52 protein-coding genes and 4 tRNA genes (2 of these 56 cut by a window edge) are annotated in these 57293 nt (G+C 69.2%); 41 read left to right on the top strand and 15 right to left on the bottom strand.

Features of this window, described 5'->3' with window-relative positions:
* Nucleotides 1-194: the 3' portion of a sigma-70 family RNA polymerase sigma factor gene (locus FCK90_RS02295; protein ID WP_181954162.1), read on the top strand. The gene continues 2461 nt to the left of window position 1, outside the view; 194 of the gene's 2655 nt are visible here — the last part of the coding sequence; its start codon lies off the left edge, out of view; its stop codon occupies nucleotides 192-194.
* A 176-nt stretch (nucleotides 195-370) separates the two neighbouring features.
* Nucleotides 371-1261, top strand: coding sequence for a zinc metalloprotease HtpX (gene htpX, locus FCK90_RS02290; RefSeq protein ID WP_158032685.1), 891 nt, complete (start codon nucleotides 371-373; stop codon nucleotides 1259-1261).
* 42 nt (nucleotides 1262-1303) lie between these two features.
* On the opposite strand, the gene FCK90_RS02285 is transcribed toward htpX, so the two are convergent.
* Nucleotides 1304-1795, bottom strand: a complete 492-nt coding sequence (locus tag FCK90_RS02285) for a YajQ family cyclic di-GMP-binding protein (protein ID WP_158032684.1) — start codon at nucleotides 1793-1795, stop codon at nucleotides 1304-1306.
* Between the two features lie 131 nt (nucleotides 1796-1926).
* Between FCK90_RS02285 and FCK90_RS02280 the strand changes: the two genes are divergently transcribed.
* From FCK90_RS02280 to trxA, 3 genes are all read left to right on the top strand, one after another.
* Complete coding sequence (locus FCK90_RS02280; protein ID WP_158032683.1) at nucleotides 1927-2325, top strand: hypothetical protein; 399 nt, start codon at nucleotides 1927-1929, stop codon at nucleotides 2323-2325.
* Nucleotides 2326-2515: 190 nt separating this feature from the next.
* Nucleotides 2516-2597, top strand: a tRNA-Tyr gene (locus tag FCK90_RS02275).
* A gap of 275 nt (nucleotides 2598-2872) precedes the next feature.
* Nucleotides 2873-3250 (top strand): thioredoxin, encoded by a 378-nt coding sequence (gene trxA / locus FCK90_RS02270; RefSeq protein WP_158032682.1) that lies wholly within the window; start codon nucleotides 2873-2875, stop codon nucleotides 3248-3250.
* A gap of 190 nt (nucleotides 3251-3440) precedes the next feature.
* On the opposite strand, the gene FCK90_RS02265 is transcribed toward trxA, so the two are convergent.
* On the bottom strand, nucleotides 3441-3857 hold the full coding sequence (locus FCK90_RS02265; RefSeq protein ID WP_246179915.1) for a nuclear transport factor 2 family protein: 417 nt from the start codon (nucleotides 3855-3857) through the stop codon (nucleotides 3441-3443).
* A 148-nt stretch (nucleotides 3858-4005) separates the two neighbouring features.
* Here FCK90_RS02265 and FCK90_RS02260 point away from each other — a divergent pair, with 148 nt between their 5' ends.
* Nucleotides 4006-4557 (top strand): TetR/AcrR family transcriptional regulator, encoded by a 552-nt coding sequence (locus tag FCK90_RS02260; RefSeq protein WP_181954161.1) that lies wholly within the window; start codon nucleotides 4006-4008, stop codon nucleotides 4555-4557.
* A gap of 21 nt (nucleotides 4558-4578) precedes the next feature.
* On the opposite strand, the gene FCK90_RS02255 is transcribed toward FCK90_RS02260, so the two are convergent.
* The 3 genes from FCK90_RS02255 to FCK90_RS02245 form a co-directional block, all read right to left on the bottom strand.
* Nucleotides 4579-5799 carry a cation:proton antiporter gene (locus tag FCK90_RS02255; RefSeq protein WP_158032679.1) on the bottom strand — a complete coding sequence of 407 codons (1221 nt, stop codon included), beginning with the start codon at nucleotides 5797-5799 and terminating at the stop codon, nucleotides 4579-4581.
* A gap of 75 nt (nucleotides 5800-5874) precedes the next feature.
* Nucleotides 5875-6645 carry a VIT1/CCC1 transporter family protein gene (locus FCK90_RS02250; RefSeq protein WP_158032678.1) on the bottom strand — a complete coding sequence of 257 codons (771 nt, stop codon included), beginning with the start codon at nucleotides 6643-6645 and terminating at the stop codon, nucleotides 5875-5877.
* Nucleotides 6646-6752: 107 nt separating this feature from the next.
* Nucleotides 6753-7712, bottom strand: a complete 960-nt coding sequence (locus tag FCK90_RS02245; RefSeq protein WP_158032677.1) for a DNA-3-methyladenine glycosylase family protein — start codon at nucleotides 7710-7712, stop codon at nucleotides 6753-6755.
* 371 nt (nucleotides 7713-8083) lie between these two features.
* Here FCK90_RS02245 and FCK90_RS02240 point away from each other — a divergent pair, with 371 nt between their 5' ends.
* The 16 genes from FCK90_RS02240 (at nucleotide 8084) to FCK90_RS15640 (ending at nucleotide 25730) form a co-directional block, all read left to right on the top strand.
* Nucleotides 8084-9973 (top strand): DEAD/DEAH box helicase, encoded by a 1890-nt coding sequence (locus FCK90_RS02240; protein ID WP_158032676.1) that lies wholly within the window; start codon nucleotides 8084-8086, stop codon nucleotides 9971-9973.
* 161 nt (nucleotides 9974-10134) lie between these two features.
* A complete protein-coding gene (locus tag FCK90_RS02235; RefSeq protein ID WP_181954160.1) occupies nucleotides 10135-11790 on the top strand; it encodes a sensor histidine kinase in 1656 nt (551 codons plus the stop codon).
* Complete coding sequence (locus FCK90_RS02230; RefSeq protein ID WP_158032674.1) at nucleotides 11768-12433, top strand: response regulator transcription factor; 666 nt, start codon at nucleotides 11768-11770, stop codon at nucleotides 12431-12433. The genes FCK90_RS02235 and FCK90_RS02230 overlap by 23 nt, the downstream gene beginning before the upstream one ends.
* Nucleotides 12434-12593: 160 nt before the next feature.
* On the top strand, nucleotides 12594-13793 hold the full coding sequence (locus FCK90_RS02225; RefSeq protein ID WP_158032673.1) for a glycosyltransferase family protein: 1200 nt from the start codon (nucleotides 12594-12596) through the stop codon (nucleotides 13791-13793).
* Nucleotides 13790-15085, top strand: coding sequence for a glycosyltransferase (locus FCK90_RS02220; RefSeq protein ID WP_246179914.1), 1296 nt, complete (start codon nucleotides 13790-13792; stop codon nucleotides 15083-15085). Before FCK90_RS02225 ends, FCK90_RS02220 begins: the two co-directional genes overlap by 4 nt.
* Nucleotides 15085-16353 (top strand): glycosyltransferase family 4 protein, encoded by a 1269-nt coding sequence (locus FCK90_RS02215; RefSeq protein WP_158032672.1) that lies wholly within the window; start codon nucleotides 15085-15087, stop codon nucleotides 16351-16353. Before FCK90_RS02220 ends, FCK90_RS02215 begins: the two co-directional genes overlap by 1 nt.
* Before the next feature lie 3 nt (nucleotides 16354-16356).
* On the top strand, nucleotides 16357-18219 hold the full coding sequence (locus FCK90_RS02210) for an ABC transporter ATP-binding protein (RefSeq protein WP_220433253.1): 1863 nt from the start codon (nucleotides 16357-16359) through the stop codon (nucleotides 18217-18219).
* The gene (locus tag FCK90_RS02205) at nucleotides 18216-20906 is read left to right on the top strand and encodes an aminoglycoside phosphotransferase family protein (RefSeq protein WP_158032671.1); all 2691 of its coding nucleotides are present in this window, start codon (nucleotides 18216-18218) and stop codon (nucleotides 20904-20906) included. The genes FCK90_RS02210 and FCK90_RS02205 overlap by 4 nt, the downstream gene beginning before the upstream one ends.
* A gap of 55 nt (nucleotides 20907-20961) precedes the next feature.
* Entirely contained in the window at nucleotides 20962-21384 is a 423-nt protein-coding gene (locus FCK90_RS02200; protein ID WP_158032670.1) for a hypothetical protein, read from the top strand.
* Between the two features lie 136 nt (nucleotides 21385-21520).
* Nucleotides 21521-21592, top strand: a tRNA-Thr gene (locus tag FCK90_RS02195).
* 63 nt (nucleotides 21593-21655) lie between these two features.
* Nucleotides 21656-21729 (top strand) — tRNA-Met (locus FCK90_RS02190).
* A gap of 97 nt (nucleotides 21730-21826) precedes the next feature.
* The gene (locus FCK90_RS02185) at nucleotides 21827-22276 is read left to right on the top strand and encodes an FAS1-like dehydratase domain-containing protein (protein WP_158032669.1); all 450 of its coding nucleotides are present in this window, start codon (nucleotides 21827-21829) and stop codon (nucleotides 22274-22276) included.
* Complete coding sequence (locus FCK90_RS02180; RefSeq protein ID WP_158032668.1) at nucleotides 22273-22752, top strand: MaoC/PaaZ C-terminal domain-containing protein; 480 nt, start codon at nucleotides 22273-22275, stop codon at nucleotides 22750-22752. Before FCK90_RS02185 ends, FCK90_RS02180 begins: the two co-directional genes overlap by 4 nt.
* Nucleotides 22749-24113, top strand: coding sequence for an MFS transporter (locus tag FCK90_RS02175; protein ID WP_158032667.1), 1365 nt, complete (start codon nucleotides 22749-22751; stop codon nucleotides 24111-24113). Before FCK90_RS02180 ends, FCK90_RS02175 begins: the two co-directional genes overlap by 4 nt.
* A gap of 10 nt (nucleotides 24114-24123) precedes the next feature.
* Complete coding sequence (locus FCK90_RS02170; RefSeq protein ID WP_158032666.1) at nucleotides 24124-25251, top strand: UDP-N-acetylmuramate dehydrogenase; 1128 nt, start codon at nucleotides 24124-24126, stop codon at nucleotides 25249-25251.
* Nucleotides 25248-25730: a PGPGW domain-containing protein gene (locus FCK90_RS15640; RefSeq protein ID WP_246179913.1), complete on the top strand. Its 483-nt coding sequence runs from the start codon at nucleotides 25248-25250 to the stop codon at nucleotides 25728-25730. The genes FCK90_RS02170 and FCK90_RS15640 overlap by 4 nt, the downstream gene beginning before the upstream one ends.
* Before the next feature lie 33 nt (nucleotides 25731-25763).
* Here FCK90_RS15640 and asd read toward each other — a convergent pair whose 3' ends face one another.
* The 7 genes from asd to FCK90_RS02130 form a co-directional block, all read right to left on the bottom strand.
* Entirely contained in the window at nucleotides 25764-26909 is a 1146-nt protein-coding gene (gene asd / locus FCK90_RS02160) for an aspartate-semialdehyde dehydrogenase (RefSeq protein WP_158032665.1), read from the bottom strand.
* Between the two features lie 93 nt (nucleotides 26910-27002).
* Nucleotides 27003-27332 carry a GNAT family N-acetyltransferase gene (locus tag FCK90_RS02155; RefSeq protein ID WP_181954159.1) on the bottom strand — a complete coding sequence of 110 codons (330 nt, stop codon included), beginning with the start codon at nucleotides 27330-27332 and terminating at the stop codon, nucleotides 27003-27005.
* Nucleotides 27333-27395: 63 nt separating this feature from the next.
* Entirely contained in the window at nucleotides 27396-27983 is a 588-nt protein-coding gene (locus tag FCK90_RS02150; RefSeq protein ID WP_158032664.1) for a dihydrofolate reductase, read from the bottom strand.
* A complete protein-coding gene (locus FCK90_RS02145; protein WP_158032663.1) occupies nucleotides 27980-28795 on the bottom strand; it encodes a thymidylate synthase in 816 nt (271 codons plus the stop codon). Before FCK90_RS02145 ends, FCK90_RS02150 begins: the two co-directional genes overlap by 4 nt.
* 76 nt (nucleotides 28796-28871) lie before the next feature.
* Complete coding sequence (locus FCK90_RS02140; RefSeq protein WP_158032662.1) at nucleotides 28872-29843, bottom strand: NUDIX hydrolase; 972 nt, start codon at nucleotides 29841-29843, stop codon at nucleotides 28872-28874.
* Nucleotides 29844-30009: 166 nt separating this feature from the next.
* Entirely contained in the window at nucleotides 30010-30984 is a 975-nt protein-coding gene (gene mshD, locus FCK90_RS02135; protein ID WP_246179912.1) for a mycothiol synthase, read from the bottom strand.
* Nucleotides 30985-31022: 38 nt separating this feature from the next.
* Nucleotides 31023-31727, bottom strand: coding sequence for a response regulator transcription factor (locus FCK90_RS02130; protein WP_158032661.1), 705 nt, complete (start codon nucleotides 31725-31727; stop codon nucleotides 31023-31025).
* Nucleotides 31728-32074: 347 nt separating this feature from the next.
* Here FCK90_RS02130 and FCK90_RS02125 point away from each other — a divergent pair, with 347 nt between their 5' ends.
* The 3 genes from FCK90_RS02125 (at nucleotide 32075) to ygfZ (ending at nucleotide 34629) form a co-directional block, all read left to right on the top strand.
* The gene (locus FCK90_RS02125; protein WP_158032660.1) at nucleotides 32075-32683 is read left to right on the top strand and encodes a hypothetical protein; all 609 of its coding nucleotides are present in this window, start codon (nucleotides 32075-32077) and stop codon (nucleotides 32681-32683) included.
* Nucleotides 32684-32797: 114 nt separating this feature from the next.
* The gene (locus FCK90_RS02120; protein ID WP_158032659.1) at nucleotides 32798-33397 is read left to right on the top strand and encodes a heme-binding beta-barrel domain-containing protein; all 600 of its coding nucleotides are present in this window, start codon (nucleotides 32798-32800) and stop codon (nucleotides 33395-33397) included.
* Nucleotides 33394-34629, top strand: a complete 1236-nt coding sequence (gene ygfZ, locus FCK90_RS02115; protein ID WP_425481680.1) for a CAF17-like 4Fe-4S cluster assembly/insertion protein YgfZ — start codon at nucleotides 33394-33396, stop codon at nucleotides 34627-34629. Before FCK90_RS02120 ends, ygfZ begins: the two co-directional genes overlap by 4 nt.
* Nucleotides 34630-34737: 108 nt before the next feature.
* Here ygfZ and FCK90_RS02110 read toward each other — a convergent pair whose 3' ends face one another.
* A complete protein-coding gene (locus FCK90_RS02110) occupies nucleotides 34738-35769 on the bottom strand; it encodes a 6-phosphofructokinase (protein WP_158032657.1) in 1032 nt (343 codons plus the stop codon).
* 219 nt (nucleotides 35770-35988) lie between these two features.
* Here FCK90_RS02110 and ppk2 point away from each other — a divergent pair, with 219 nt between their 5' ends.
* Nucleotides 35989-36891, top strand: a complete 903-nt coding sequence (ppk2, locus tag FCK90_RS02105; RefSeq protein ID WP_158032656.1) for a polyphosphate kinase 2 — start codon at nucleotides 35989-35991, stop codon at nucleotides 36889-36891.
* A gap of 161 nt (nucleotides 36892-37052) precedes the next feature.
* On the opposite strand, the gene FCK90_RS02100 is transcribed toward ppk2, so the two are convergent.
* Nucleotides 37053-37430: a hypothetical protein gene (locus tag FCK90_RS02100; RefSeq protein WP_246179910.1), complete on the bottom strand. Its 378-nt coding sequence runs from the start codon at nucleotides 37428-37430 to the stop codon at nucleotides 37053-37055.
* Nucleotides 37431-37512: 82 nt separating this feature from the next.
* On the bottom strand, nucleotides 37513-38727 hold the full coding sequence (locus FCK90_RS02095) for a pyridoxal phosphate-dependent aminotransferase (RefSeq protein ID WP_158032655.1): 1215 nt from the start codon (nucleotides 38725-38727) through the stop codon (nucleotides 37513-37515).
* A 379-nt stretch (nucleotides 38728-39106) separates the two neighbouring features.
* Here FCK90_RS02095 and FCK90_RS02090 point away from each other — a divergent pair.
* The 15 genes from FCK90_RS02090 to FCK90_RS02020 form a co-directional block, all read left to right on the top strand.
* Nucleotides 39107-39179 (top strand) — tRNA-Trp (locus FCK90_RS02090).
* Between the two features lie 115 nt (nucleotides 39180-39294).
* Nucleotides 39295-39558, top strand: coding sequence for a preprotein translocase subunit SecE (secE, locus tag FCK90_RS02085; protein WP_158032654.1), 264 nt, complete (start codon nucleotides 39295-39297; stop codon nucleotides 39556-39558).
* A 159-nt stretch (nucleotides 39559-39717) separates the two neighbouring features.
* Nucleotides 39718-40506, top strand: coding sequence for a transcription termination/antitermination protein NusG (gene nusG / locus FCK90_RS02080; protein ID WP_158032653.1), 789 nt, complete (start codon nucleotides 39718-39720; stop codon nucleotides 40504-40506).
* A 138-nt stretch (nucleotides 40507-40644) separates the two neighbouring features.
* On the top strand, nucleotides 40645-41073 hold the full coding sequence (rplK, locus tag FCK90_RS02075; protein ID WP_158032652.1) for a 50S ribosomal protein L11: 429 nt from the start codon (nucleotides 40645-40647) through the stop codon (nucleotides 41071-41073).
* A 101-nt stretch (nucleotides 41074-41174) separates the two neighbouring features.
* Entirely contained in the window at nucleotides 41175-41879 is a 705-nt protein-coding gene (gene rplA, locus FCK90_RS02070; protein ID WP_158032651.1) for a 50S ribosomal protein L1, read from the top strand.
* A 261-nt stretch (nucleotides 41880-42140) separates the two neighbouring features.
* A complete protein-coding gene (locus tag FCK90_RS02065) occupies nucleotides 42141-43292 on the top strand; it encodes a GNAT family N-acetyltransferase (RefSeq protein WP_246179908.1) in 1152 nt (383 codons plus the stop codon).
* 311 nt (nucleotides 43293-43603) lie between these two features.
* A complete protein-coding gene (gene rplJ, locus FCK90_RS02060; RefSeq protein WP_158032649.1) occupies nucleotides 43604-44134 on the top strand; it encodes a 50S ribosomal protein L10 in 531 nt (176 codons plus the stop codon).
* Between the two features lie 105 nt (nucleotides 44135-44239).
* A complete protein-coding gene (gene rplL / locus FCK90_RS02055) occupies nucleotides 44240-44623 on the top strand; it encodes a 50S ribosomal protein L7/L12 (protein WP_158032648.1) in 384 nt (127 codons plus the stop codon).
* A 364-nt stretch (nucleotides 44624-44987) separates the two neighbouring features.
* Complete coding sequence (gene rpoB / locus FCK90_RS02050; RefSeq protein ID WP_158032647.1) at nucleotides 44988-48494, top strand: DNA-directed RNA polymerase subunit beta; 3507 nt, start codon at nucleotides 44988-44990, stop codon at nucleotides 48492-48494.
* A gap of 106 nt (nucleotides 48495-48600) precedes the next feature.
* The gene (locus FCK90_RS02045) at nucleotides 48601-52485 is read left to right on the top strand and encodes a DNA-directed RNA polymerase subunit beta' (RefSeq protein WP_158032646.1); all 3885 of its coding nucleotides are present in this window, start codon (nucleotides 48601-48603) and stop codon (nucleotides 52483-52485) included.
* A 188-nt stretch (nucleotides 52486-52673) separates the two neighbouring features.
* On the top strand, nucleotides 52674-53438 hold the full coding sequence (locus FCK90_RS02040; protein ID WP_158032645.1) for an IclR family transcriptional regulator: 765 nt from the start codon (nucleotides 52674-52676) through the stop codon (nucleotides 53436-53438).
* 108 nt (nucleotides 53439-53546) lie between these two features.
* Nucleotides 53547-54770 (top strand): 4-hydroxybenzoate 3-monooxygenase, encoded by a 1224-nt coding sequence (locus tag FCK90_RS02035; RefSeq protein ID WP_158032644.1) that lies wholly within the window; start codon nucleotides 53547-53549, stop codon nucleotides 54768-54770.
* Between the two features lie 147 nt (nucleotides 54771-54917).
* A complete protein-coding gene (gene pcaH, locus FCK90_RS02030) occupies nucleotides 54918-55709 on the top strand; it encodes a protocatechuate 3,4-dioxygenase subunit beta (RefSeq protein WP_220433252.1) in 792 nt (263 codons plus the stop codon).
* Nucleotides 55702-56283: a protocatechuate 3,4-dioxygenase subunit alpha gene (gene pcaG, locus FCK90_RS02025; RefSeq protein WP_158032642.1), complete on the top strand. Its 582-nt coding sequence runs from the start codon at nucleotides 55702-55704 to the stop codon at nucleotides 56281-56283. The genes pcaH and pcaG overlap by 8 nt, the downstream gene beginning before the upstream one ends.
* On the top strand, nucleotides 56280-57293 hold the 5' portion of the coding sequence (locus FCK90_RS02020; RefSeq protein ID WP_158032641.1) for a lyase family protein. It continues 432 nt past the right edge of the window; only the first 1014 of its 1446 coding nucleotides appear in the window; its start codon is at nucleotides 56280-56282; its stop codon lies off the right edge, out of view. The genes pcaG and FCK90_RS02020 overlap by 4 nt, the downstream gene beginning before the upstream one ends.

The raw sequence follows: 57293 nt of genomic DNA, 5'->3' as shown, positions 1-57293 counted from the left end.
CCGAGCTGGCGCCCGAGCCCTCGGTACAGCCCGAGCCGACGTCCCCGCCCCTGATCCAGCCGCAGCCAGCGGAAGAGACCACCGACAGTGCTGGTTCCAGCGAGGAACCAGGGTCCTGGGAGCGCGCGGGACAGCCGACGTGGTCGGGAGGCTGGTGGATCTGGACGATCAAGGGATGGGCCTGGCACCCCTGATCGTGACGCCCGGGTGGAGCGAATGCCCGTATCCTCGTGAGTGACTGACTGTTTCATCGGTATTCGCCGAATCGCCCCATCTGACGGAACACCGTGGTGGCGGCGGCCGTTGATTCCGATGAGGCGGCCGCGATCCGGTACGCCACGTTTCACAGAGGTAAGGGTGAGCATTCAGAATGCACCGTCATTTCAACGGTTTGAAGACCGTGGCCCTACTGGGCGGCATGTGGTTCCTGTTGCTGGCCATCGGCTGGGGCGTGGCCACGGCCGCCAACAGTTCGGTCTTCATCCTGCTGTTCGCGCTGATCGGCCTGGCGACCACGGCCTACAGCTACTGGAACAGCGACAAGATCGCGCTGCGCTCCATGCGCGCCGTCCCCGTGACGGAGCAGCAGGCCCCGGATCTCTACCGCGTGGTGCGTGAGCTCTCGCATCAGGCAGGGCAGCCCATGCCAAGGCTCTACGTCTCGCCCACCATGAGCCCCAACGCCTTCGCCACCGGCCGCAACCCTCAGAACGCGGCCGTGTGCTGCACCGAAGGCATCCTGCAGCTGCTCGACGAGCGCGAACTGCGCGGTGTGCTGGGACACGAGCTCATGCACGTCTACAACCGCGACATCCTGACCTCATCGGTGGCCGCGGCTATCGCGGGCGTGATCACCTCCGTGGCGCAGATGCTGCAGTTCGCCGCGATCTTCGGGGGTCGCAGCGACGACAACCGAGGCAACCCCCTTGCCGGACTGGCCATCGCCTTCCTGGCGCCCATCGCCGCCACGGTCATCCAATTGGCGATCTCACGGACCCGCGAGTACGACGCCGACGAGGACGGCGCCAAGCTCACCGGTGACCCCATGGCCTTGGCCAATGCCCTGAACAAGATCGAGAACGGGGTGCACGCCCGGCCCCTCAGCGCCAACGATCAGAGGGTGGTCAACACCTCGTCCATGATGATCGCCAACCCCTTCGCGGGGCGGGGGATGGCCAACCTCTTCCGGACCCACCCGCCGACGGCCGACCGGATCGCCCGCCTGCAGAACATGGCCCGCAACGGTTACACCGAACGCTGAGCACGGGGCGCCGCCCCGATCAACCGGTCCCGGTCGGCCGGTTCAGCGGAAGTTGACGAACTGGAGATCGACGTCGACGTCGGCCGACTTGAGCAGGGTGATGGTCTCCTGCAGGTCGTCCCGGGACTTCGAGGAGACCCGCAGTTCGTCGCCCTGGATCGTGGCCTTGACGGACTTGGGAGCCTCGTCACGGACGAGCTTGCTGATCCTCTTCGCCTGATCCTGGGCGATGCCCTCCTTGATCGAGGCCTCGATGCGGAACTCCTTGCCGGAGGCATAGGGCTCGCCGGCCTCCAGGGACTTCAGGGAGATTCCGCGCTTGACCAGCTTCGACTGGAAGACGTCCAGGACGGCGACGGCGCGTTCCTCCGAGTTGGCCTTGATCAGGATCTTCTCGCCGGAGAAGTCGATCTCGGCTCCCACGCCCCGGAAGTCGTAACGTTGCGACACTTCCTTCTGCGCCTGGTTCAGGGCGTTCGAGACCTCCTGCTTGTCCACTTTGCTCACAACATCGAACGTCGAGTCGCTGGCCACGGTGTTCTCCTTGGGTCGAGGGGGCGGGGCCCGGAGCGGGTCCCCATGATCTAGACCTCAGTCTAGATGTGTGATGGTTTTGTGATGGCACAACGAGGATTTACGCAGGTGAATCCGGCAGACTGCAGAACATGAGCGAATCGTCGTCGGAGGTTCCGCGCCGATCCCTGCTCTCCAGCGGGGTATCGCACCTGAACCGACAAGCTGCACGTACCGGCAAAGCTGCCGTGGGCACTGTTCTGGCTGCTGCGCTGATGTCGGGGATCGCGATCGCCCCAGCCTCGGCCACCGAGACCACGACTGAACCGCCCGCCATCAGCCCCGGCCAGATCCCGGCGGCAGACCTCGGCCAGGGAGAGCTGTGGTCGCTGTCTGCTGCTCCCGCCACGGAGGCCCCGTCCGTCTCCGTCACGGAACGCCTCGGCGGCGTGGCCGAGGAACTGGACCAGGCTGTCAGCCGAGGGGAAGTCACGCTCGAGCAGGCCCTCGCCTTCTTCGCCCAGATCCAAGCGCGCGTCTCGGCGGCCTGAACCGCCTCGGAGCGACCGGCTGGCCGGAGTCGTGGCCCTTCCCCGTAGCCGGAGTGCAGGGAATCAGCATCTCCGGGCCCCGGGGTCTCCCTGAGGATTTGGCGACCCGCGCCTCTTTCAGTAGGGTTATATCGCTCCCGGCACGGGAGCGTTCCACGCGTATCGGAGCACCGATATGCTGGAGACCCCCGGCAGATTACCCGAGCGGCCAAAGGGGGCTGACTGTAAATCAGCTGGCATTGCCTACGGGGGTTCGAATCCCTCATCTGCCACCCGCCGAGAGACCCCGGTTCCTTCAGGAGAACACCTAGGAGCCGGGGTTTCTTGCTGTTCAAGGACATGCCGGGGCGCGAACAACCATTCTGATCGTCCGTTCATGGCGAGAGGTCATTTCGGCACTCCATGGTCCGTGATCGGTCGATCCGATGGCCCATGGCCTCCGATGGGCGAGCAGATCGACCGGTCGAGGAAGACATCTGCCGGGAGCGGCGTCCACTCGTGGTGAACGCCACTGACACGTGCTCACTGGATCCGTAGGGTGAAGTCCATGGCTACGGTTGAGATCACCCAGGAAAACCTGCAGGAGACCATCACGGACAACGACATCGTCCTGCTGGACTGGTGGGCCGATTGGTGCGGTCCCTGCAAGCAGTTCGCCCCCACGTTCGAGGCGGCTTCCCAGAAGCACGCGGATGTGCTCTTCGGCAAGGTGGACACCGAGGACCAGCAGGCACTGGCCGCCTCCGCCCAGATCTCGTCCATCCCCACTCTCATGGCCTTCCGCGAAGGCATCCTGGTCTTCTCCCAGGCCGGTGCGCTTCCGGAGTCCGCCCTGGAGCAGGTCGTCGACGCCGTCAAGGGCCTGGACATGGACGAGGTCCGTAAGCAGGTGGCCGAGCAGCAGGCGGCTGATCAGCAGCAGTGATCGACGGCGCCCTGAGGCTACGGTGCCCGGGGCTCAGATGACACGATGAGGGGCGGGTCTTCGCGAAGACCCGCCCCTTGCGCATCTGTGTATCCCGGATGTGTATCCCGGATGTGCATCCCGGAGACGGGTGCGGTCCTCTTCCGGTGGCGCCGATGCCCCCTCTCAATCAAGGATCGGGGAGGGGGCATCAATCGCTGATAGGGCGGGCGAGGGCCTCGGGCTTACCGGAATCAGCGACAGCTCGCAGGGCGCGCTGGAGAATCTGGAGGTCTTCGACGGTCTCGACCGAGGTGACCCTTCCCCACACGAGCGTGATGAACTGGAAGACCGTGTTCTCATAGCGCAGGCCTCCGGGCAGATCGCCTGAAACATAGGAGCGCACCGCGACCCTGGTCCGCCACGGGCCGCCGTCGACGAGGATGTCCTGGAGGTCGAATCGTGCTCCGGGCAACAGCGCGGAGACGCGCTGCCACCAGCGGATCATCGACTCCCGGCTTGTGCGACGGCCTCCGAGGGCGTGCTCGCCGTGGAAGCGGTATTCGAAGGAGGGCGCGAGCCCATCAACCATCGGCATGTAGTCGCCGTCGTTGATGCTCTCGAACACCGCTCGGATCTTGGCTCGGACGATCCGCTTATACATCCCGATCCCCGTTTCGTCGCATGCCGATATAGATTACGTTACTGTTGGTAACACTATGAATCATCCAGGCCGCCCGCGCAAGAGGAACATCGAGCACGACATACTCCAGGCTGTGGCGGAACTCACCGTGGAGAAGGGGTACGGACGGATCACGGTCGACCAGGTCGTGGCGCGCGCGGGGACTAATAAGCCGGCCTTCTACCGGCGGTTCCGTGGCCTCGCCGATGTGGTGCCACGGCTGCTGGCTTCTCGGTACGGGACCGACGAGGACATCGACACGGGGGCTCTCGTCAGTGACCTGGTCGAGGTGCAGCGCCGTCAACGGCGGCTTTTCACCGATCCTGTGGTCACCCGCGGGTTGGCCGGATGGCTTGCGGAGCTCGATGCTGATCCTGATGGAGGTGCGTGGTTCAAAGAGGGATATCTCGGGCCGCGCCGGGCGTACACGCGGAGGATCCTTGACCGCGCGATAGCCAGGGGCGAGATCGTCGCCGACACGGATTCCGGATGGATAGCCGACCTGCTGACGGGGCCGCTCATCATGCACGTCGTCTTGCCGGGGTTGCCTCCTGTCGACGACGCGCTCATCGCCCAGACGATCCACGCGAGTCTGGACGTGCTGGGCTATCGCGCTGACCGCTCCGCGGTCATAGATGCCGGTTGAACCCGGCCGACTCTCGCCCTGTCACCGCGGCTGCGGGCGGGCCTCTGCGGCCTTCTTCGTCAGCAGACCGGCGACGAACGGGAAGACCAGCACCGTGACCACGCCTCCGGTGACCATGACCGATGCCGTGGTCTGGCTGATGAGATCCGAGGAGGCTGCGATCTGGGTGACGGCTACGATGATCGGCAGGCCGGTGGCCGAATACAGCCCGAGTGCCAGCTGATCGCGGGTCTCCGTGAGGCCCGAGCCCGTGCGCGTGAACCTCTCGCGCACGAACACTACCAGTCCGCGTACCAGCGCGATGACGCCCACGAATCCCGCGAGCACCGGCCACTCGGCCAGCACCGCACCCAGGTCGATGCTCATCCCGCTCGTGACGAAGAAGACGGGGATGAGGAAGCTGAAACCCACGACCTCCACCTTATGAGTGATCTCCCGGCCGTGGTCCGGAGCCGCGACGGAGAACCCGACGTTGAGCAGCAGCCCCGCCGTGAAGGCTCCCAGGGCCACGTCCAGGTCGAGGACCGCGGTGAGCAGCATGAGCGAGACGAGGACGAGGACCGTGATGCGCAGGGTGGTCTGCATCGTCGTGTTCGAGGCCCCCACCACCGCGTGACCCAGCCGCGGGATCCTGCGGAGCAGGCGACCGGGGAGCGCGACCGTGATCACCGCGACCACCATGAACGCCAGCAGCACCAGTGCGGCCTGCCAGGTCCCGCGGCTGGAGAGCAGCAGCGACATGGCGATGATGGGCAGCAGCTCGCCGTAGGCGCCATGGACCATGCTCGCCCTGCCGAGCGGACCGTCCATGGAGCCGGAGTCCTTGAGGATCGGCAGCAGCGTACCCAGCGCGGTCGACGTCGAGGCGATGCCCAGCACGAGCGCAACCCGGACCTCGCCCTGGGTGAGCAGCAGTCCAGCGCCCACGCCCAGCGCGGCGCAGAGGACCCACGTGAGAGCCGCGTTCCTGCCCTGCCTGCCGCCCATGTCCGAGGTGCTGACCTCGAGGCCCGCGAGCAGGAAGAGGAAGCCCATCCCCAGCTCTCGCAGGAACTGGACCGGCTCGGTCTGCTCGGCCAGCCCCAGCGCGTGAGGGCCGATGAGCACCCCGAACGCCAGCAGCCAGACGACATCGGGCACGTAGCGTCGCGCGACGATCGCGAACACCGGCGCCGCCGCGGCGGCGAGGGCGATCCACCACACCGACAGGAGGCTGCCGACCAGCAGATGCCCTTCGTCCATGGGCGGAACGCTATCAGCTCACTCCGGGCGGGAGACCCGGTCCCACAGGGGTGTCAGGCGGGTCATGATCGGGCGTCAGCCCATGGCGCCGGTGCCCAGGGCGGAGCCGATGGCAAAGGTGGCCGCCAGCGCCAGGGCGCCCCCTGCGACCAGACGGAGGGCGGCGCGCAGACGGTGCGGCGAACCGCCGAGCACGGCGCCGAGCCAGCCGGTGACGGCCAGGGCGAGCAGGACGACGCCGAAGGTCACGGGCACCGCAAGACCGGCCGGTGGCAGCAGGATCGCCAGGATCGGCAGCAGGGCACCGCCGAAGAAGGCCAACGCGGAGGCGATCGCGGCACCGAGGGGCGAGGGGATATCTTCTTCGTCGATTCCCAGTTCGAAATCCAGATGGGCTTTCAGGGCATTATGCTCGGTGAGATCGGCGGCAGCCGCTTTCGCCGTTTCCTCGGACATTCCTTTTTCGCGCAGTATCTGCACGAGCTCGTCGAATTCCTCGCGCGGCATTTCTTCGAGTTCACGGGTCTCGAGCTCGATCAAAGCGTTCTGCGAATCCTTCTGAGAGGAGACGGAGACATATTCGCCCAGGGCCATCGAGAGGGCGCCGGCGGCGAGAGCCGCTGCTGCCACAAGGGCTACCGCGCCGCGGTCGGTGGTGGCCCCGGCCACGCCGACGACCGTGGCGGCAACGGAGACGATGCCGTCGTTGGCCCCGAGCACGGCGGCGCGCAGCTTGTTGAGCCGCTCCCCGTAGTTGCCGCCCTGAGGCTCCCGGTGCGCAGAGGTGCCGGGCGGGTGGACGATGTCGGGGTGGGCATCGGGATTCCTGATATTCGCTAGAGTCATACCCATATTAAAGGCCTCACCCCGTGGAAATACTAGCCAGGACAGGCTGGTCTTACCCCGCTCTGCTTTCAGCAGGCCTTTTTCGCCGGAGGCGGAATAGGTGAGGCTTACTTATCCCGGTGGTCTTCCGGCGTGAGCTTAGGACCCTTCGCTTGAGGCCGCCATCCAGTGGAATACATTAAACGCACGACGCGCTGCCGGTTCCCTCGCCATGGCTCGAGGATCTGCATCATCCTGGCGTCGTCGGAGGGCCGTCCGTCGAAGAACTCGGTGACGTGACGGGCCAGGTGGTAGTCGTAGACGCTCACCGAATCGGGATCGCCGTGGGAGACCTGGAGGGTCTCGGCGATGGTCCACGGGCCGACCCCCTTGATGGAAGCCAGTGCCCGGCGCAACCGGTGATCCAGGTTCGCCTGGTTCCACCGCTCTATCCCCGCCGCGCGCGTGACCACGTGCTGAACGGTCTTGGCGCGGGCGGGATCGACTCCCGCGCGGTGCCAGGACCAGGAGGGGACCCGGCGGATGGCCTGGGGAGTAGGGGCCACGGCCATCCCGGCCGGCGCCGGGCCGGGAGCGGGATCGCCGTGCACGCGCACCAGCCAGCGCTGCGCCCCGACCGCCTCCCCGGCCGTGACCCGCTGCTCGAGGACCGCAGACACGAGGGCATCGACCAGGCGGCCCGTTGAGATGAGGCGTATGCCGGCATGGTCCCGCCGGGCGCGGCGCATGCGCTCGGGCAGCAGTTCCCAGCTGTCCGAGGCCAGGAACCCCGACCAGTCGTCGTCCTCACCGGTCCACAGGGGCGCCTCCGCCAGGAACTCGTCGGCACGGGCTCCCCACGCCTGCACCACGACATCGCGATGCAGTACCGGGCCCGGGCCGGTGCGGGTGAACCGCGCCGTCAGGGGCTCGGCGTCGACGCGCGTGGTGATCCACACCGCGCCGTCGTCGGTGATCCGCGCCGTGGGATGCGTCCTGCCCCGGGTGAGCACGCCCATGGTGGACGGCAGGTCGAGGGGGGTGCGCGGCGTCCACCGGAGATCGGCGTAGGGGACGGCGGTAGGCATGCGCTCATCATGGCACCGGCCCCCGACATCGTTCCCCGGCCACTCGATACCCCGGTGTGGTGCAGGCGATGGGTGTCGGCCGTCACCTGCTGTATCCAGCCGGGTGCGCACTGGGATATCGTGGAGGGTATTCATTCCGGTCCATTCCCTGGATCAATCGTGCACCGGCAGCATTTCGGCGCCGGTGGCTGGTGGTTCATCCACCTAGTCCTGCCGCCCTTCCCGCACCCTCTTGCGGACGGGGAGTCGCGGCCCATGACTTTGGGCCCGCCCTGGAGCGGTTTCCTTACTCGGGGAGCGCCGGAGCCAATGTGGAGCACCTGCCGACCTCGCCCGGGTGTCGCGTGCTCCGACCCAGAGGAGCCCCCATTTTGACCAGCCCGACCCATGAGCCTTCGACCGTCGAGTCCAACGACGACGACCTCACCACCACCGGACCCGCGGAGACCACCGAGGAGTCCGGCCCGACCTTCGCCGACCTCGGGATCGACGCCCGGGTCCTGGCCGCCCTGGAGACCATCGGCTACGAGAAGCCCTCTCCCATCCAGGAAGCCACCATCCCCCTGCTCCTGGCAGGCCGCGACGTGGTCGGCCTGGCCCAGACCGGAACCGGCAAGACCGCTGCGTTCGCGGTTCCCGCATTGTCCCGCCTGGCCGAGCTGGCCGACCTGAACGGGCCGAGCGCCTCCACCAAGGTCCTGGTGCTCGCACCCACCCGTGAACTGGCCCTGCAGGTGGCCGAGGCCTTCAGCTCCTACGCCGTGAACCTCGAGGACTTCACCGTCCTGCCCGTCTACGGCGGTTCCTCCTACGGCCCCCAGCTCTCCGGCCTGCGCCGCGGCGCCCAGGTGGTCGTGGGCACCCCGGGGCGCGTGATCGACCATCTCAAGCGCGGTTCGCTGACGTTCGACGACCTGCAGTACGTCGTGCTGGACGAGGCCGACGAGATGCTGCGCATGGGCTTCGCCGAGGACGTGGAGACCATCCTGTCCCAGACGCCGACCGAGAAGCAGGTCGCGCTGTTCTCCGCGACCATGCCCCCCGCCATCCGGAAGATCGCACAGCAGTACCTGCGCGATCCGGAGGAGGTCACGGTCAAGGGCAAGACCACCACGGCCAAGAACATCCGCCAGCGCTTCCTGCAGGTCATGGGCCCGCACAAGCTCGAGGCCATGACCCGGCTGCTCGAGGTCGAGGAGCACGACGGCATCATCGTGTTCGTGCGCACCAAGGCCGCCACCGAGGAGGTGGCCGAGAAGCTGCGCGCTCGCGGGCACGCCGCCGCGGCCATCAACGGCGACATCCCCCAGCAGCTGCGCGAGAAGACGGTCGACCAGCTGCGCGAGGGCAAGATCGACATCCTCGTGGCCACGGACGTGGCAGCCCGCGGCCTGGACGTCGAGCGCATCTCCCTGGTGGTCAACTACGACATCCCGCATGACACCGAGTCCTACGTCCACCGCATCGGCCGTACGGGCCGTGCGGGGCGCGACGGCGACGCGGTGCTGTTCATGACCCCTCGCGAGAAGTACCTGCTGCGGGCGATCGAGCGGACCACCCGCCAGCCCGTCGAGCAGATGCCGATGCCGACCGTCGAGGACGTGAACGCCACCCGCCGTCAGGCCTTCGCCCAGGGCATCACCGACGCGATCGAGGGCGAGGACCTCAGCTTCTTCCGGGGGCTGGTCGAGGACTACGTCGCCGAGCACGACGTCGACCCCGCCGAGATCGCCGCCGCACTGGCAGTCATCTCCCAGGACGGCCGCCCGTTCCTGGCCGAGGAGCTGCCCGAACTGCCCAAGCGCAAGGACCGGGAGCGCCGTCGTCAGGACGGCGACGGCGAGCGGGGAGGCCGCGGCCGCGCCCCGCGCAGCGAAGAGGGCAAGGCCACCTACTGGATGGCAGTGGGGCACAAGAACCGCGCGGCGCCCGGTGCGATCGTGGGTGCGCTGACCAACGAGGGCGGGCTGAACGGCAGCGACATCGGCGCGATCGAGATCCGCCCGTCCTTCACCCTGATCGGGCTGCCCGACGACCTCAGCCGCGACGACCTGCAGCGCCTGCGCGAGATCAAGATCAACGGCCAGCGCCTGGACATCCGCCTCGACCGCGGCCCCAACTCAGGCGGTGCGGGCCGCCCCCGTGGCGGCGGCTACGGCGACCGTCCGCCGCGTGCCGGCCGCGGGCCGAAGGGCAAGCAGTCCTTCCACCGCAACGACGGCGGGGACCGGCGCAAGTCCAGGCCCAAGAAGAACTACTGACACTCCGCCCGGTGGCGGACCCGCGTCCTCGCGGCTCCGGCACCGGGAGGTTCATGAGGCCGTCCGCCTCGTCCCGTGACTGACCCCGGCCCGCCGGGAACAGCCGCGGAGCGAGGCGGCGGCCTCATCGTCGTCTCATGGGGAACTCGTACCCTGGGTCCATGGCGGCGGCACGGTGGAGGACGGTGCGGACGGAACTCCAGTCCGTCCGCTCCCGCGTGCTGGCCACCGTCATCCTGTGCATGGCCCTGACCCTGGTGCTGGTCGGCGGGATCACCCACTACCTGCGCCTGGTCGACCTGGAGGAACGCGTCGAACGCGAGATCCTGCAGGAGGTCAGCGAGCTGCAGCGCCTGGCCGACCGCCGGCCGATCGACCCCGAGGCGTCCCTGCCCGACAGCCGTGTGCCGGCGGAGGGCGAACCGTTCACGGATGTGGACCATCTGCTCTATACGTTCATGACCAGCACGGTCCCGGGCGAGTACGAGAACTTCATGGTGATCCTGGACGGCCAGCCCGCCTACGAGTACCTCGACGAATCGCGATTCCGGCTGGACCAGCCCGAACGCGTCGCGGTCGTGCAGGAACGCGCACGGCCCGGTCAGACCGTGATCTTCGACCACGAGCTCGAGGGGCGGTCCCTGCGCATCGGCGTCATCGACGTATCCGTCCCCGGGGACGACCGCACCGCCTACCTGGTGATCGGCACGGACCTGAGCTCCCAGCGGCAGCTCATCACGGACTCGTGGTGGCGCTATCTGGGGATATCGGCGGTCATGCTCGTGCTGGGCACCCTGGTCGCCTACTTCCTGGCGGGCCGGGTGACCGCCCCTATCACCCGACTGCGCGAGGCCGCCGAGAGAATCACCGTGGACGACCTGACCCAGCGGGTTCCGGTGTCCCGCACCGACTCGGATGTCGGGCAGCTGGCCCATCACTTCAACTACATGCTGGACCGGATCAAGGACGGCTTCGACCAGCAGCGGCAGTTCCTGGACGACGCCGCCCACGAACTGCGCACCCCGCTGACGATCCTGCACGGGAATCTCGAGCTCATGGACGCGGAAGACCCCGGCGACGTGCAGGAGACGCGGGCGATGCTGCTCGACGAGATCGAGCGGATGAACCGCCTGGTCGAGGACCTCCTGCTGCTGGCCAAGTCCCAGCGCGCGGATTTCGTCCGCCCGGAGACGATCGAGACCGGAGACTTCCTCCGGGATGCGATGGACCGCCTCCCCGCGCTGGGGGACCGCACCTGGCGCCTCGAATCGGTGGTCTCCGGGCCCATGGTCGCCGACGGCCAGAGACTGACCCAGGCGGTGATCCAGCTGGCGGCGAACGCCGTCAAGTTCTCCTCGCCGGGGGACACCGTCGCGCTGGGGGCGCGGTGGTCCACCGTCCACGATGACCCGCCCGTGCCGTCCGGCGGAGGACCGCGGAGATTTCTCGAGCTCTGGGTCCGCGACACCGGCGTGGGCATAGCCCCCGAGGACCAGAAGCGCATCTTCGAACGGTTCGCCCGCGCCGAGGCGGGGCGGACCGTGGAGGGAGCGGGCCTGGGGCTCGCGATCGTGTCGGCCATCGCCGAGGCCCACGACGGGACCGTCCGGCTCCGGTCCCAGCCGGGGGATGGATCGACCTTCACCCTGTGGATACCGCAACGGTCCGCCGCAGCACCCGTCCGCCTCACCGCGCAGCCGAGGCAGGGCGCAGGGGAGGCCCGAGCGGAAGCTCCCGTGGTGACCGAGCCACTACGCACCGTGCCCTCCGGGGTGCCCGGAGGAAAGGAACCCGATGGCCAATATCCTGATCGCTGAGGACGAGGAGCGGATCTCCCGTTTCATCCAGAAAGGCCTGAGAGCCTCGGGATTCACGACGACGGTGGTCGAGGACGGGGCCAGGGCCCTCGACTATGCGGCATCGGGGGAGTTCGACCTCCTGATCCTGGACGTCGGGCTGCCCGGGATGGACGGGTTCAAGGTCCTCTCGGTGCTGCGCAGCACCGGCAGCGCTCTTCCCGTGATCATGTGCACCGCCCGCGACTCGGTCGAGGACACCGTCCACGGCCTGGACAAGGGGGCCGACGACTACCTGGCCAAGCCATTCCGGTTCCAGGAGCTCCTGGCCCGCGTCAAGGCCCGCCTGCGCAACTCGGCGCCGGCGACCGTGGAGGACGAGCTCCACTACGGAACCCTGTCCCTGGACGTCGGCAAGAGGTACGCGGTCATCGGCGACGAGCAGATCGAGCTGTCGGCCCGTGAGTTCTCCATCGTCCGGGTCTTCCTGGAGAACCCGGGTCAGGTGCTGTCCCGGGGCCAGCTGCTGAGCCGGGTGTGGGGCTACGACTTCGACGGCGCATCGAACGTCGTGGACGTCTACGTGCGGTATCTGCGCAACAAGCTCGGTGCCGAGAGATTCATCACCGTCCGCGGCGTGGGCTACCGGCTCGCGGAGATCTGAGCGCGCTTGTCCTGCGGACCGCCGCACAAGATGAGAACGCTTTCATCAAGGCCTCATAACCTCATCACCTGCAGCCGCCATGGTGGGACCGACTCGTTTTCGGCGACGTTCCCCGGAAAGAAGACGAGCGACGGCCGGAGAACGGATGAGGAGAGCACCCATGAGAACCGACGCGCTGCGGATCCTGCTGTACTCCCACGACTCGCAGGGCCTGGGCCACACCCGGCGCAACCTCGCCCTGGCCCACGCTCTGGCACGCCGGCTTCCGGAACTCACCGGACGCCCCGTCACCGGCCTGCTGCTGACCGGTATCGACACGGCGACCTCGTTCGAGAAGCCCGACGGCTTCGACTGGGCGGTCCTTCCGGGGATCGCCAAGGACTTCGCCGGGTACGGCCCCCGCAACCTGGAGATCGGGATGAAGCACCTGACGGCGCTGCGCTCGGGCATGATCGACGCCGCTCTGTTCGGCTTCCGGCCGGACCTGGTGATCGTGGACCGGCATGCCTGGGGAGTCGCCGACGAGCTGAGGGGCCCGCTGGCCCGTCTGCGTGCGCAGTTCCCGGACACCCGCATCGTCCTCGGCCTCAGGGAGGTCCTGGACGCTCCGGCCGTCACCGCCGGTGAGTGGCGCAGGGTCGGCGATCTGGACGGGTTCCGCGCCGTCTACAGCGATCTGTGGGTCTACGGCGACCGCGGGGTCCACGATCCGGTGGCCACCGGTGAGATCCCCGCCGAGCTCGCAGGACTGGTCAGCTATACCGGCTACCTGTCGGCCGGCCGGCCCCTCGGCGAGAGCGTCAGCGAGATGACGAAACCGTATATCGTCTCCATGGCCGGCGGCGGGGCGGACGGGATGTCGCTGCTCACGGCCGCCGCCCGGGCCGAGGTCCCGCACGGTTACCGGCACCTGGTGATCGCCGGCCCCCAGATGCCGGCCCCGGGCGTGGATCGCATCCTGGCCGAGGCGGGTCCGCGCACCACGGTGGTGGGCTCGGTGCCCGATGCCCTGGCCGAGGTGGCCGCCGCTGCCGCCGTGATCTCGATGGGCGGGTACAACTCGACCGCCGAGATCCTCACCACCAATACCCCGGCGCTGATCGTGCCCCGGGAACGGCCCCGGCAGGAGCAGCTGATCCGTGCCCGGGCCCTGGCCGCGCGCGGCGCCGTCGAGGTCCTCAGGCAACGGGACCTGTCGGCGCGGGCCCTGAGCGACTGGATGAGCGGGGCGGTGGGAACCGTGCGGCTGCGGCACGACCTCGACCTCGGGGGACTGCACGCGGTCGGCGGACTCGCAGCCCGGGCGCTCTCGGAGACCCCTCGGCCCGTTGCGACCCCCGGAGGAGTCCCGTCCCCATGACACCCCTGAACCCCATGAACGATCGCAGCCAGGTCCAGGAGACCGAGCACAGGGTCGGATACGTCCTGAAGGTCTACCCGAGGTTCTCGGAGACCTTCATCGTCACGGAGATCCTGGCCAGGGAGGCCCTTGGCGAGCACATCGAGATCTTCGCCCTCCGCCATTCCACCGACCCCCGGTTTCATCCCGAGCTGGCCAGGGTGCAGGCGCCGCTGCACTACGTCCCCCGGCCGTTCAAGGCCTCCGAGGCCTGGGAGGTCATGGCCCGCGCGCAGCGCGTCATCCCCGATTTCGGACGCCGTCTGGCCGCCGCGCTGCCGGAGCTGGCCGAGACGGATGCCTCGGAGGTGCACCAGGGCGTCGAACTCGCCACGATGGCGGTGGAGCGGGGCATCACCCACCTGCACGCCCACTTCGCCTCGTTGCCGGCGCACGCCGCCGAGATCGCCTCCCGGCTCTCCGGGGTGCCCTTCTCCGTGACCACCCACGCCAAGGACCTCTTCCACGAGTCCGTCCAGCACGATCGCCTGGCCCGCACCCTGCGCCGCGCCGAGCACACGGTGACCATCTCCCGGTACAACGAGGCCTTCCTGGACTCGGCCTTCCCCCACGACTCGGACAGGGTCCACCTGATCTACAACGGACTGGAGCTCGACCGGTTCCCCTACCAGGACCCGGCTCCCGCGGGAGGAACCCTGCACGTGGTCGGCGTGGGCAGGCTCGTCGAGAAGAAGGGCTTCCACGTGCTGATCGAGGCCGTGGCCCGCGCTCGCGCCAGCGGTGTGCGGCTACGGCTGACGATCGCAGGCGGGGGAGAGCGCGAAACCGCCCTGCGGGAGCTGGCCGCGGCCGAGTCGGTTACCGACGTCGTGGAGTTCCTGGGCCCGCGGACCCAGCGCGAAGTGGCCACGTTGCTGCGCAGCGCCGACGTGTTCGCGGCACCGTGCGTCATCGGAGCCGACGGCAACGCCGACGGACTTCCCACGGTCCTGCTCGAGGCGATGGCGATGGGGGTCCCGGTCATCGCCACGGACGTCACCGGTATCCCGGAGGTGGTGCGCAACGAGCACCCGCGGACCGGGATCCTGCTGAGGGCCGGTGACGCCGAGGCGCTGGCCGGAGCGCTCGCCACCGTGGCGGAACCGGCCTGGGAACGGGTGGCCGTCGCCCGGGCGGCCAGGGACCTGGTCGAGCGCACGTTCGACTCGGCGGTCCAGGCGGCCGCGCTCCAGGCACTTCTGCCCCCTCCGGCGGCGGTGCCGGCGACGATCGCGAGCGAGCGGGTGTCCTGATGCGCGTGGCCTACATCTGCGGCGACCCGGGGATCCCCGTCTTCGGGACCAAGGGCGCATCCGTCCACGTGCAGGAGATCATCCGCTGCTGGCGCGCCCTCGGCGCCGAGGTCCACGTCTACGCCACCCGGATCGGCCGGCACGTGCCACCCGATCTGGCCGATCTCGCGGTCACCCACGTCCCCGTCCCGGAGGCGCCCCGCGGGGACGGCCCGGCGGGCTCCGGGGAGCACAGGCGGGAGAGAGCCGCGCGCCGGGAGCAGGCGCAGAAGGAGGCGACGCGCCTGATCGCCGAGCAGGTGATCGCCGCGGGCGCCGACGCCGTCTACGAGCGCTACTCCTTGTTCTCCTCCGCTCTGGCCGAGGTGACCGAAGCCCTGGGCGTTCCCGGCATCCTGGAGGTCAACGCACCGCTGATCGACGAACAGCGCACCCACCGGGACCTGATCGATGAGCGCTCCGCCTACGCCGCGCTGGATCGTCAGGTGGCCGCTGCCACCCGGACCGCCTGCGTCTCGGCGCCCGTGGCCGACTGGGTGCTCTCCACGGTCCGCCGTTCGCCCGCGACGGAGGAGGCCGCCCTGCGCCGGCGAGTGCTGGTGGCCCCCAACGGGGTCAACGTGGACCGCATCCGGCCTTCTCTGGACTCTCAGGTCCTGGAAGCGCAGGTCACGGACCCGGCGAGCTCGGCGGGCTCAGCAGGGCGGGCCCCCGTCGTCGTGTTCGTGGGGACCCTGAAACCGTGGCACGGGGTCGAGCACCTGATCGCCGCGCGGGGCCTGGCGCGGGAACGGTGGCGGCTGAGGATCGTGGGCGACGGCCCGCAGCGCGCCGCCTTGCAGGACCAGGCCCGTGCCGCGGGAGTCGAGGCCGAGTTCACCGGAGCGGTCGTGCCCGCTGAGATCCCCGGGCACCTGCTCGACTGCGCCGTGGCCGCCGCACCTTACCCCAGCACCGCGCAGAGCTCCGATCAGTACTTCTCGCCGCTGAAGATCTACGAGTACTGCGCGGCCGCCCTGCCCGTCGTCGCCTCGCGGGTGGGCCAGGTCCCCGAGATCATCGACGACGGCGCCACGGGGGTTCTGGTGGAGCCCTCCGATCCCGCCGCACTCGCCCAGGCCATCGACGAGCTCGTGGCCGACCCCCGGCGCCGTCGGGCCATGGGCCGCACCGCGCGCGCCATGGCCGTCAGCGAGCGCTCCTGGGACCGTGTCCTGGCCACGGTCCTGGAAGGGACCGGGCTGGAACCCGCCGGCGGGCGGGGCTGACCCGTGACGCCTTCCAGACGGAGAACGGGACACGGCGCCAAGAGGATCGAGAAGCGGGCGCTCGCGCGCACCGTCGCGCTCATCAGGCCCCATCTGGGGGAGCACAAGTGGCTCATCCTCGGCGGGATCTGCGTGCTCCTGCTGGAGGTGGCGTTCCGGGTGCTGGAGCCGTGGCCCCTGAAGATCGTCATCGACGCCGTCACCCGCTCTCTGGGCGCGGACGCCAGCGCGGTGGACCCCTGGATCCCCGAGGCCTCTTGGGCGCTGCTGCTCGCGGCGGGACTCGCGACCATCTGCATCGTGGGCTTCCGCGCGCTGTCGAACTACCTCGCCACGGTGGCTTTCGCACTGGTGGGCTCGAAGGTCTCGACCGTCCTGCGCGCGCGGCTGTTCCGCCACGTCCAGGGGCTCTCGGACCGCTTCCACTCCGGTTCCAGGGCCGGGGACACCGTCCAGCGCATCGTCGCCGATATCGGCAAGCTCCAGGAGGTCGCGGTCACCGCGGGGCTCCCCCTCCTGGCCAACGTGATCACCCTGGCCGCCATGTGCGTCGTGATGCTGATCCTGGACTGGGCGCTCGCCCTGGTGGTGGTGGCAGCGGTCCTCGCCTTCGCGCTGATGAGCCGCGGATCCTCCGCCAGGATCACCGAGGCCTCCCGGAAGACCCGGAAGGGCGAGGGGGACCTGGCCAATACCGCGCACGAGTCGCTGGGCGCGATCCGCGTGGTCCAGGCCTACGGCCTGGAGGAGCGCATGGCCTCCTCCTTCGCCGCGTCCAACGAGCTGGCCCTGTCGCAGGGGGTCCGGTCCCGCCGCCTGGCCGCGGGACTCGAACGGTCCACCGACGTGATCGTGGGGGTGGCCACCGCGATCGTCCTGGTCGGGGGCGGCTACAGGGTGGTCCAGGAGCAGATGACCCTGGGCGATCTGGTGCTGTTCACGACCTACCTGAAGACCTGCATGAAACCGCTCCGGGACATGGCCAAGTACACCGGGCGCATCGCGAGGGCCTCGGCCTCCGGCGAGCGCGTGGCCGACCTGATGGACATCACCCCCGATGTCCGGGATGCGGAGGGTTCCCCCGCGCTGGGGCCCGTTCACGGGGAGATCGCCTTCCGCAACGTCGACGCCGCCTACGGCGATCCCGCGGACCCCCACCGTCCCACGGTGCTCGAGGACATCGACCTGGTGATCCCGCCGGGCCAGCACGTCGCGGTGATCGGGCCGTCGGGGTCGGGGAAGTCCACCCTGGTCTCCCTGCTGGTGCGTTCGATGGACCCCGCCCGGGGAACGGTGACCGTCGACGGCCAAGACCTCCGTTCGCTCAGCCTCTCCTCGGTGCGCAGCGGGGTGTCGCTGCTGCTGCAGGAATCGGTGCTCTTCCACGGGTCCATCCGGGAGAACATCCGCATGGGGCGGGAGGAGGCCACGGACGCGGACGTCGAGTCCGCGGCCAGGGCCGCGCAGGCGCACGACTTCATCCTGGGCTTCCCGGACGGCTACGACACGGTGCTCGCGGAGCGGGGCTCGACCCTCTCGGGCGGACAGCGCCAGCGCATCGCCATCGCCCGGGCGCTGCTGCGCGACTCCCCGATCGTCGTGCTGGACGAGGCCACGACCGGACTGGACCCGCACTCCACTCAGGCGGTCGTCGACGCCATCGCGGAGCTGATCGACGGGCGGACCTCCCTGGCCGTCACGCATGACGCCGCCATGGCCCTGGCCTCCGACCGGGTGCTGTGGATCCAGGACGGCAGGGTCCTGCTGGACGGGACGCCCGAGGAGCTCCTGGCCGGCGGAGACGGAACCTTCGCCGCCTGGGTGGCCCAGCAGCAGGCCAGGGAGAGCGACGAGGTTCGCCGATGAACGCCGCCGACCCGCGCGCCGCGAACCGGCTGCTCCCCGATGCGGCGGCCGACCTGCCGGGAATCGAGCTCATCCTCGAGGCGCAGCGCCTCAGGGAACGGTTCCCCGAGGCGCTGCCGGGGCCGGTCCGCGCGGGCTACCTGCGCTTCAAGCCCGGGGTCTCCGCCACAGCCCGGCTGGACCTGCTCGACGACGACGGCCTGCCGACCGGGGAGATCCGCTGGGTGGGCGTGTACTCGCCGCGATCGGGCAAGAAGATCGCCAAGGCGCGGCGAAGGGCGCAGCGTCTCTACGGAACGGCGGGCCGGGAGCTGATGGAGGTCCGGGACCTGCCGGGGCACCCGGGGCACCGGGTCGTCCTGGGGCGCATCGCCGCCGACCCCAAGCTGGCCGGCTGCCTGCGTTCCGTCCTGGGGGAGCGCGCCTTCGCCCTGGGAACGGCGGGATCGGGGGTCCCCGTGCTGAGGTTCAATCCGCAGCGACGGGTGGTGGTCACCCTCGACGGCGGCCGGGCGGCGGCACCGTCGGAGCGGCCCGGAGACGGCGAGAGATCCGCCGCGGGCCCGCCCGTCGTCGCCAAGATCACCGCGCTGCCGAGTGCGGTGGACCCCCTCCTGGTCCAGCGGCTGTCCCGCAGCGGTGTCCCCGTTCATCCGCTCGTCCCGTGCCACGGGACCGAGGCTCCCGCAGCCTCGGAGCACCTGCGCTGCTCCGAGTGGTTCGGCGACGGGGACCTGGCCGCGCTGGCCCGACGGGAGGCCCTTCACGCCGGGAACCGGCCGGGGGACAGGACCGGGTCGGCCGCCAGGGCCGCAGGCGCGGGCCTGGCCCTGCTGCACGGCGCCAGGCTCCGTCCCGGGCCGTCCCGAACCGACGGCGGGTCCGAGGGCGAAGGGGATCCCGGACCCGGCCGCCCGGCGCCGCCCGACGACCCGGTCTCACGGCTGCGCGCGATGGGCACCGACATGCGGACCCTGGATGCGGGCCTGGCGGATCGGTTCGCAGACCTCGCTGCGGCCGCGGTGGCCCGGATCGAGGCATCCACGATGCGCTCCGGAGCAGAGAGGCAGGCGGGCCCGGGGCTCGGCGGGTTCCCTCACGCCGTCTCGGAGCAGGCCCTGCTGCACGGGGACTTCTCGGCCGACCAGGTGCTGGTGGACTCCGGCCGCTGCGGCGACGCGGCGGGCGGAGCCGGTGAGACCCGTGCCGCGGTCGTGCTGACCGACCTCGAGCGCATGCGGTGGGGACGCAGCGCTGACGACCTGGGCAACATGGTCGCCGTCGAGATCCTCGAGGGTCTCTCCGCCGGTGGTCCCGCCGGTCCTCCCGATGATCTTCCCGAGGCCGGAGGGGGCGAGCACCGGACGCCCGTCGCGGAGGCGGTCATGGCCGGATACCGGGACCGGGCGGCACTCCTCCATCGGAACGCGCCACCGGAGGCTGAGATCTGCGCCTGGGCGGCCTACCATCTGCTGCTGCGCGCGATGGGCCCGTTCCGCAACTGCTCACCGGACTGGCGTGCCGAGACGGCCAGGATCCTGGACGTCGTGACGTCGCTGGTCCATGAGGACGCCGGGGCTCCGCCGCGCACGGCGGAGGCCGCAGCCTGCTCCGGCGCCTCCACTGCTCTCGTGCCGGCGACCCTCCCCGATCCGCAAGATCCACGGCAGCACCTGACGATGGTGAGGGCCTGGCCCAAGGGCGACGGGAGGATGACCGCCGAACTGCTGGACGCCGACGGCCGGGTGCGGGCGGCCAGGGGCGTCCCGGAGAGCCCTGACGCCCTGACATGGACCGTGGCGCCCTACGGCGAGGATCCGAGGCTCCCGGCCCTGACCGGGCTCTCGCGGTCGGGGCGGCTGGTGGTGCACCGCCACGGCCGCCGTGCCGTCGTGGCTCTGCCGGACCGCTACGTCAAGGTTCTCGCCCGCGGCGCCGCCGCCGAGGTCGCACGGGGCTCCCGCGGCCTGTACGCCCTGGCGACCAGCGCCGGTTTCACCGCCCCGCGAGTGCTCGCCCATGACGAGGACACCGTGGAGTTCTCGGTGCTGCCGGGCCGCAGCCTCCATGCCCTGGGCATGGCTGATCAGCGGGATGCCTACCTCCGGGGTCTTCACGCGTGGGCGCGGCGGTGGCCGCGTCTCGTGACCGCGGACCCGGCCCCGTTCGAGCTGCCCGAGTTCACCGTCGCCGACGAGATCAGGACCCTGGAGACGTGGGTGGCCCGGGTCGGGATGTTCCCCGGCATCCTCGCCGTGCCGCAGGAGCAGCTCGCCGCCCTGCGGGACGGCGTGGCCCGGGAGCTGTCGGCCCTGCCCGCGGACGGCGGCACGACGCGGGGCGTGCTGCACCGCGACCTGCACGAGAAGCAGCTGCTGGCCCACGGAGACTCCATCGGGGTGCTGGATTTCGACACCGCCGCTGTGGGGGACCCGGCACTGGACCTGGCCAACCTCGGCGTCCATCTCGAACTGCACCGGGACCAGGGCGTACTGAGTCCTTCCCTGCACGAGGAGGGCCAGCGGGTCGTGCACGAGGTGGCATCCGGACTTGGAGTGCCGTCCGCCCGGTTGCACGCCTACGGGCTCTCGGCCCGGCTGCGGCTGGTCTGCGTCTACGCCTTCCGCCCCCGGTGGCGGGAACTGGCCGCGGCGCGAGCGCGCTCACTGGAGATCACGGCTCCATAACGACTGGCCGGCCGTTCTCATCGTCGTCTTATCCGGATCCGGGACCATGGGTGCCATGAAGGTTCTGTGGTCTGCCCTCAGCCTGGTCGTCGTCGGCGTGCTCGCCGCCTTCCTCTGGAATGCCGCCGCGACGACGACGGGCAGCGAGACCTTGCACGACGGCGTCGCGATCGACGGCGGCCCCTCCGGTGAACCGACTCCGGACGCCACCACCGCGACGCCCGCCGAGGCGGAGGAAACCAGAACCGCAGAGGCCCGGGATCCGGCCGAGGACTCGACGACGGAACCCGCGGATGCCGGTGTCCAGGCACCGGCCGCCGAAGCCCCCGTGGTCGAAGCCCCCGCGGGCCCGGATCCCGCACCTCCCGCCCAGGTCCCGGTCCCGGTGCAGCCGGCCCCGCACGATTTCGACGACGACTGGGACGAGTGGGACGACGATTGGGACGAGTGGGATGACGACGATTGGGACGACGACTAGACCGGCGGGACGAGGCCCCTGCGGCACTCCGGCGGGTGCGGTGGAGGCTTGCGCCTTCGCACCGAGCCGCTGCGAGGGGCCGTGCGCACCACGCATTTTTGCGTTGCCCCCGCAGCCTGTTACAGTATTCCGCGTTGCCCCGATAGCTCAGTGGTAGAGCGCCATCTTGGTAAGATGGAGGTCCCGGGATCGATTCCCGGTCGGGGCTCTCGTGATGAGGGCCCGTGGGTCGTGTATTGCGCACGATTCCACGGGTTTCCCCATCCACCCTGGCGGTGTAGCTCAGCTGGTTAGAGCGCACGACTCATAATCGTGAGGTCGACGGATCGAGCCCGTCCACCGCTACGGACGGAAAGCCCGCGATCCACTCCCACCGGAGATCGCGGGCTTTCCTTATGCTGGGCTTTCCAGCCCGATCACCGTCCGTGAGAGGAGCGCCTTCGTGAGCGTGAACCCCGACGTCCTGGGGCGGACCTATCCGCCCATCGCCCCGTACCAGGTCTCCCGCGAGGCCGTCCGCGCCTTCGCCGACGCCGTCCGCGCCGAGAGCCCGCTCCACCGGGAGGTGGAAGCCGCCCGGGCCGCCGGCCATGCGGATCTGCTGGCCCCGCCGACATTCGCGATCATCGTCGCGCAGCGGGCCGAGGCCGCGGTCGTCGGCGACGAGAGCGCGGGGATCGACTTCTCCCGCGTGGTCCACGCCGATCAGCGGTTCACCCACCACCGTCCGATCGTGGCGGGCGACGAGCTGAGCGCCGCCACCACCGTCGACGCCGTGCGCGCGCTCGGTGCCGGAGCCATGGTGACCTTCCGCACCGAGATCACCGACCTGGACGGGAACAAAGTCTCGACCGCCCTGTCCTCGCTGCTCGTGAGAGGAGAGGATCAGTGAACATCACGTTCGAGTCCCTGGAGAAGGGCCAGGAGGTCGCCAGCCGCACGGTGGCGCTGTCCCGCGCCGACCTGGTGCGCTACGCCGCCGCCTCGGGGGACTTCAACCCCATCCACTGGAACGAGCCGTTCGCCACCTCCGTGGGGCTGCCCAACGTGATCGCGCACGGCATGCTCACCATGGGCGCCGCCATGCAGGTGGTCGCTGACTGGACGGGCGATCCGGCCGCGGTCGTGGACGTCCAGACCCGGTTCACCAAACCCGTGGTGGTCCCCAACCGGTTCGGCACGGAGATCGAGCCGTCCACCGGGCTGAACATCACCGCCAAGGTCGCAGCCCTCGACGAGGACGAGCGCACCGCCCGGATCGACCTGACCGTCACCGCGCCCGATCTCTCCGACCCGGCTGTGCCCGCAGAGGACGCGGCAGCGCTGAAGGTCCTGGTGAAGACCCAAGTCGTGGTGGCCTGCCGATGACGGCCGCTCGCGGGCGCTCGCTGCGTTCGTGGACGGCAGCGGTCTTCGCCGTCTACTTCGCCTCGGGACTCGCGACGTCAGCGTGGCTGACCCGCATCCCGTCCATCGCGGACTCCCTGGGACTGGGCCCCGCCGCCCTCGGCGCGCTGCTGCTGACCCAGACCGTCGCCGCCTTCGCATCGGTGTCGGCCTCCGGGGTGATCGTGCTGCACCTCGGCGCCAAGCGCACGCTGGCGCTGTTCTCGACCATGGTGGCCGTGGGCCTCATGGTGCTGGGCGCGGGCGTCACCTTCCTGCAGTCCCTGCCCGTCACGGTGGTCGGCCTGCTGCTCTTCGGTCTGGGCTCCGCCACGTGGAACGTCGCGGCCAACGTGGAGGGCACCGCGCTCGAGAGGGGGCTCGGCCGGTCGATCATGCCCATGATGCACGGCTTCTTCTCCATCGGCACGGTGCTGGGAGCCGGGGTCGGGTCGGTGGCCGCAGCGACCGGGGTCCCGGTCGTATGGCACGTGAGCGGCATGGCCGTCGTCGTGTTCGCCCTGGTCTGGAGCTCGCTCCCGTACCTGCAGGGGGCGCAGCGGGAGGCCCTCCTGCGGCGTCAGGACCTCCAGCCGATCACCTCGCAGCTGACCATCATCACGGGGACCCTCCCCGTCGTCTCCCGTGACGACGACGGCGTGGCACGCACCCCGGGAGATGGGCCCGATTCTTCCGGGAGCCGGTCCGGTGCGGCGAAGGACGGCGAGACGCCGTTGTCCATGCGAGCCGCGTGGAGGGATCCGCGGACGGTCCTCGTGGGCATCTTCGTCCTGGGAATGGCCCTGACCGAAGGGGCCGCCAACGACTGGGTGGCGCTCGCGCTGACGGACGGATACGGGGCGGCGGAGTCCCTCGGCGCCATGGGGTACGGGATCTTCGTGGCCGCCATGACGACCGGGCGGATGAGCGGCACCTGGCTGATCGACAGGTTCGGGCGGATCTTCGTGCTGCGCATCGCGTGCTCCATGGCCCTGGCCGGCCTGGCGGTCTTCGCGTTCTCGCCGTCCCTCACGGTGGGGCTGATCTCCCTGTTCCTGTGGGGCCTGGGAGCCTCGCTGGGTTTCCCCGTGGGCATGTCCGCCGCGGCGGACGATCCGGTGAAGGCCGCGGCGAACGTCTCCGTCGTCTCCACCATCGGGTACGGGGCCTTCCTGGGCGGGCCGCCTCTGCTGGGCCTGCTGGGCGAGGCCGTCGGGGTGCGCAACGCCCTCGCCTTCGTCATGCTCTTCGTGGTGCTGTCCTTCCTGCTGATCCCGTGGCTGCGTCCGCTTGAGGCTGAGCGGGAGGGGCCGAGCGGGCGGGGCGGCACCCCGTCTCGCTAGGATGGCGGGCATGACCGCCGCACCGCGTCCCGACCTGGCCGACCTGACCACCACCGCCGTCGGCGGTCCGATGAGCGCTTACGTGCGCGCGGAGACCGAGGAGGCGCTGGTGGAGGCCGTCCGGTCCGCGGACCTGGCCGGCGAGCCCGTGCTGGTGGTCGGCGGGGGCTCCAACCTGCTGGTCGGCGACGCCGGTTTCGACGGCACTGTCGTGCACGTGGCGACCCGCGGCATCCGCGTGGATCACGTCTCCGACTGCGCCGGCACCTTGGTGACGGTGGCCGCCGGGCACCCCTGGGACGAGATGGTGGCCTGGGCGGTGGAGAACGAGCGCGTGGGCATCGAGGCGCTCTCGGGCATCCCCGGCACCGTCGGAGCCACCCCGGTGCAGAACGTCGGGGCCTACGGATGCGAGGTCTCCCAGACCATCGCCCGCGTGCGGGTCTACGACCGGGAGAGTCAGCGCCGCACCTCGTTCGCCTTCGCGGACCTGGGTTTCGGCTACCGGGACTCCTACCTCAAACGCACCACCGTCGACGGCTCCCCGCGTTATGTGGTCCTGGACGTCCAGTTCCAGTTCACCCACGGCGATCTCTCCAAGCCCGTCCGCTACGGCCAGCTGGCCGGTCACCTGGGGGTGGAGCTGAACCAGCGCGCCCCCCTGACGGCGGTCCGGCAGGCCGTCCTGGAGCTGCGGGCAGGGAAGGGCATGGTCCTGGACCCGGCCGACCGGGACACCTACAGCACCGGGTCCTTCTTCACCAACCCCATCGTCCCCAGCGGGCAGGTGGAAGGCCTGGTGCCCGACGACGCCCCGCGGTTCCCCGTGACCGACGGCTCCGGGCAGCCCGTTCCCGGCTTCACCAAGCTCTCGGCCGCCTGGCTGATCGAGCACACCGGGTTCCGCAGGGGTTTCGGTCTCCCCGGCAGTCGCAACGACCGGCTCGATCTCGACGGTGAGGCCGTCGCGGGTGGGCGGGCCTGTCTGTCCACCAAGCACACGCTCGCCCTGACCAACCGCGGCACCGCCACCGCAGCGGATCTCGGCCGGCTGGCCCGGGTGGTCCGCGACGGGGTGCGCACCGTCTACGGGATCGAGCTGGTCCCGGAACCGGTGCTGGTGGGGCTGCATTTGTGAGTGTCCGGACGAGGACGGCGCCGAACCCCGCGGAATCGGATCTCGCCGATGACATCCGCAGGGGCCAGGACCGCGGTCATCCGATCAGGAAACGGGTCGAGCAGTTCCAGCGGTGGTCGCACAAGGGCACGAGGTTGCGGCGCATCGCCGTCCGCGGGTCCATCGCGTTTCTCGGAGCCTGCCTGTTCCTGGCGGGGGTGGCGATGCTGGTCCTGCCCGGGCCCGGCTGGCTGTTCATCTTCCTGGGCCTGGGCGTGTGGTCGATGGAATTCGACTGGGCGCACCGGCTCAACCACTGGGCCCTAAAGCACCTGAGCATCTGGTGGGCCAGGTGGCAGGCCACCCCGGTGATGAGGTGGTGGCACTGGTGCGTCTCGGGCGCCCGCCGGCACAAGTCCGAGAACGCCGAGGGCGCGGCAGCCCAGGCCGCGGGGGAGCCCGTCCGGTTCTCGGCACGCAACAGCGGCCCGGGTCAGTAACCCGGGCCGCCGTCGAGATGCCTGTCGGGATGCCTACAGGGTGCCGACCGCGATCTTGAGCATGCGGCGGATCGGCTCGGCGGCCCCCCACAGCAGCTGATCGCCCACGGTGAAGGCGGAGATGTACTCGGGCCCCATCTCGAGTTTGCGGATCCTGCCGACCGGCACCTCGAGGGATCCCGAGGACGCCACGGGTGTGAGGTCCGCCGCCGAGGCCTCCTTGGTATTGGGGACCACCTTGGCCCACTCGTTGTCCGCGTCCAGGATCCGCTCGATCTCCTCGACGGGGAGATCCTCGGTGAGCTTGAGGGTCATGGCCTGCGCATGCGAGCGCATGGTGGCGATGCGTATGCACAGGCCGTCGATCGGGATGCGGTCGGCCCCGGCGCGGCCCAGGATCTTGTTCGTCTCGTCGCCGGCCTTCTTCTCCTCGCGGGACTGGCCGTTGCCCAGGTCGGAGTCGATCCACGGGATCAGCGACCCGGAGAGGGGGACGTCGAACTGGGCGGTGTCCAGCTCGCCGGAGCGCTGCTTGGCCAGGACCCTGCGGTCGATCTCCAGGATGGCGGAGGCGGGATCCGCCAGCCCCTCGGCCACCTCCGTGTGCAGGTCGCCGAACTGCTTGAGCACCTCGCGCATGTGCCGGGCGCCGCCTCCGGAGGCGGCCTGGTAGGTCATGGACGTGGCCCATTCGACCAGGCCGTTGCGGAACAGCCCGCCCATGCCCATGAGCATGCACGAGACGGTGCAGTTGCCGCCCACGAAGTCCTTGATCCCGGCGTCCAGGCCGGCGTCGATCACGTTCCGGTTCACCGGGTCCAGCGTGATGATCGAGTCGTCGTTCTGGCGCAGGGTGGAGGCGGCGTCGATCCACAGCCCGTCCCAGCCGCGGGCGCGCAGCTCGTCATGGACCTTGGAGGTGTAGCCCCCGCCCTGCGCGGTGAGGATGATCGGCAGGGCGGCCAGCTTCTCGAGGTCGTAGGCATCCTGCAGCGTCCCGGTGTCTCCCAGGCCGCCGATCTCCGGTGCCTTGGCGCCCGGGGATGAGGTCGTGAAGAACACGGGCTGGATGTCGGCGAAATCGCCTTCGGCCTGCATGCGATCCATCAGGACGGATCCCACCATGCCGCGCCAGCCGATCAGGCCGACGGAGGGAGCGGAGTTGGCGCTGGAAGTCATGCGCCCCAGTCTACGGACAGCACCGGCGGCCTTCGAGCCGGGCGTCATGATGTGAGGCAGCTCGCGACGGCGCCCGGCGGGAGCCGCGGGGGCTCAGGCCACCAGGTCCTGGTATTGCGGGAAACGCCGGAGGTAGTCCTGGACATAGGTGCAGGTTGGGTGGATCAGCACCCCGGAGGCCCGGCAGCTGTCCAGGACCAGCGTGATCAGCGTGCGGGCGTAGCCCTGACGCCCGAAGCGCTCGTCGATGATGGTGTGCTGCAGCTCGACGGTGCCGTCCTGCACCCGCTGCACTCCCACGAAGCCGATGAAGGTGGTGTCGTTCCACAGCTCCACCCGGGATTGATCCGGGTTGTCCACCAGTCTGAGCGAGGGATCGTCGCGGATCTGAGGTTCGTTGAACTCGGCGCTCTGAGCGGTCACGGGGGCCTCCTAGCGTCGTGGGGGCGGATGTGATGCATCCGACTCTAGCCGGTTCCGGTGCTTCTAGTCGTGGTGCGGGCCGCTTCGCTGCCAGACCTGCACCCGCCAGCCGATGCCCGTGCGCGAGGAGCGCGGTTCGCCGTCATCCGCCAGGTGCCAGCCGGGGCCGAGCTCGGGGGCGCGGGTGTCGCCGTCCGTCTCCAGGTCCAGGAGGGAGATCACGGCCCGGGTCACGGGATGGCGCGGATCCTCGATCGCCTGGCGGTAGAGCCGGCCACCGCCGATCACCCAGGTCAGCTCGCCGCCGGGCGCGTCGGCCGCGAGGGCCACGGCCTGGTGGTAGGAACCGGCGACCACGACGCTGGTGGCCGGCTCCCCGGCCGCAGCCGCGGTGGAGTCCGCGCCGGCCGCGGGGCCGGTCTCGACGCTCGAGGGGCGGGAGGTGATCACGATGTTCGTCCGGCCCGGCAGAGGCCGGAACCTCGCCGGGAAGGACTCCCAGGTGCGGCGTCCCATGATCACGGGATGGCCCTCGGTCTCGGCCTTGAAATGCGCGAAGTCCTCGGGGACATGCCACGGCATGGTCCCGTCGCGGCCGATCACGCCGTCCCGGGTCTGCGCCCAGATGGCCGCGATCCGCTGAGGGCTCATACGGCGACCGGTGCCTTGATGCCCGGGTGGTGCCGGTAGCCCGCCAGCTCGATGTCCTCGAACCGGTAGTCGAAGATCGAGTCGGGTCTGCGGGCGAATCGCACCTGCGGGTACGGGTACGGCTCGCGGGAGAGCTGCTCGGCCACCTGTTCCTGGTGGTTGTCGTAGACGTGCACGTCCCCGCCGGTCCAGATGAACTCACCGGGGAGCAGGTCCGTCTGCTGGGCGACCATCAGCGTCAGCAGGGCGTAGGAGGCGATGTTGAACGGCACGCCCAGGAACATGTCGGCGGACCGCTGATAGAGCTGGCAGGAGAGCCTGGACGGCCCCTCCTCCTGCGGCTGGACCCAGAACTGGAACAGCGCATGGCACGGCGGCAGCGCCATGTCGTCGACCTCGGCGGGATTCCAGGCGGTGACGATGTGGCGCCGCGAATCGGGGTTGACGCGGATCTGCTCCACCACATTGGCGATCTGGTCCACGGTCCGGCCGTCCGGGGCCGGCCAGGAGCGCCACTGGACGCCGTAGACCGGTCCGAGCTCGCCGTCGTCGTCGGCCCACTCGTCCCAGATGCTGACGCCGCGCTCCTGCAGCCAGCGCACGTTGGAAGAGCCCCGGAGGAACCACAGGAGCTCGAGCGCGACCGACCTGAAGTGCACGCGCTTGGTGGTCAGCAGGGGGAAGGACTCGGAGAGGTCGTAGCGGAGCTGGCGGCCGAACACCGAGCGGGTCCCGGTGCCCGTGCGGTCGGACTTGCGGGTCCCGGTGGCGGCCACTTCGCGCAGCAGGTCCTCGTACGGTGTGGGGATCAAGGGTTGCTCCTCGGGCGGCGTGGGACGTGGGCGGGCGGAGAGCGGAACGCGCTCCGGCGGGGACCCCGGGTGCGGGTCAGGAATCGAAGGGTCTGACGATCTCCGCCGAGACCACGCGGTGACGGTGCCTGCGGGAGACCTGCAGGACGATCAGCTCGCCCGGGGCGAGATAGGGGTCTTCTTCCGGCAGCAGTGAGCGCATGTCGGCAGGCATGTGCCGCCCCAGGACCTTCAGGACGGTGGGCAGCACGGGCCGGTGCGTGCAGAGGACCACCGGCCGGTCCTTGTCGAAGAGGGTCTCCACCACGGCAGCGGCCTTCTTCGGGCTGCGCTTGTGGGCCGCTTCCGTGAGCGCGGGCCGCTCCTTGACCTTCAGGCCAGCGTTCTTGGCGTACGGGGTCACCGTGGACAGGCAGCGCAGCCAGGGCGAGGACAGCACCCGCTCCGGTGACCACGACGTGAGCAGCCGGGTCACGGCGAGTGCCTGCCGCTTGCCCGTGGCGGCGAGGGGCCGGTCGCCCTCCGCCCGGGACCACGACGAACGCGGCTTGGCCTTGGCGTGCCGCACGACGATCGCCGGGCGCACCGCGAGGTCTCCCGCGTTGTGGAGCTCGACCAGCCTCCGCAACGGCACCAGGTCGGAGGTGTTGCTGAGCATCCGCACGGCCCGCTCCGGGGTGACCCACCGCAGCTCGTCGACCTCCTTGCCGTCGGCACGGGCCTCGCTGAAGGGCGAGATCTCCGCGGTCCAGTAGTAGACGTGCTTCATCCCGCACTTGACCTTGTAGGACATCACGGGCAGCGGCGCCCCCAGCCGGACCTTCAGGCCCACTTCCTCGTGCACCTCGCGGTAGGCGGCCTCGGGCAGGGTCTCCTCGGCCTCGAGCTTGCCCTTGGGCCAGGACCAGTCGTCGTAGCGCGGCCTGTGGATCACCAGGACCTCGATCCCGCCGCCGCTGGACGGGCGCCAGCACAGGCAACCCGCTGCGCGGACGTCCGGGGCGGAGTCGGGGACCTGCGCCGAGGTGCGGTAGGCAGTTCTGGCCATAGGGTTCCCGGCTTCCTTTCGTCGCAGACCTACTGGTGTGAACGGGATGGACGGCATCGTTCACGGGACGGGCGACCACCGACGACGGCGGTCCGATATCCCTGGGCGAGGACATGCTAACCCGAACGGCCGGTCCGCCGGTGAGGTGACGGACTGCGCCCCGCCGTCAGCGGCGGCTGAACATCACGTCCAGGTGCCAGGGCTCGAACCCGATGGACCGGTAGAGGCTCATTGCGGGCCGGTTGTCGCCGTCCACGTACAGCAGCACCTCGCCCAGGCCCTGCTCGGCCAGGTAGTGCAGCCCCGCGACGGTCAGCGCCTTGCCCAGCCCCCTGCCCTGGTAACCGGGGGCGACGCCGACCACGTGGACCTCGCCGCGAGCGGGGTCGTGGGCCGTGGCCGGGTGGATCTTGGTCCAGTGGAAGCCCGCGATGTCACGGGGGTCCTCCAGGGGATGGGCGATCAGGAACCCCCGGGGATCGAACCAGTCCTCGGCCTGCCGCTCCTGGAGGTCCGCCAGGGTCATCCGGCCCTGCTCCGGGTGATCGGCGAAGGCGGCCGCGTTGACCTCGAGCCAGGCGCTTTCGTCCTGGCCGGTTTCGAAGGACCGCAGTCCGATGCCCTCCGGCAACCGTACGGGCAGTTCCCGGCTCACCCCTGCGAGGGGACGGAGCAGGCGGTGCAGTTCCCGGGCGGGGGTGAAGCCCAGGGAGGCGGCCAGGGCACGGGCCGCGGCATGATCTCCGTGGGCCCAGGCGTCCACCGGGCCGTCGACGGTCTCCAGGGCCTGCCGGATCACGCCGCGGCCCAGTCCCAGACCCCGCGCCTCCGGCGCCACGACCGCCTCGAGCAGGGCAGGGGAGCCGTCGCCGGGACGCACCAGGACCGCGGCGGCCACCAGCGGTGCGTGCTCGCCCTCCGGATGAGCCGCGCCCAGGACCGTGACCTGCTGCCGTGCCGAACGGAGCTCCACCAGGGTCTGGTCGGAGAAAGGAGGATCGCCGTCCTCCGCCTCGGCGGCCCTGGCGAGTTCCTGCACGCGCCGGGCGGTCTCGGCACCGGCCCGCAGCTTGGCGATCGTGGGCTCCTTCGGATCGGCTGCAGCCGGGACCTGGGACGGAGAGGGCTCTTCCTGGGGCACGGTTCCTCGCTTTCCCGTGCGCAACCCAGGGGCCGTGCTCAGGACTCGCCGGCGAAACGGCGCTCGGAGGAACGCTCGGCGGCGAGGCTGTAGCCCACGTTGCGCACTGTGGTGATCATCTGCTCGTGGTCGGCACCCAGTTTGGAGCGCAGACGACGAACGTGGACATCGACAGTTCTAGTGCCACCGTAGTAGTCGTAACCCCAAACCTCGGAGAGCAGTTGCGCGCGGGTGAAGACCCGACCCTGGTTCTGGGCCAGGAACTTCAGCAGCTCGAACTCCTTGTAGGTCAGGTTCAGGGCCTCTCCGCCCACATGGGCGGAGTAGGCGGCCTCGTCGATGATCACCGCACCGGCGTGGATCCGGGGGTCGTCCTCGTCGTCGACGGTCGCGGTCCGGGCCGCCGCCAGCCGCAGCCGGGCCTCGACCTCTGCCGGGCCCGCGGAGTCCAGGACGACGTCATCGACCATCCAGGTGGAGGCCACCGCCGCCATGCCGCCTTCGGTGAGCACCATCAGCACGGCGGCCTCGAGTCCTTTGCCGCGCAGGAGCTGAGCGAGGTTCCTCGCCGAGATCAGATCGCGGCGGCCGTCGATGATCACCAGATCCGCGTCCACGGCGTCCACCGCGCCCGAGACGAACCGGGTGGGCTGGACCGCCACGCGGTGGTTGAGCAGGTCCAGGGCCGGCAACACGGAGGTGGAGGGTCCGGTTGCGTCTGTGAGCATGAGGATCTCGATCAACCGGTTAACTCCTGTCGTCCGTCACTGACACACGTGTGCTGCGCTGACCCCCGACCGGCACGTGGCCGTCGCAGGAGCGTGACACGAGCGAAACGTCCGTCCGGTGGACGGTGCGGACAGACGCATGCGGTCTGCTGTGAATTATAGGTCCCCGTGTTTCTGGCGCATTGCGAGGATGTGCACGCACCGGGCTCGCGGTGAATGGGCCGGAAAGTGATCTAGCCCGCTATCGTGGGGCTCACGGTCCAGAGAATACCCCAGCACCCGTACCGGCCCGCCCGGTGTTTTGCCGATGTGATGCGGCAGCAGCCGCGGTGCCCCGATGAATGCGAGCCAGGAACCACCACATGCGTTATCTCCAGATCATCGTCATCTCGATCATGGCCTTGATCATCGCCCTGGCCGCCGCCGCGATGGGCGGTCCCGCCCCCGTGGTGGTGGTGATCGCCATGAGCGTGGTGATCGGATCCGGATGGTCCTCGGCGGTGGGCATCCGCGCCCGCTACCGTCACAACGTCATCATCCTGACCAGCGGCGTCCTGGCCGCGATGCTCTCCTGGTGGCAGCCCGACCAGCGGCTCGTGTGGCTCCCGGCCATCGTGGGCATGGCGCTGATCGCGATCTTCATCGCCGAGCTCGTCCGGGGGGAAGGCGCCCGCTACCGTCTCGAATCCACGATCTCCTCCGTGGTGGCCGTGCTGGCCGTGGTCTCCAGCTCGGGATGGATCGCGCTCTCCCAGTACCTGCACGACCTCGGCCGGTCGCCGGTGGCGCCGGTCCTGATCTCCGGGGCGGTGAGCTTCCTCGTCATCGGCGTGATCGGTGCCCGGCTCATCGCATCGGCGCCCAAGGAGGGCCCCCGGAGAGGTGCCCTGTCACTGGGGGTGACCCCCGTGGCGCTGCTGGGTCCCGCCGTCCTGGTCACCTCCCAGATCGTGGGCCTCGTGGTAGCTTGAGGCCATGCTTGCTCTCGAGATCTTCTTCCTGGTCCTGCTCGTCCTGGCCACCCTGTGCATCGCCGGGATCGCCGGCGTCGTCCTGAAGGGCCTTTTCAAGGGCCAGAAGTAACCGTGCCCATCGAAATCCCCTCGGATCTCACCCCCGAACTCGTACCGTTCGCCTGGCTCCTGGGTGAATGGGAAGGCGATGGCTTCCTGGGCTACGACGACGTAGAACAGCGGCCCTTCCGCCAGCACGTGCACTTCGCCCATCACGGGCTCCCGTTCCTCGAGTACCGGGCCGAGACCCACCTGATCGACGACGACGGCCTCCCGTCGCGCCTGGCGGCCGTGGAACACGGCTTCTGGCAGCTGGACCGCAGGTTCGAGGACGGCGACATGGGCCCGGGGATCCTCCCTCCCGACGTCGTCCCCGTCGTGCGGGACGCGGAAGGCGTGGAACGGCTGCGCACGGACAGCGGCGGGTTCCCGGTCCTGGCCACGATCAACCGGCCCGGCGGCATCTGCGAGCTCTACGTGGGGGAGATCAACGGCCCCAGGATCCAGCTCGGCACCGACGCCGTGCTGCGCTCGGCCGGGGCGAAGCCCTACGCCGCGGCCACCCGGATGTACGGCCTGGTCAACGGCGAGCTGTTCTGGGCATGGGACATGGCCGCGGACGGCCATTCCCTGGCCACCCACGCCTCCGCCGAGCTCAAGAAGAAGGGCTGATCGACGTGGCAGGGGCCGCCTATCATTCGCCGCTGCTGGAGGAGGCCGCCGGCGCCGTGGAAGCGGCCGGGCCCGATGCCGGCACCGCCGCCCACTACGGGGACCCGCTGCGGGAGCAGCGCGCGCTCGCCGAGGGCACCGCGGTGGTCGACCTCTCGCATAAAGGCGTGCTGACCGTCGACGGGCCCGACCGGCTGAGCTGGCTCACGACCTTGAGCTCCCAGGTGCTCACCAGCCTGGTCCCCGGAGACAGCTCGGAGACGCTGTTCCTCTCCGTCCAGGGCCGGATCGAGTCCGCCCCCCATGTCTTCGACGACGGGACGCGGACCTATCTGGTCACGGAGGCTTCCGAGACCGAGTCGCTGCGCTCGTGGCTGGAGAGCATGCGCTTCGCGCTGCGCGTCGAGGTGGCCGACCGGTCGGAGGACATCGCGGTGATCGGCGCCGTCGAGGTTCCCGAGCACCTCCGGTCCGCCTCGGCGGAACTGGCCTGCGGGCTCGAGCCGGGCACCGGAACCGATGCCGACTCCGGGCTGCCGCTCATCTGGAAGGACCCCTGGCCGGGCGTGACGCACGGCGGGTGGGCCTACGGAATCCAGGATGGCCACCCCGCTGCGCAGCGACGGTGGTCCGAGATCCTGATCCGGCGCGCGGACCTGTCGGACGCGCTCACGGGCCCGGCGGCTGACGGCCTGGGACTCGCGGGCTCCTGGGCGGCAGAGGCCCTGCGGATCGAAGCCTGGCGTCCCCGGGCGGGGGTGGACGCCGACGAGCGGAGCGTCCCCCATGAGCTCGACTGGTTGCGCACGGCCGTCCACCTGGAGAAAGGCTGCTACAAGGGGCAGGAGACCATCGCCCGGGTGCACAACCTGGGGCATCCGCCCCGCCGGCTGACCTTCCTGGACCTGGACGGCTCCGAGCACACCGTGCCCCCTGCGGGTGCGGAGGTGCTGGCCGGCGACCGGGTGGTGGGCCGGGTGACGGCGGCGCAGATGCACTACGAGGCGGGCCCCATCGCCCTGGCCGTGCTCAAGCGGTCGGTGGATCCCGCCGCGGACCTGGTCGTGCGCAGCACGAGGGACGATGCGGCCGAGGGACAGGATCCGGCTGCCGTCGACGGACAGCGGGAAGAGCGGTGGGCCGCGGCCCAGACGGTGGTCGTACCTCCCGAGGCGGGCAGCGCCGTGCAACGCGAGAAGGGGTTCCTACGGGCTCCCCGGGACCGCCGCTGACTCCACCCCGCCGCCGAGCAGAGTGCCCGGCTGCCACCGGAGCCCCGAGGAAGATGTCCTCAGGGAACGGCGTTCAGCCGGGCACCCGGCCGGGGCCGGAACCGGGGATCAGCGGCCGAAGAGGATCCGGGCCTCGTCGTAGCGGGCCTCGGGAACGGTCTTGAGACCGTCGAGGGCCTCGGCGAAGTCCACGCTGATCACGTCCGTGCCGCGCAGGGCGACCATCTTGCCCCAGGCGCCTTCGCGGCACAGGTTCACGGCGTTGAGGCCGAACCGGGTGGCCAGCACGCGGTCGAAGCCCGTGGGGGCGCCTCCGCGCTGGATGTGCCCCAGCGTCGTGTTGCGGGTCTCGATGCCGGTCAGGCGCTCGATCTCCTGGGTGACGTACTCGCCGATCCCGCCCAGCCGCGGACGGCCGTCCTTCTCTACGCCCTTCTCGTGCAGGACGTCGTCGAAGCCCTCGGGGATGAAGCCCTCGGCGACGACGACCAGGGGCGAGCGGCCGCGCTCGTGCACCTCGGAGACCCAGGCCGCGACCTGCTCCATCGAGATCTTCCGCTCGGGAATCAGCACGGCGTGGGCGCCGGCGGACATGCCCGAGTGCAGCGCGATCCAGCCGACGTGCCGTCCCATGACCTCCGCGACCATGCAGCGATGGTGGGAGTCGCCGGTGGTCCGCAGGCGGTCCATGGCATCGGTGGCGATTTGCACGGCGGTGTCGAAACCGAAGGTGTAGTCGGTGGCCTTGAGGTCGTTGTCGATCGTCTTGGGGACGCCGACCACGGGAATGCCGGCGTCGGACAGCCGCTTGGCGCCCGCCAGGGTCCCCTCGCCGCCGACGGCGATGATCGCGTCCACTCCCAGGCGTTCGAGCACCTTGCTGATGTTCTCCGGTCCGCCGAGGGGGCCGTCGTAGGGGTTGGTGCGCGAGGTGCCGAGGATGGTGCCTCCCTGGCGGGCCAGGCCGCGCACGGAGGATCGGGGCAGGTCCATGATGTCGCCCTCGAGGACTCCCCGCCACCCGTCCAGGAAGCCGACGAACTCGTAGTCGTAGGACTTGATGCCGTGCAGCACGGCGCCGCGGATCACGGCGTTGAGGCCGGGGCAGTCGCCGCCGCTGGTCAGCAGGCCGATCTTCATGCTAGCTCCTTAGAGATGAGGGGACAGGTCCCGGGATTCGGCTCCAGTCTAGGAGTTCCGGGACCGCAACGCCCGGATCCCGGCACGAAATGCCGGTAACGGGTCGGCGTCGCCGTCGTTCAGGCGGAGTTCACCTCCCGCTGCGCGGGGAGCACTAGGATGGTGAAAATGAGTCCCGCACCACATGGGTGCAACGGTAACCGCTAAGGAGTAGTCGATATGACTGAGGCCCCCACCGAGAATCTCCGGGAGTTCATCGACAAGCTCGTGGAACAGGGCTACACCGTCCAGGAGGGGCAGTCCCCGGACCCCGACCTGATCGATCCCGGCGGATCCGCCGTGGAGACGTGGCGCGAGGGCTACCCCTACGAAGAGCGGATGTCGCGGGAGGACTACGAACTCGAGAAGTACAGGCTGCAGATCGAGCTGCTCAAGCTGCAGTACTGGTCCCAGGACAACAACCTGAGGCACATCCTCGTGTTCGAGGGCCGCGACGCCGCCGGCAAGGGGGGCACGATCAAGCGCTTCACGGAGCACCTGAATCCTCGAGCGGCCCGCACCGTGGCGCTGAACGCCCCCAACGAGCGCGAGCGCGGCCAGTGGTACTTCCAGCGCTACATCCAGCATTTCCCGACCTTCGGGGAGATGGTGCTCTTCGACCGGTCCTGGTACAACCGCGGCAACGTCGAGCGGGTCATGGGCTTCTGCACCGATGAGGAGTACGAGGTCTTCATGGAGCAGGCGCCGCAGTTCGAGAAGATGATCGTCGACTCGGGGATCCACCTGACCAAGTTCTGGTTCTCCGTCACCCAGCACGAACAGCGCACCCGGTTCGCCATCCGCCAGATCGACCCCGTGCGCCGGTGGAAGCTCTCCCCGAACGACCTGGCCTCCCTGGACCGGTGGGACGACTACACCCTGGCCAAGGAGGAGACGTTCCGCCGTACCGACACGGACCACGCGCCGTGGATCACCATCAAGTCCAACGACAAGAAGCGTGCGCGCCTGAACGCCATGCGCTACTTCCTCAACCAGTTCGACTACGAGGACAGGGACGACTCCGTGGTCTACGCACCCGACCCGCTCATCGTGCGGCGCGGCAGGGACGCGGTCGACGACTGACCGCGAGCTGACGCGGCGTCACGACGACGAACGGCCCCGGAAGGCGCGCAGTGCCGCGCGGCTTCCGGGGCCGTCCGTCGTCCCGGCGGTCTCCGGGGCTTGCGGGAGGTGAGGCCCGCCTATCCGTCAGCGAGACTGCCCGCGGGCAGCCCGGGGACCGCTCAGTGGCTGTCGGCCAGGGCCCACGCGGCGGCGGCGTTGACACCCGTGACGGCGAGCACCGAAGGCCAGGCGCCGATCTTCTTGGCCAGCGGGTGGGACAGCCCGAAACCCAGGAGATAGGTGGTGCTCAGCGTCGCCGTGGTGATCGGGCCCGCCTTGTGCCACCAGTTATGCGCCGCCGCGGCACCGGCGGCGAAGAGCATCGCACCGCCCAGCGGGCGTATGCCGGTCAGCCGGGCCACGCCGTAGCCGCCGATCAGGCCGGCGGAGACGGTCAGGGCGGTGGGGATCTGCTCGTTGGCCGCGGCGGCCCCCGTGTACAGGTCGGTCAGCTGCTCCACGAGCGTCAGTTCCGGGCCTTTTCTCTTCTCGGACATCAAATGCGCCTTTCCGCGATGCTGTTGGGATGCTGGTGATGGGTGCTGCCGGGTGGGGGAGCGGTGCTCGGGCGAGCGGCGCTCAGCCCGCCGACCCGAGGAACTGCTGGAGGCGTGCGATCCCCTCGGCCAGATCGTCGTCGCCCAGTGCGTAGGACAGACGGAAATACCCGGACGGGCCGAAGGCCTCGCCGGGCACCACCGCGACCTTGGCGTTGTTGAGCACCAGCTCCGCCAGCTCGGCGGAGCTGGTCGGGACGACGCCGCCGAAGTCCTTGCCGAGGAGGCCCCGGACGTCGGCGTAGGCGTAGAAGGCGCCCTGCGGGGTGGGCACCTCGACGCCTTCGATCGCGTTGAGGCCTTCCACGATGGTCCTGCGTCGGCGGTCGAAGGCCGCCTTCATCGTCTCGACCTCGTCCATGGGCCCGGTGAGCGCTGCGATCGCGGCGCGCTGGGCGATGTTGTTCACGTTGGAGCTCAGATGGGACTGGAGGTTGCCCGCGGCCTTGACCACATCGGCGGGGCCGATCATCCAGCCCACCCGCCAGCCGGTCATGGCGTAGGTCTTGGCGACGCCGTTGAGCACGATCACGTTATCGCCGAGCTCCGGGCAGGCCCCGGCGATAGAGGTGAACTCCAGGCCGTCGTAGACGAGGTGCTGATAGATCTCGTCGGTGATCACCATCAGGTGCTTCTCCGCGGCCCACGCACCGATCGCCTTGATCTCCTCGGCGGTGAACACCGCTCCCGTCGGGTTGGAGGGCGAGCACAGCAGCAGGACCTTGGTGCGCTCGGTGAGCTTCTCCTCGAGCATCTCCGGGGTGACCTTGTAACCGCGCTCGGGGCCCGCGAAGACCTCCACCGGCACGCCGCCGGCCAGGCGGATCGCCTCCGGGTAGGTGGTCCAGTAGGGGGCGGGCAGCAGGACCTCGTCACCGTCGTCCACCACGGTCTGGAAGGCCTGGTACACGGCCTGCTTGCCGCCGTTGGTCACGATCACCTGGGACGGATCCACCTCCCAGCCCGAGTCCCGGGCGGTGGCCTCCGCGATGGCCCGGCGCAGATCGGGCAGGCCCGTTCCCGGGGAGTACCGGAAGTTCGAGGGGTCCTTCAGTGCCTCCGCCGCTGCCTCGACGATGTAACCGGGGGTGGGGAAGTCGGGCTCTCCGGCGCCGAAGCCGATGACGGGTTCACCGGCGGCCTTGAGCTGCTTCGCCTTGGAATCCACGGCGAGGGTGGCGGACGGGGCGATCGCCCCGATACGGCGTGAGATGCGCTGCGAGCTGGGTGCGGGCATGACCTTCTGCTCCTCCTGATGGCCTCGCGGGGCCCGTACACGACCCGGTGACGATCCACCGGTGACGATCCATAGGGGTTGATCCATGCCGAGGCTCTTGGCTGGTGCGGGCAAGTGGGCACCATGCTACCCACCGTTATCCGTTCCACGAGTGGTCCGGGCCCTGTATCAGCGCCCTCCTGGCTCGCACGGTGGTCGCCCGGGTCATTGCGGGGCGCGGCGAAGTGGCCTAGCATAATTCGCTGGTGCCAGGACCCCGAGCCCCGTGATGCCCGCTACGTACGACATCGAGCATGATCGGGCGGTGGTAAGGTCTTGGACCGGTGTTCGAAGCGATGACCCGGCAGGAGCACTCCTCCACGGATCGTCCTTCATCCGAAGGGCAGTGGCGCAATTGGTAGCGCAGCGGTCTCCAAAACCGCAGGTTGCAGGTTCGAGTCCTGTCTGCCCTGCGTCGCACCGTTGACGTGCGGGCGCGGGTTCCACAGGCTGGAAGCCGCGCCCGCACGGGAAACGGCCATCCGACCGAAACCGAGGACGACGCGCGCAGTACCTCGAGGAGATGCCATGTCGCAGACAACAGCCACCGACCGCCCCGGAGGCGAACCGGGCGAAGCCCCCCGCGGGTTCTTCGGCCGGATCCTGCTGTTCCTGCGCCAGGTCCTCGGCGAGCTCCGCAAGGTCCACACGCCCACCCGCGGCGAGCTGGTCCAGTACGTCCTGGTGGTCTTGGTCTTCGTGGCCTTCATGATGGCGTTGATCTCAGTGCTCGACCTGGGCTTCGGCCAGCTGGCCATGCTGGTCTTCGGCGAGGGCACGGTCGCCAGCTAGCCCGCGCCCGGTGCCGCCGGAGAGCACGAGCGGCATCGGATCAGTCATCATCCGGCGAGCACCTGTTCGATGGATGAGTCAACGCACACGAACGGAAGTTTCCGTGGGCAGGCGCGGAGCGCCGGCCCCACCAGAGCAGAGGAAAGCAGGGCACCCGAAGTGACCGAGCACCAGGCCGAGAACGACGTCGAGCTGACCGCTGACTCCCTGGCCGATCAGCCTCAGGCTGATCCGGCCGATCAGGCTGCCCAGGTCGAGGCCGACGGGGCCGAAACGGCTTCCGTCGAAGAGCCGGCGGAGCAGGCGCAGGCGGCGGAGGCCGTCGACCCGCGCGCCGAGTTCGCGGCGAAACTGCGCCGCCAGGAAGGCGACTGGTTCGTCATCCACACCTATGCGGGCTACGAGAACCGCGTCAAGACCAACCTGGAGACCCGGATCCAGTCCTTGAACATGGAAGAGGACATCTTCCAGATCGAGGTTCCCATGGAGGAGGTCGTGGAGATCAAGAACGCGCAGCGCAAGACCGTGCGCCGCGTTCGCATCCCCGGCTACGTGCTGGTCCGCATGAACCTGACCGACGCCTCATGGGGCGCCGTGCGCCACACCCCCGGGGTCACCGGCTTCGTGGGGCAGGACGCCTACAACCCCGCGCCGTTGCGGATCGACGAGGTCGTCGACATGCTCAACCCGGTGTTCGAGGCCCCGCAGGCCGCCGCCGAGGGCGAGGCCTCCCCGGCGAAGGGCGCCGCCCAGGCCGCCTCGGCTCCGGCCGTGACCGTCGACTTCGAGGTCGGCGAGTCGGTCATCGTCAAGGAAGGCGCCTTCGCGACCCTGCCGGCCACGATCTCCGAGATCAAGGTCGAGTCCCAGCAGCTGGTCGTGCTGGTCTCGATCTTCGAGCGGGAGACCCCGGTCACCATCGCCTTCGACCAGGTCTCCAAGATCTGATCAGGGCCCCACAAGACTTCGGTCCGGTCCCGGGACCGCTTTGCCCGGGATCGGACCGTCCGGCCGCCGCGCCACGGCGGCCATCCGCCGTCGTACGCTCCTGTGCGGCGGTACAACCAGCAGAAAAGGACCATCACCATGGCTCCCAAGAAGAAGGTCTCTGGCCTGATCAAGCTGCAGATCCAGGCAGGAGCCGCAAACCCGGCTCCTCCCGTTGGCCCCGCACTCGGTGCGAAGGGCGTCAACATCATGGAGTTCTGCAAGGCCTACAACGCCGCCACCGAGTCCCAGCGCGGCAACATCATCCCCGTGGAGATCACGGTCTACGAGGACCGTTCCTTCACCTTCGTCACCAAGACCCCGCCCGCCGCGCAGCTGATCAAGAAGGCCGCCGGCGTCACCAAGGGCTCCGGTGTCCCGCACACCCAGAAGGTCGGCAAGATCACCTGGGACCAGGCTCGTGAGATCGCGAGCACCAAGCAGGAAGACCTCAACGCGAACGACGTCGACGCCGGCGCCAAGATCATCGCCGGTACCGCCCGTTCCATGGGCATCGAGGTCGAGTGATCCGGGCCTGACCCGGCACCGATCGCCTCCCCCACAACATTCCCCGTGGCAGGGCCGAGCGCGGTCCGTAACGACCACGACTGCACAAGGAGATACAGCAGATGGCTAAGCGCAGCAAGGCATACAAAGCAGCAGCCGCCAAGATCGAAGAGGGCAAGTTCTACAGCCCGGCCGAGGCCGTGGCCCTCGTGAAGGAGATCAACACCTCCAAGGCCGACGCGACCGTCGAGGTCGCCATGCGCCTGGGCGTCGATCCCCGCAAGGCTGACCAGATGGTTCGCGGCACCGTGAACCTCCCCAACGGCACCGGCAAGACCGCGCGCGTCGTGGTCTTCGCCCAGGGCGACAAGGCAGCGGCAGCCGAAGCCGCCGGTGCCGACTTCGTGGGCTCCGACGACCTCATCGCCAAGGTCGCGGGCGGCTGGGTCGATTTCGACGCCGCCGTCGCCACCCCCGACATGATGGGCAAGGTGGGTCGCCTGGGCAAGGTCCTGGGCCCCCGTAACCTCATGCCGAACCCCAAGACCGGCACCGTGACCATGGACGTCGCCAAGGCTGTCGGGGACATCAAGGGCGGCAAGATCGACTTCCGCGTCGACAAGCACTCCAACCTCCACTTCATCCTGGGCAAGGCCTCGTTCGACCAGAAGCAGCTGACCGAGAACTTCAGCGCCGCTCTGGAAGAGGTCCTGCGTCTCAAGCCGGCCTCCTCCAAGGGCCGTTACGTGACCAAGATGACCGTGGCGACCACCTTCGGTCCCGGCGTCCCGGTCGACCCGAACGCCACCGAGGTCGCTGTCGACTGACAGTCCCGGACTGCGCGGTCCGTACCGCGCAGTGCCGTCGAGGGCCCGACCGTCATCCGATGGTCGGGCCCTCGGCCGTAGGGGCGGTCCGCCGGCACCGCGGGAGGACGGCCCATCGCGAAACAGCCGCCGGAACCGTGTCCCGTCCCTGCATCACTCACTAGGCTGAGGGCACGCCTCATGACCTTCGTGCCCGGCTCCGTCCCGATCCCGAGTCCCTTGACGAGTCCGCTGAGGGGCACCGCAAAGGAAACCGCCGCATTGCTCCCGTCCCACCCCGTCACCATCCGGCAAGTCCGCATCCCGGAGAATTTCGACGACGACGCAGCGGCGCTCCTCGGCGAGATCGCGGACCTGGTGCGCCGCTCGCGCGAATCGGTCTGGGGCACCGCGGACCTGGCCAACGACGCCGCCGACATCTTCCGCGATCTCCACGACCCGTGGGAACGGGTGGTGCTGCTGGAGGCCCGCGAAGGCCGGAAACTGGTCGGCCGCGCCGAGGTGCGGTTGCCCCTGGTCGTGGAGACCCGCAGCGCCCAGATCTTCCTGACGGTCGACCCGGATCACGAGACCGGGGGAGTGGGCACGGAACTGCTCGCGGCTGCGGAGTCCGTGGCGCAGTCGGAGGCCCGGCGCACCTTGATCATCAACTCCGAGCATCCAGGGCCGCAGGATCTGCAGGGCGACGGGCGGATCGGCTCCGCCACCGGGGCGCTCCCGTTCGTCGACTCCGATGCCTGGATCACGGCCGCCGACGGCTCCGGACGACTGCCGATCTCCAACCGGCAGACCCGCTTCGCCCGCCGCTTCGGGTACAAGCTGCAGACGGTGAGCGACATCAGCCGGATCGTGGTTCCCATGGACGCCTCCGAGCACGAGCGCCTCACGGGCGAGGTCGAGGCGCACCCCGGGGCGGGTGACTACCGGACCCATTCCTGGGTGGGCGAGGCCCCCGAGCAATGGCTGGACTCCATGGCCACGTTGCACGAGAGGATCCCCTCGGACTCGTTCGTGCCGCCCCGGCTGTGGGACCCCGAGCCGTGGGACGCCGAACGCGTCCGGCGGACCGAGGCCCTGCGTGCCGAGAACGGCGACATCTCCTTCATGACCGTCATCGAGCACCTGCCGACCGGACAGCTCGTGGGAATGACGGAACTCGTGCTGCCCGGGCCCGGTGCTCCGTTGTGCTTCCAGGACGAGACGGTGGTCCTGCGCGAGCATCGCGGCAAGCGGCTGGGGCTGCGCCAGAAGCTGGCCAATCTCGACCAGCTCTCCGCGCAGGCCGGCAGTGTCGAGTCCGTCTACGTCTGGACCCATAGCGGCAATGCCCGGATGAACTGGGTCAACCGCCGCCTCGGCGCGGAGGTCCTGGGCCGCTCGGCCGTGTGGACGCGCCGCGTGGGCCTGGAGTGACCTGCTGGGAGCTGAAGCGCCCGGCGTCGATCCGCCCGCAGTGACGGAGCGCAAGTTGTGATCGGCTGCCCCGGCCGCTACAGTGGAGGCATCCAAAGACCGTCGGTCGTGGTGAGTCATGTCCTCGGATCACTTGATCCAGATGTGACAGCCGCCGTAAGAGCCCGTGAGGGCGTCCAACGCAGGTGTCCTGAACGACTTCGTTCGTCTTAGCCGATCCCGGCGAGACGGTGATGTGCGCCCTGGCTCCTGCCAGGGCGTTTTTTATTGGCTTGTTGCGGATACGACCGGCCCACCAGGAAAGGAGTGCCATGGCGAACCCGGAAAAGGCCGCCGCGGTAGCAGAGCTCAAGGAGCAGTTCGCTGCTTCCAGTGCAGCTGTGCTGACCGAATACCGCGGCCTCTCGGTGGCACAGCTCAAGCAGCTGCGCCGCGCACTCGGTGAGGAAGCCGAGTACGCCGTGGTGAAGAACACGCTGGCCGGCATCGCCGCCCAGGAAGCCGGGATCGACGCATTCGAGGGCCAGCTCAACGGTCCCTCGGCCATCGCGTTCGTCTCCGGCGACCCGGTCGCCGTCGCCAAGTCCCTGCGTGACTTCGCCAAGGAGAACCCGGAACTGATCGTCAAGAGCGGCTACATGGATGGCGCCGCTCTGGACGAGGCTGCAATCAAGACCCTCGCGGACCTCGAGTCCCGTGAGGTCCTGCTGGCCAAGGTCGCCGGCGCCGCACAGGCGTCGCTGTCCAAGGCCGCAGCGCTGTTCCAGGCCCCGTTGTCCAAGACGGTCCGTACGGCCGAGGCGCTGCGCGCCAAGGTCGAAGAGGCCGGCGAGGCTGCCTGACGCCACCGCGTCACCACAAACCGCAAGACCCAGATCTGGATTGCCCGCTCACCTCTGCTGATCGAGGGGCGGGTGCAGAGACAACATCGAGAAGGAGCCAACACCATGGCCAAGCTTTCCACCGAGGAACTGATTGACGCTTTCAAGGAGCTCTCCCTCATCGAGCTCTCCGAGTTCGTGAAGGCCTTCGAGGAGACCTTCGACGTCACCGCTGCGGCTCCGGCCGCCGTGGCCGTTGCCGGCGCCCCTGCCGGCGAGGCCGAGGCTGCTGAGGAGCAGACCGAGTTCGACGTCGTCCTCGAGGCTGCCGGCGACAAGAAGATCGGCGTCATCAAGGAGGTGCGCGCCCTGACCTCCCTCGGCCTGAAGGAGGCCAAGGAGCTCGTCGACAGCGCCCCCAAGGCCGTTCTGGAAGGTGCCTCCAAGGAGGACGCCGAGAAGGCCAAGGAGCAGCTCGAGGGCGCCGGCGCGACCGTCACCCTCAAGTGAGTTCCGCGGGTTGACCCGCACCTCACCGGCGGCCTGAACTGAAGACCGTCATCGAGAAGCCCCGTGCACGTTACGTGCGCGGGGCTTCTCGCCGTCCGGGGTCTCCGGGCCGCACGGCGGCATACCAGAGAAATGCGGAGGAAGCCGGACTGGACACGACGCGATTCGTGGCCTATTCTGGTTCTTTGCGTCGTCCCTGATTTCAGTGTGCCTTCATATAGCGGTGGGCGCCTTCGGAACCCTACAGACCTGAACTTCCCCTCGTCAGCGAGCCATGGGCGGCGAGCTGAACCAGACTGTAGCAACCGGCATATCGGACGGGAACCGCGCGATTCACTTGCAGATCTGTGGAAGGAATCTCATCTTGGTCGCCTCGAGCACCGATTCGTCCGTCACCGCAAACCCGGCAGGGGCCAACGTGCCCCGCCGTGTCTCTTTCGCAAAGATTCACGAGCCCCTGGAGGTCCCGAACCTCCTGGCGCTCCAGACCGACAGCTTCGACCGACTGGTCGGCAACGAGAAGTGGCAGGCCCGCCTGCGCCAGGCGCAGGAGACCGGCCAGACCGGCGTGCCGACCACCTCGGGTCTGTCGGACATCTTCGAGGAGATCTCTCCGATCGAGGACTTCCAGGGCACCATGTCCCTGTCCTTCACGGAGCCCGAATTCTACGACCCCAAGTACACGGTCGAGGAATGCAAGGACCGCGACGCCACCTTCTCGGCCCCGCTGTACGTCAAGGCCGAGTTCATGAACAATACGACCGGCGAGATCAAGCAGCAGACCGTGTTCATGGGCGACTTCCCGCTCATGACCGACAAGGGCACCTTCGTGATCAACGGCACCGAGCGCGTCGTCGTGTCCCAGCTGGTCCGCTCGCCGGGCGCCTACTTCGAGAAGGGGCAGGACCGCAACTCGGACAAGGACATCTTCTCCGCGAAGATCATTCCGTCCCGCGGTGCGTGGTTCGAGCTCGAGATCGACAAGCGCGATCAGGTCGGCGTGCGTCTGGACCGCAAGCGCAAGCAGTCCGTCACCGTCCTGCTCAAGGCCCTGGGCTGGACCGAGTCCAAGATCCTGGAGGAGTTCGGCGAGTTCGACTCGATCCGCGCGACCCTGGAGAAGGACACCACGGAGTCCCGCGAGGACGCCCTGCTGGACATCTACCGGAAGCTGCGTCCCGGCGAGCCGCCCACGGTCGACGCCGCCCAGCAGCTGCTGGACAACATGTACTTCAACCCCAAGCGCTACGACCTCGCCAAGGTCGGCCGCTACAAGATCAACCGGAAGCTCGGCCTGGACAAGGGCTTCGACGACCCGGACGCCTCCGTGCTCTCCATCGAGGACATCGTGGCGATGATCCGCTACCTCGTGACCCTTCACGCGGGTGGCGAGTCCATCCAGGGCGTCCGCGACGGCGAGACCCGTGAGATGAGCGTCGACGTCGATGACATCGACCACTTCGGCAACCGCCGCATCCGCGCGGTGGGCGAGCTGATCGAGAACCAGATCCGCACCGGCCTGTCCCGTATGGAGCGCGTCGTGCGCGAGCGCATGACCACCCAGGACGTCGAGGCGATCACCCCGCAGACCCTGATCAACATCCGCCCCGTGGTGGCTGCGATCAAGGAGTTCTTCGGCACCTCGCAGCTGTCGCAGTTCATGGATCAGAACAACCCGCTGGCCGGGCTGACCCACAAGCGCCGCCTGTCCGCGCTGGGCCCGGGCGGTCTGTCCCGTGACCGCGCCGGCATGGAGGTCCGTGACGTCCACCCGTCGCACTACGGCCGCATGTGCCCGATCGAGACCCCTGAAGGCTCCAACATCGGCCTGATCGGCTCGCTGGCCACCTACGCGCGGATCAACCCGTTCGGCTTCATCGAGACCCCCTACCGTCGTGTGATCGACGGCGTCGTGACCGACGACGTCGTGTACCTCACCGCCGACGACGAGCGCGGTGCGGTGATCGCCCAGGCCAACGCTCCGCTGACCAGCGACCTGCACTTCGCCGAGGACGCCGTGCTGGCCCGTGCCGCCGACGGCTCGGGCGAGGCCGTCCTGGTCGAGCCCACCGACGTCGAGTTCATGGACGTCTCCCCGCGTCAGATGGTCTCCGTGGCGACCGCGCTGATCCCGTACCTCGAGCACGACGACGCCAACCGCGCCCTCATGGGTGCCAACATGCAGCGTCAGGCCGTGCCGCTGCTGGTCACCGAGGCGCCCCTGGTGGGCACCGGCATGGAGCGCTTCGCGGCGATGGACGCCGGGGATTCCGTGCTGGCCGTCAAGCCGGGCGTGGTGACCGAGGTCGCCGCCGATCACGTGACCGTGGCCAACGACGACGGCACCACCAAGGAGTACACGGTCGGCAAGTTCGTGCGGTCCAACCCGGGCAACACCTACAACCAGCGCGTGATCGTCTCCGAGGGCGACCGCGTCGAGACCCGCACGGTCATCGCCGATGGCCCCTCGACCGACCACGGCGAGCTGGCGCTGGGCAAGAACCTGCTGGTCGCCTACATGTCCTGGGAGGGCCTCAATTACGAGGACGCCATCATCCTGTCCCAGCGCATGGTCTCCGACGACGTCCTGACCTCGATCCACATCGAGGAGCACGAGATCGACGCCCGCGACACCAAGCTCGGTGCCGAGGAGATCACCCGGGACATCCCGAACGTCTCCGAGGAGGTGCTCTCGGCGCTGGACGAGCGAGGCATCATCCACATCGGCGCCGAGGTCCAGAACGGCGACATCCTGGTCGGCAAGGTCACCCCGAAGGGCGAGACCGAGCTGACCCCGGAGGAGCGGCTGCTGCGCGCGATCTTCGGCGAGAAGTCCCGCGAGGTCCGCGACACCTCCCTGAAGGTGCCCCACGGCGAGTCCGGAACCGTCATCGGCGTGCGCGTGTTCGACCGCGACGACGACGGCGACGACCTGCCGGCCGGCGTCAACCAGGTGGTCCGCGTGTACGTGGCCCAGAAGCGCAAGATCACCGACGGCGACAAGCTGGCCGGGCGGCACGGCAACAAGGGCGTGATCTCCAAGATCCTGCCCCTCGAGGACATGCCGTTCCTGGCCGACGGGACCCCCGTCGACGTGATCCTGAACCCGCTGGGCGTCCCCGGCCGTATGAACCTGGGCCAGGTGCTCGAGGTGCACACCGGCTGGCTGGCCAAGCAGGGCTGGGAGATCGAGGGCGACCCCGAGTGGCTCGACCGCCTGACCGACTTCCCGAAGTCCACGGGGCAGACCAACGTGGCCACCCCGGTGTTCGACGGCGCCCGCGAGGACGAGATCTTCGACCTCCTGGACCACTCGAACACCACCCGCGACGGTGATCGCCTGATCAACCACACGGGCAAGGCCCAGCTGTTCGACGGCCGCTCCGGCGAGCCGTTCCCGGACCCGATCTCGGTCGGCTACCAGTACATCCTGAAGCTGCACCACCTGGTGGACGACAAGATCCACGCCCGCTCCACCGGCCCGTACTCCATGATCACCCAGCAGCCGCTGGGCGGTAAGGCGCAGTTCGGCGGCCAGCGCTTCGGCGAGATGGAGGTGTGGGCTCTCGAGGCCTACGGTGCCGCGTACACGCTGCAGGAGATCCTGACGGTCAAGTCCGACGACGTTCACGGTCGCGTGAAGGTCTACGAGGCGATCGTGAAGGGCGAGAACATCCCCGAACCGGGCGTTCCCGAGTCCTTCAAGGTCCTGATCAAGGAGATGAAGTCCCTGTGCCTGAACGTCGAGGTGCTCTCGGCGGACGGCCAGACCATCGAGATGCGCGATGCGGATGACGAGGTCTTCCGCGCAGCCGAGGAGCTCGGCATCGACCTGTCCCACTCCGAGCCCAGCTCGGTCGAAGAGGTCTGAGCCGCACCCGTCCGTCGCCGTACAGCGGCGACGGACGGGAGCCCGGCGATTTCATCCACCCCAAGTTTTCTCGAGAAGAATTCACAGAAAGAGATCAAGGATCCTTATGTCCAACGATTCTTCGCTCAACCTCATGCGCATCGGCCTGGCCACGGCCGAGCAGATCCGCAGCTGGTCCTTCGGAGAGGTCAAGAAGCCCGAAACGATCAACTACCGCACGCTCAAGCCCGAGAAGGACGGCCTGTTCTGCGAGAAGATCTTCGGCCCGACCCGCGACTGGGAATGCTACTGCGGTAAGTACAAGCGCGTGCGGTACAAGGGCATCATCTGCGAGCGGTGCGGCGTCGAGGTGACCCGCGCCAAGGTGCGCCGCGAGCGCATGGGCCACATCGAGCTGGCCGCTCCCGTGACCCACATCTGGTACTTCAAGGGCGTCCCGTCGCGCCTGGGCTACCTACTGGACCTGGCACCGAAGGACCTGGAGAAGGTCATCTACTTCGCCGCCTACATGATCACCTCGGTGGACGAGGAGGCTCGTCACGACGACCTGCCCAACCTGCAGGCCGCGATGGACCGCGAGAAGAAGGCCCTGGAGGACCAGCGCGACGCCGATATCGTGGCGATCGCCGGCGACCTCGAGCAGGACCTGGCCACGGTCGAGGCAGAGGGCGGCAAGGCCGCCGAGAAGCGCAAGCTGCGCGACGCCGCCGACCGCCAGATGGCCAACGTGCGCAAGCGCGCCGATCGTGAGATCGACAACCGCGAGCGCGTGTGGGACCGCTTCAAGAACCTCAAGGTCAACGACCTCGAGGGTGACGAGGCCCTGTACCGCCAGATGCTGGACCGCTTCGGCATGTACTTCGAGGGCTCGATGGGTGCCGAGGCGATCAAGAAGCGCCTCGAGACCTTCGACCTGGCCGCCGAGGCCGACTCCCTGCGGGAGGTCATCGCCACCGGCAAGGGCCAGCGGAAGTCGCGCGCCCTCAAGCGCCTGAAGGTGGTCAACGCCTTCCTGACCACGGACAACTCCCCACTGGGCATGGTCCTGGACGCCGTCCCGGTCATCCCGCCGGAACTGCGTCCGATGGTTCAGCTCGACGGCGGCCGGTTCGCGACCTCCGATCTCAACGACCTCTACCGTCGTGTGATCAACCGCAACAACCGCCTCAAGCGCCTGCTCGACCTGGGCGCCCCCGAGATCATCGTCAACAACGAGAAGCGGATGCTGCAGGAGGCCGTCGACTCCCTGTTCGACAACGGCCGCCGCGGCCGTCCGGTCACCGGGCCGGGCAACCGTGCGCTGAAGTCGCTGTCCGACATGCTCAAGGGCAAGCAGGGCCGTTTCCGCCAGAACCTGCTCGGCAAGCGCGTGGACTACTCGGGCCGTTCGGTCATCGTGGTCGGTCCGCAGCTCAAGCTCCACCAGGCCGGCCTGCCCAAGCAGATGGCCCTGGAGCTGTTCAAGCCGTTCGTGATGAAGCGCCTGGTCGATCTCAACCACGCGCAGAACATCAAGTCCGCCAAGCGGATGGTCGAGCGCTACCGCCCGCAGGTGTGGGACGTCCTGGAAGAGGTCATCACGGAGCACCCCGTGCTGCTCAACCGCGCGCCCACCCTGCACCGTCTGGGCATCCAGGCCTTCGAGCCGCAGCTGGTGGAGGGCAAGGCCATCCAGCTGCACCCGCTCGTGTGCTCGGCCTTCAACGCCGACTTCGACGGCGACCAGATGGCCGTGCACCTGCCGCTGTCGCCGGAGGCGCAGGCGGAGGCCCGCATCCTGATGCTGTCCTCCAACAACATCCTGAAGCCCTCGGACGGCAAGCCGATCGCCCTGCCCTCGCAGGACATGATCATCGGCCTCTACCACCTGACCACCGAGCGTCAGGACGAGGTCGGCACGGGCGCCAGCTACTCGTCGGTCGCCGAGGCCATCATGGCCTTCGACGCCCACAAGCTGCACCTCAACGCCAAGGCCAGGATCGTGGTCCAGGACTTCGTGCCCTACCCGGGCTGGGTGGCGCCGGAGGGTTACCAGCAGGGCGATACCGTCACGCTCGAGACCACCCTGGGCCGCGTGATCTTCAACCAGCAGCTGCCGGCCGACTACCAGTGGGTCGAAGGCGTGGCGGACAAGAAGTTCCTGTCCAAGCTGGTCAACGATCTGGCCGAGGCCTACCCCATGGGTGTCGTGGCGCAGACGCTGGATAACCTCAAGGACGCCGGCTTCTACTGGGCGGCCTGGTCCGGGATCACGGTCGCGATCTCCGACATCGCGACCCCGCCCGCCAAGCCCGGCATCATGGAGGACTACGAGGCCCAGGCGGCCAAGATCCAGGGCCAGTACGACACCGGCCTGATCGACGACGACGAGCGCCGCTCCGAGCTGATCGACATCTGGACCAAGGCCACCGACGAGGTCGCCGAGGTCATGCGCGAGAATCTGGGCGACCTGAACACCATCAACCGCATGGTGTCCTCCGGTGCCCGAGGCAACTGGATGCAGGTCCGTCAGATCGCGGGCATCCGCGGACTGGTGGCCAACCCGAAGGGCGAGATCATGCCCCGCCCGATCAAGTCCTCCTACCGTGAGGGCCTGACCGTGCTGGAGTACTTCATCGCCACCCACGGTGCGCGTAAGGGTCTCGCCGACACCGCGCTGCGTACCGCGAACTCGGGTTACCTGACCCGTCGTCTGGTGGACGTCTCCCAGGACGTCATCGTGCGCGAGGCCGACTGCGGCACCGACCGCGGCCTGCCCCTGCCGCTGGCCACCACGGAGACCGGTGCGCGGGCGCTGCATGAAGAGGTCGAGAACACGGTTCACGGCCGTGTTCTGGCCGTGGACGTCGCCAACGCCGACGGCGAGGTGCTGGCTCAGGCCGGTGCGGATCTCTCGGACGCCATGATCGAGACCCTGTTCAACGCGGGGGTCGATGAGGTGCGGGTGCGTTCCGTGCTGACCTGCGAGTCCGCCGTCGGCGTCTGCGCCGCGTGCTACGGCCGCTCGCTGGCCACCAACAAGCTGGTGGACATCGGCGAGGCCGTGGGCATCATCGCCGCCCAGTCCATCGGTGAGCCCGGCACGCAGCTGACCATGCGTACCTTCCACACCGGTGGCGTGGCGTCCTCCGACGGTGACATCACCCAGGGTCTGCCCCGTATCCAGGAGCTCTTCGAGGCCCGTACCCCCAAGGGTGTGGCCCCGATCTCCGAGGTGGCCGGTCGCGTCGCCATCGAGGACACCGATAAGGGCGTCCGGATCGTGGTGACCCCTGACAACGGGGACGAGGAGTTCGCCTACCCGGTGCTGCGCCGCGCCAAGATGCTGATCGCCGACGGCGACCACGTCGAGGTCGGCCAGCAGCTGGTGGCCGGTGCCGTGGATCCCAAGGAGGTCCTGCGTATCCGCGGCCGCCGTGCGGCTCAGAAGCACCTGGTGGACGAGGTCCAGGGCGTGTACCGCTCGCAGGGCGTGGGCATCCACGACAAGCACGTGGAGGTCATCGTCCGTCAGATGCTGCGGCGCAACACCGTGATCGAGTCGGGCGACACCGACCTGCTGCCCGGTGAGCTCGTCGACGACGTGCGCTACCGCGAGGCCAACCTGAAGGCCGTCAGCGAGCAGCACCGTCCGGCGTCGGGCCGTCCGGAGCTGATGGGCATCACCAAGGCGTCGCTGGCCACGGACTCGTGGCTCTCGGCGGCATCCTTCCAGGAGACCACCCGCGTCCTGACCCAGGCCGCGATGGAGGCCAAGTCCGACCCGCTGGTCGGCCTGAAGGAGAACGTGATCATCGGCAAGCTGATCCCGGCCGGTACCGGCCTGGCGCGCTACAACAACGTCAGCGTCGAGCCCACCGACGAGGCGAAGGCCGCTCTGTTCACCGACTCCGGTGCCTATGCGGACTTCTCCTATGCGGAGGAGCCCGCGTCGCTGGGCAGCGAGTTCCAGGCGATCCCGCTGGAGGACTACGATTTCGGCGCCAACTGAGACGCTGACCTCGGCTGACTGACCTCAGCCCAACCGCAGAAGGGCCTCGTATCCGGGCAACCGGAACGGGGCCCTTCTTTCTTTCTTTCTCCACCCCCTCCCGCCGAGTGTCCGATTGAGTACCGATTTTTCGCGATTTCCGGTATGCGATCGGACACTCGGCGGGAGGAAGGCGGGAGAATGCGCCCATGGCCAACTCTGCTTCCGGTGACAGCCTGATCGAGCGGGCGGACCGCATCCTCGCCTCGTTCTCCGCAGCCACGTCACGCCTGACCGCGGCGCAGATCGCGCAGCGGGCGGGTCTGCCGTCCAGTACCGCACACCGCCTGTGCGCGGAGATGGCCCAGCGCGGCTGGCTGGACCGTGAGGGGAACGCCTACGTCGTCGGCACCAGGCTGTGGGAACTGGCGACGCGCTCCGCTCCCGACTCCTCCCTGGCGGTGCTCGCCACGCCTTTCATGCAGGACGCGCAGGCCGCCCTGGGCCAGCACATCCAGCTGGGCCGCATCGAGGGCAACGAGGTGCTGATCCTGCAGCGCCTGTCCGAACGGGGAGCCCGGGAGATCAGCTCGACCGTAGCGGGGCGCCTGCCCCTGCACGTCTCCGCGGCCGGGCTGGTCCTACTCGCGTGGCTTCCCGACGACGACCGGACGGCCTACCTCGCGGCGCTGCGGGACACCGGGCAGGCCGTTCCCCAGGGTTCCGTGCGCACGCTGGCCGCCGTCCTGTCGTCGGTCCGTGCCACCGGGCACGCCGTGCAGACGGGCAACCTGGAACCGGACCGCACCGGGATCGCCGTCCCCGTGCGAGGGGCGCGGGCGACGGTGGTGGCCGCGCTGGGGGCGGTGATCGACCGCGCCGCGGCAGCCGTGGACCCCGCGGCGACCGTTCAGGTACTGCGCGCGGCGGCGCACGGCATCGAGCGAACCCTCAAAGAGCATCGGGTGGCCTGACCAGCACTCGGTGAGAATCGAGGACAGCCCGTTGAACGGGATCATTGTGGGCTGCGGCACAGGAGGCTGTCACACTGGGCGCACATCCGTTCGCCAGGAGGATCCTCGATGACAGCAGACCGGCAGCCCCAGATCGTGCGGACCCAGGTCGGCATCGTCGGCGGTGGACCGGCCGGGCTCGTGCTCGCCCATCTGCTCCATGGCCAGGGGATCGACTGCGCGGTGATCGAGGCCCGGGATCCGGAGGCCATCCGCAATACCCACCGCGCCGGCATCCTGGAGTCCGCGACCGTCCGGATGCTCGCGGACTCCGGCGTCGACGGACGCGTTCTGAGCGAAGGCCACGAGCATCGCGGTACGACGCTGCGCTTCGACGGCGAGAACCATCACATCGATTTCCAGGACGCTGTAGGCCATTCGGTCTGGCTCTATCCGCAGAACGAGGTCTTCTGGGATCTCGCCCGGGCCTGTGAGCGGGACGGCGTGCGGATCTTCTGGTCCGTCTCGGATACCGGCGTCCACGACGTCGAGACCCAGGACCCCAGGATCACCTTCACGGATGCCGGCGGGGCGCCCCGCGAGATCCAGGCTTCCATCGTGGTCGGAGCCGACGGCTCCCGCTCCATGTGCCGCAAGCTCATCCCGGACGACGTCCGTCAGGATCATTTCATCGAATACCCCTTCGCCTGGTTCGGCATCCTGTGCGAGGCGCCGCCGAGCTGGCCCGAACTGATCTACGCGAACTCTCCGGCCGGTTTCGCGCTGATCTCGCAGCGGTCCGAGACCGTGCAGCGGATGTATTTCCAGTGCGACCCGGAGACCGACCCCGAAGACTGGGATGACCGGGCGATCTGGGCGCGGCTGCAGGAGTGCCTGTCCGGCCCGGACGGCTTCAGGCTCGAGGAGGGCAGGATCTTCGACAAGACCGTGCTCAGATTCCGCTCCTACGTCTGCGAACCCCTGCGGCATCACAGCCTGGTACTGGTCGGCGACGCCGGCCATACCGTGCCGCCCACCGGCGCCAAGGGCCTGAACCTGGCTTTCTGCGACGTGCGGGTGCTGGCGCCGGCTCTGGTGGCCCTCTTCCGAGACGGCGACGGATCCCGGCTGGCGGGCTACTCCGAGCAGGCCCTCCAGCGGGTGTGGAAGGCGCAGAACTTCTCCTACTGGGTCACGAAGATGATGCACGCCCGCGACGGCGAGAGCGCCTTCGAGCAGAAGCGCCGCCGCGGCGAACTGGCCGCCATCACCGGCTCGCCCTACGGCCGGGCCTACTTCGCGGAGTCCTACACCGGATGGCAAGACCAAAAATATGTGCGCTATGCGAACTAGTGTTCGTATACCGATTGAACTGCGCTATCCTCGTCTATGTCGAACAGGGCCGACGGCGAGTAGCGGCAGCTGCCCACGAGGCAGGAAACCAGGTCCGCCCTGGCAGGCGATCGCCGGCAGCGTTCCGCCTGCACGCAATCGAAGGAGATGACCATGGCCGGACCCGTAGTGTCCTCGGACGCCGCCGCCGACTCCCAGGCCAAGATCTCGGCTGATATCGAGGAGATCTCGCGTGACTACGCCGCTTCAGGGGCGGTGGAGACCCAGCCGCGCATCGACTACGCGCCTTACCGCAGCTCGATCCTGCGCCATCCCACCAAGGATCTGCATCACGCGGACCCGGAGACCATCGAGCTGTGGGCGCCGGCCTTCGGCCAGCGCGATGTCCACGCTCTGGAGTCCGACCTGACCATCCAGGGGGGTGGAGAGCCGATCGGCGAGCGCATGACCGTTCGTGGTCGTGTGCTCGACGGGGACGGGCGCCCGGTGCGCCATCAGCTCGTCGAGATCTGGCAGGCGAACGCCGCCGGGCGATACATCCACAAACGCGATCAGCACCCGGCGCCCATCGATCCCAACTTCACCGGCGTGGGCCGGTGCCTCACCGGGGCGGACGGCTCCTACTCGTTCACCACCATCAAGCCCGGCCCCTACCCCTGGAAGAACCACCACAACGCGTGGCGCCCCGCGCATATCCACTTCTCGCTGTTCGGCACGGACTTCACGCAGCGGATGATCACGCAGATGTACTTCCCCGGCGACCCCCTGTTCGACCTGGACCCGATCTACCAGGCGATCGTGGACCCGCAGGCACGGGAGCGCCTGGTGGCGACGTACGACCACGACACGTCCGCGCACGAGTGGTCCCTGGGCTATGTCTGGGACATCGTGCTGACCGGATCGCACCGCACGCCGACCGAGGAGGACACTGATGTCTGAGCAGCTGGTCCCCACTCCGGGGCAAACGATCGGGCCGTTCTACGGCTACGCCCTGCCCTACGAGGGCGGCGAGCACCTGGTGGACAGGTCGGACCCGCGGGCCGTCCGCCTGCACGGCACGGTCTACGACGGGCACGGGGAGCCGATCCCGGACTCGATGCTCGAGATCTGGCAGGCCGACGCCGACGGCACGGTCTCCCAGGAGCCCGGATCCCTGCTCCGCGACGGATACACCTTCACGGGGTTCGGCCGCGTGGCCGTGGACAACGCGGGCCACTACGACTTCACCACCGTCAACCCGGGGGCGTCCGAAGCCGGGAAGGCGCCGTTCATCGCGATGACGGTCTTCGCCCGGGGGCTGCTCAACAGGCTGTTCACGCGGATCTACCTGCCCGAGGACGGGGAGGCCCTGGCACGGGACCCGCTTCTCGCGAGTCTTCCGGAGGGCCGCCGCGAGACGCTGATCGCCGAGCGCGAGCCCGACGGTTCCCTGCGGTTCGACCTGCGGCTTCAGGGCGACGGCGAGACCGTGTTCCTGAGCTACCCGAACCACCGGCCAGGCGATCCGGCGTGACCGACTACGGCCTCCTGGAGCCCGGCACCCACCGCGTCGCATCCATGTGCGACGACGATGCCCTCCTGCGGTGCCTCGTCGAAGCCGAGGTCGCGTGGGTGCGGGCACAGGCCGCCGTCGGGCTGGTCCCCGAGGAGCACGCACGGGCGGTGAGCGCCGTGGTCGAGCCCCGGATCTGGGAACGAGCCTTCGACCCCGCGGACATCGCGGCCCGGGCCGAGGCCGGCGGGAACCCGGTGATCCCCATGCTGGCGGATCTCCGCGAGGCCGTGCGCACCATCGACCCCGAGGCCGTCCGCTGGATCCATCGCGGCCTGACCAGCCAGGACGTCATGGATACGGGCATGATGCTCATGGCCCGGCACTGCCTGCGGGTCATCGACGCCGGGCTGGGGGCCGTGGCGGACGCGCTGGCCGCGCTCGCCGGGGCGCACCGCAACACACCGGCTGTAGCCCGGACGCTGACCCAGCAGGCACTGCCCTCGGTCTTCGGACTCCGCTGCGCGCGCTGGCTCACGGGCATCCTCGACGCCCGTGACGAGCTCGCGCGCCAGCACCCCGCGGTGGCCGTCGGAGGTGCCGCCGGAACCCTGGCCGGCACGGCCACGGTCGTGGAACCGCTCGTGGATGATGGCGGGTTCCTCTCCCCGGGCGATCCCGACGGTCGCATCGCCCAGGAGGTGGACCGGCTCAACGCCGCCTGGGCGGCGGAGCTGGGGCTGGCCCCTGCCCCGCATGTCTGGCATACCGCGCGCGGTCCGATCCAGCATCTGGGCTCCGCGCTGGCGGGGACGGCCAGCGCGATGGGCACGATCGCCAACGACGTCCTGCTGCTCTCCCGCCCGGAGATCGGCGAGCTGCGCGAGCCCACGGCCCCGGGGCGCGGGGTGTCCTCCGCGATGCCGCAGAAGCAGAATCCCGTCCTGTCCGTCCTGCTCAAACGCACCGCGCTGACCGCGCCCCAGCTCGCGGCCCAGCTCTTCGTGGCCGGATCGGCGTACGTGGACGAG

The sequence above is a fragment of the Kocuria coralli genome (genome assembly GCF_008831305.1).
Taxonomy (GTDB): domain Bacteria; phylum Actinomycetota; class Actinomycetes; order Actinomycetales; family Micrococcaceae; genus Kocuria; species Kocuria coralli.
This window is presented reverse-complemented; position numbering and strand designations above follow the sequence as displayed.

Bases quoted from the DNA above. Each gene is read 5' to 3' on its own strand.
- htpX (WP_158032685.1), top strand. From the start codon at position 371: ATGCACCGTCATTTCAACGGTTTGAAGACCGTGGCCCTACTGGGCGGC.
- FCK90_RS02280 (WP_158032683.1), top strand. From the start codon at position 1,927: ATGAGCGAATCGTCGTCGGAGGTTCCGCGCCGATCCCTGCTCTCCAGC.
- trxA (WP_158032682.1), top strand. From the start codon at position 2,873: ATGGCTACGGTTGAGATCACCCAGGAAAACCTGCAGGAGACCATCACG.
- FCK90_RS02255 (WP_158032679.1), bottom strand. From the start codon at position 5,799: ATGGACGAAGGGCATCTGCTGGTCGGCAGCCTCCTGTCGGTGTGGTGG.
- FCK90_RS02250 (WP_158032678.1), bottom strand. From the start codon at position 6,645: ATGACTCTAGCGAATATCAGGAATCCCGATGCCCACCCCGACATCGTC.
- FCK90_RS02245 (WP_158032677.1), bottom strand. From the start codon at position 7,712: ATGCCTACCGCCGTCCCCTACGCCGATCTCCGGTGGACGCCGCGCACC.
- FCK90_RS02235 (WP_181954160.1), top strand. From the start codon at position 10,135: ATGGCGGCGGCACGGTGGAGGACGGTGCGGACGGAACTCCAGTCCGTC.
- FCK90_RS02230 (WP_158032674.1), top strand. From the start codon at position 11,768: ATGGCCAATATCCTGATCGCTGAGGACGAGGAGCGGATCTCCCGTTTC.
- FCK90_RS02225 (WP_158032673.1), top strand. From the start codon at position 12,594: ATGAGAACCGACGCGCTGCGGATCCTGCTGTACTCCCACGACTCGCAG.
- FCK90_RS02220 (WP_246179914.1), top strand. From the start codon at position 13,790: ATGACACCCCTGAACCCCATGAACGATCGCAGCCAGGTCCAGGAGACC.
- FCK90_RS02215 (WP_158032672.1), top strand. From the start codon at position 15,085: ATGCGCGTGGCCTACATCTGCGGCGACCCGGGGATCCCCGTCTTCGGG.
- FCK90_RS02205 (WP_158032671.1), top strand. From the start codon at position 18,216: ATGAACGCCGCCGACCCGCGCGCCGCGAACCGGCTGCTCCCCGATGCG.
- FCK90_RS02200 (WP_158032670.1), top strand. From the start codon at position 20,962: ATGAAGGTTCTGTGGTCTGCCCTCAGCCTGGTCGTCGTCGGCGTGCTC.
- FCK90_RS02175 (WP_158032667.1), top strand. From the start codon at position 22,749: ATGACGGCCGCTCGCGGGCGCTCGCTGCGTTCGTGGACGGCAGCGGTC.
- FCK90_RS02170 (WP_158032666.1), top strand. From the start codon at position 24,124: ATGACCGCCGCACCGCGTCCCGACCTGGCCGACCTGACCACCACCGCC.
- asd (WP_158032665.1), bottom strand. From the start codon at position 26,909: ATGACTTCCAGCGCCAACTCCGCTCCCTCCGTCGGCCTGATCGGCTGG.
- FCK90_RS02150 (WP_158032664.1), bottom strand. From the start codon at position 27,983: ATGAGCCCTCAGCGGATCGCGGCCATCTGGGCGCAGACCCGGGACGGC.
- FCK90_RS02140 (WP_158032662.1), bottom strand. From the start codon at position 29,843: ATGGCCAGAACTGCCTACCGCACCTCGGCGCAGGTCCCCGACTCCGCC.
- FCK90_RS02125 (WP_158032660.1), top strand. From the start codon at position 32,075: ATGCGTTATCTCCAGATCATCGTCATCTCGATCATGGCCTTGATCATC.
- FCK90_RS02110 (WP_158032657.1), bottom strand. From the start codon at position 35,769: ATGAAGATCGGCCTGCTGACCAGCGGCGGCGACTGCCCCGGCCTCAAC.
- ppk2 (WP_158032656.1), top strand. From the start codon at position 35,989: ATGACTGAGGCCCCCACCGAGAATCTCCGGGAGTTCATCGACAAGCTC.
- FCK90_RS02100 (WP_246179910.1), bottom strand. From the start codon at position 37,430: ATGTCCGAGAAGAGAAAAGGCCCGGAACTGACGCTCGTGGAGCAGCTG.
- FCK90_RS02095 (WP_158032655.1), bottom strand. From the start codon at position 38,727: ATGCCCGCACCCAGCTCGCAGCGCATCTCACGCCGTATCGGGGCGATC.
- secE (WP_158032654.1), top strand. From the start codon at position 39,295: ATGTCGCAGACAACAGCCACCGACCGCCCCGGAGGCGAACCGGGCGAA.
- rplK (WP_158032652.1), top strand. From the start codon at position 40,645: ATGGCTCCCAAGAAGAAGGTCTCTGGCCTGATCAAGCTGCAGATCCAG.
- rplA (WP_158032651.1), top strand. From the start codon at position 41,175: ATGGCTAAGCGCAGCAAGGCATACAAAGCAGCAGCCGCCAAGATCGAA.
- rplJ (WP_158032649.1), top strand. From the start codon at position 43,604: ATGGCGAACCCGGAAAAGGCCGCCGCGGTAGCAGAGCTCAAGGAGCAG.
- rplL (WP_158032648.1), top strand. From the start codon at position 44,240: ATGGCCAAGCTTTCCACCGAGGAACTGATTGACGCTTTCAAGGAGCTC.
- FCK90_RS02045 (WP_158032646.1), top strand. From the start codon at position 48,601: ATGTCCAACGATTCTTCGCTCAACCTCATGCGCATCGGCCTGGCCACG.
- FCK90_RS02040 (WP_158032645.1), top strand. From the start codon at position 52,674: ATGGCCAACTCTGCTTCCGGTGACAGCCTGATCGAGCGGGCGGACCGC.
- FCK90_RS02035 (WP_158032644.1), top strand. From the start codon at position 53,547: ATGACAGCAGACCGGCAGCCCCAGATCGTGCGGACCCAGGTCGGCATC.
- pcaH (WP_220433252.1), top strand. From the start codon at position 54,918: ATGACCATGGCCGGACCCGTAGTGTCCTCGGACGCCGCCGCCGACTCC.
- pcaG (WP_158032642.1), top strand. From the start codon at position 55,702: ATGTCTGAGCAGCTGGTCCCCACTCCGGGGCAAACGATCGGGCCGTTC.